General features: G+C 72.6%; 59 protein-coding genes (1 of these 59 only partly in view). 23 read left to right on the forward strand and 36 right to left on the reverse strand.

Annotated elements, in window-relative coordinates; translation table 11 throughout:
- From fliN to BMZ50_RS13965, 23 genes are all read right to left on the reverse strand, one after another.
- Window positions 1-682: the 5' portion of a flagellar motor switch protein FliN gene (fliN, locus tag BMZ50_RS13855; RefSeq protein ID WP_091325564.1), read on the reverse strand. Its footprint begins 65 nt before the window's first position; the window shows 682 of its 747 coding nt (coding positions 1-682); its start codon is at window positions 680-682; its stop codon lies off the left edge, out of view.
- Entirely contained in the window at window positions 679-1,644 is a 966-nt protein-coding gene (locus tag BMZ50_RS13860) for a flagellar motor switch protein FliM (protein WP_091325569.1), read from the reverse strand. Before BMZ50_RS13860 ends, fliN begins: the two co-directional genes overlap by 4 nt.
- Before the next feature lie 95 nt (window positions 1,645-1,739).
- Complete coding sequence (locus BMZ50_RS13865) at window positions 1,740-2,207, reverse strand: flagellar basal body-associated FliL family protein (protein WP_091325571.1); 468 nt, start codon at window positions 2,205-2,207, stop codon at window positions 1,740-1,742.
- Window positions 2,204-3,109 carry a flagellar motor protein MotB gene (locus tag BMZ50_RS13870; protein ID WP_091325573.1) on the reverse strand — a complete coding sequence of 302 codons (906 nt, stop codon included), beginning with the start codon at window positions 3,107-3,109 and terminating at the stop codon, window positions 2,204-2,206. Before BMZ50_RS13870 ends, BMZ50_RS13865 begins: the two co-directional genes overlap by 4 nt.
- Window positions 3,110-3,113: 4 nt before the next feature.
- Window positions 3,114-3,884, reverse strand: a complete 771-nt coding sequence (locus tag BMZ50_RS13875; RefSeq protein ID WP_091325575.1) for a motility protein A — start codon at window positions 3,882-3,884, stop codon at window positions 3,114-3,116.
- Window positions 3,885-3,887: 3 nt separating this feature from the next.
- On the reverse strand, window positions 3,888-4,172 hold the full coding sequence (locus tag BMZ50_RS13880; protein ID WP_091325577.1) for a flagellar FlbD family protein: 285 nt from the start codon (window positions 4,170-4,172) through the stop codon (window positions 3,888-3,890).
- Window positions 4,173-4,449: 277 nt separating this feature from the next.
- On the reverse strand, window positions 4,450-5,742 hold the full coding sequence (locus BMZ50_RS13885; protein WP_091325579.1) for a flagellar hook protein FlgE: 1,293 nt from the start codon (window positions 5,740-5,742) through the stop codon (window positions 4,450-4,452).
- A gap of 47 nt (window positions 5,743-5,789) precedes the next feature.
- The gene (locus BMZ50_RS13890; protein ID WP_091325581.1) at window positions 5,790-6,224 is read right to left on the reverse strand and encodes a flagellar hook assembly protein FlgD; all 435 of its coding nucleotides are present in this window, start codon (window positions 6,222-6,224) and stop codon (window positions 5,790-5,792) included.
- A 13-nt stretch (window positions 6,225-6,237) separates the two neighbouring features.
- Complete coding sequence (locus BMZ50_RS25065; protein WP_091325583.1) at window positions 6,238-7,620, reverse strand: flagellar hook-length control protein FliK; 1,383 nt, start codon at window positions 7,618-7,620, stop codon at window positions 6,238-6,240.
- A complete protein-coding gene (locus BMZ50_RS13900; protein ID WP_091325585.1) occupies window positions 7,617-8,573 on the reverse strand; it encodes an NlpC/P60 family protein in 957 nt (318 codons plus the stop codon). The genes BMZ50_RS25065 and BMZ50_RS13900 overlap by 4 nt, the downstream gene beginning before the upstream one ends.
- On the reverse strand, window positions 8,561-9,013 hold the full coding sequence (locus BMZ50_RS13905) for a flagellar export protein FliJ (protein ID WP_091325587.1): 453 nt from the start codon (window positions 9,011-9,013) through the stop codon (window positions 8,561-8,563). The genes BMZ50_RS13900 and BMZ50_RS13905 overlap by 13 nt, the downstream gene beginning before the upstream one ends.
- The gene (locus BMZ50_RS13910) at window positions 9,010-10,314 is read right to left on the reverse strand and encodes a FliI/YscN family ATPase (protein WP_091325588.1); all 1,305 of its coding nucleotides are present in this window, start codon (window positions 10,312-10,314) and stop codon (window positions 9,010-9,012) included. The genes BMZ50_RS13905 and BMZ50_RS13910 overlap by 4 nt, the downstream gene beginning before the upstream one ends.
- Window positions 10,311-11,063, reverse strand: coding sequence for a FliH/SctL family protein (locus BMZ50_RS13915; protein WP_091325590.1), 753 nt, complete (start codon window positions 11,061-11,063; stop codon window positions 10,311-10,313). The genes BMZ50_RS13910 and BMZ50_RS13915 overlap by 4 nt, the downstream gene beginning before the upstream one ends.
- The gene (gene fliG, locus BMZ50_RS13920) at window positions 11,047-12,132 is read right to left on the reverse strand and encodes a flagellar motor switch protein FliG (protein WP_177212781.1); all 1,086 of its coding nucleotides are present in this window, start codon (window positions 12,130-12,132) and stop codon (window positions 11,047-11,049) included. The genes BMZ50_RS13915 and fliG overlap by 17 nt, the downstream gene beginning before the upstream one ends.
- The gene (gene fliF / locus BMZ50_RS13925) at window positions 12,129-13,718 is read right to left on the reverse strand and encodes a flagellar basal-body MS-ring/collar protein FliF (protein WP_091325592.1); all 1,590 of its coding nucleotides are present in this window, start codon (window positions 13,716-13,718) and stop codon (window positions 12,129-12,131) included. Before fliF ends, fliG begins: the two co-directional genes overlap by 4 nt.
- The gene (gene fliE, locus BMZ50_RS13930) at window positions 13,718-14,050 is read right to left on the reverse strand and encodes a flagellar hook-basal body complex protein FliE (protein ID WP_091325594.1); all 333 of its coding nucleotides are present in this window, start codon (window positions 14,048-14,050) and stop codon (window positions 13,718-13,720) included. The genes fliF and fliE overlap by 1 nt, the downstream gene beginning before the upstream one ends.
- A complete protein-coding gene (locus tag BMZ50_RS13935) occupies window positions 14,047-14,457 on the reverse strand; it encodes a flagellar basal body rod protein FlgC (protein WP_218146248.1) in 411 nt (136 codons plus the stop codon). The genes fliE and BMZ50_RS13935 overlap by 4 nt, the downstream gene beginning before the upstream one ends.
- Window position 14,458: 1 nt before the next feature.
- Window positions 14,459-14,806 carry a flagellar basal body rod protein FlgB gene (locus tag BMZ50_RS13940; RefSeq protein WP_091325598.1) on the reverse strand — a complete coding sequence of 116 codons (348 nt, stop codon included), beginning with the start codon at window positions 14,804-14,806 and terminating at the stop codon, window positions 14,459-14,461.
- A gap of 309 nt (window positions 14,807-15,115) precedes the next feature.
- A complete protein-coding gene (locus BMZ50_RS13945; protein WP_091325600.1) occupies window positions 15,116-15,475 on the reverse strand; it encodes a hypothetical protein in 360 nt (119 codons plus the stop codon).
- Window positions 15,472-15,858 carry a flagellar export chaperone FliS gene (gene fliS / locus BMZ50_RS13950; protein ID WP_091325602.1) on the reverse strand — a complete coding sequence of 129 codons (387 nt, stop codon included), beginning with the start codon at window positions 15,856-15,858 and terminating at the stop codon, window positions 15,472-15,474. Before fliS ends, BMZ50_RS13945 begins: the two co-directional genes overlap by 4 nt.
- A 49-nt stretch (window positions 15,859-15,907) precedes the next feature.
- Entirely contained in the window at window positions 15,908-17,266 is a 1,359-nt protein-coding gene (fliD, locus tag BMZ50_RS13955) for a flagellar filament capping protein FliD (protein ID WP_091325604.1), read from the reverse strand.
- 141 nt (window positions 17,267-17,407) lie between these two features.
- The gene (locus BMZ50_RS13960; protein WP_091325606.1) at window positions 17,408-18,274 is read right to left on the reverse strand and encodes a flagellin N-terminal helical domain-containing protein; all 867 of its coding nucleotides are present in this window, start codon (window positions 18,272-18,274) and stop codon (window positions 17,408-17,410) included.
- Window positions 18,275-18,403: 129 nt separating this feature from the next.
- Window positions 18,404-19,336, reverse strand: coding sequence for a sigma-70 family RNA polymerase sigma factor (locus BMZ50_RS13965; protein ID WP_245753648.1), 933 nt, complete (start codon window positions 19,334-19,336; stop codon window positions 18,404-18,406).
- Between the two features lie 172 nt (window positions 19,337-19,508).
- Here BMZ50_RS13965 and BMZ50_RS13970 point away from each other — a divergent pair, with 172 nt between their 5' ends.
- The 9 genes from BMZ50_RS13970 (at window position 19,509) to BMZ50_RS14010 (ending at window position 26,091) form a co-directional block, all read left to right on the forward strand.
- Window positions 19,509-19,994, forward strand: a complete 486-nt coding sequence (locus BMZ50_RS13970) for a flagellar protein FlgN (protein WP_091325608.1) — start codon at window positions 19,509-19,511, stop codon at window positions 19,992-19,994.
- On the forward strand, window positions 19,991-21,388 hold the full coding sequence (flgK, locus tag BMZ50_RS13975; RefSeq protein ID WP_091325611.1) for a flagellar hook-associated protein FlgK: 1,398 nt from the start codon (window positions 19,991-19,993) through the stop codon (window positions 21,386-21,388). Before BMZ50_RS13970 ends, flgK begins: the two co-directional genes overlap by 4 nt.
- Before the next feature lie 4 nt (window positions 21,389-21,392).
- On the forward strand, window positions 21,393-22,304 hold the full coding sequence (flgL, locus tag BMZ50_RS13980) for a flagellar hook-associated protein FlgL (protein ID WP_091325614.1): 912 nt from the start codon (window positions 21,393-21,395) through the stop codon (window positions 22,302-22,304).
- The gene (fliW, locus tag BMZ50_RS13985; RefSeq protein ID WP_091325616.1) at window positions 22,301-22,705 is read left to right on the forward strand and encodes a flagellar assembly protein FliW; all 405 of its coding nucleotides are present in this window, start codon (window positions 22,301-22,303) and stop codon (window positions 22,703-22,705) included. The genes flgL and fliW overlap by 4 nt, the downstream gene beginning before the upstream one ends.
- 70 nt (window positions 22,706-22,775) lie before the next feature.
- The gene (csrA, locus tag BMZ50_RS25275) at window positions 22,776-23,051 is read left to right on the forward strand and encodes a carbon storage regulator CsrA (protein WP_091325619.1); all 276 of its coding nucleotides are present in this window, start codon (window positions 22,776-22,778) and stop codon (window positions 23,049-23,051) included.
- Between the two features lie 202 nt (window positions 23,052-23,253).
- Complete coding sequence (locus tag BMZ50_RS13995) at window positions 23,254-23,703, forward strand: hypothetical protein (RefSeq protein ID WP_245753649.1); 450 nt, start codon at window positions 23,254-23,256, stop codon at window positions 23,701-23,703.
- 71 nt (window positions 23,704-23,774) lie between these two features.
- Complete coding sequence (locus tag BMZ50_RS14000; protein ID WP_091325621.1) at window positions 23,775-24,860, forward strand: sigma-70 family RNA polymerase sigma factor; 1,086 nt, start codon at window positions 23,775-23,777, stop codon at window positions 24,858-24,860.
- A 134-nt stretch (window positions 24,861-24,994) separates the two neighbouring features.
- Window positions 24,995-25,339 carry a hypothetical protein gene (locus BMZ50_RS14005; RefSeq protein ID WP_091325623.1) on the forward strand — a complete coding sequence of 115 codons (345 nt, stop codon included), beginning with the start codon at window positions 24,995-24,997 and terminating at the stop codon, window positions 25,337-25,339.
- Entirely contained in the window at window positions 25,336-26,091 is a 756-nt protein-coding gene (locus tag BMZ50_RS14010; RefSeq protein WP_091325625.1) for a hypothetical protein, read from the forward strand. Before BMZ50_RS14005 ends, BMZ50_RS14010 begins: the two co-directional genes overlap by 4 nt.
- Before the next feature lie 39 nt (window positions 26,092-26,130).
- Here BMZ50_RS14010 and BMZ50_RS14015 read toward each other — a convergent pair whose 3' ends face one another.
- From BMZ50_RS14015 to BMZ50_RS14030, 4 genes are all read right to left on the reverse strand, one after another.
- Complete coding sequence (locus tag BMZ50_RS14015) at window positions 26,131-27,774, reverse strand: NlpC/P60 family protein (RefSeq protein ID WP_245753650.1); 1,644 nt, start codon at window positions 27,772-27,774, stop codon at window positions 26,131-26,133.
- A 428-nt stretch (window positions 27,775-28,202) separates the two neighbouring features.
- On the reverse strand, window positions 28,203-28,412 hold the full coding sequence (locus BMZ50_RS14020; RefSeq protein WP_091325630.1) for a hypothetical protein: 210 nt from the start codon (window positions 28,410-28,412) through the stop codon (window positions 28,203-28,205).
- Window positions 28,413-28,579: 167 nt separating this feature from the next.
- Window positions 28,580-29,869 (reverse strand): citrate synthase, encoded by a 1,290-nt coding sequence (locus BMZ50_RS14025; protein ID WP_091325632.1) that lies wholly within the window; start codon window positions 29,867-29,869, stop codon window positions 28,580-28,582.
- Window positions 29,870-29,969: 100 nt separating this feature from the next.
- On the reverse strand, window positions 29,970-31,388 hold the full coding sequence (locus BMZ50_RS14030; protein WP_091325635.1) for a class II fumarate hydratase: 1,419 nt from the start codon (window positions 31,386-31,388) through the stop codon (window positions 29,970-29,972).
- Between the two features lie 152 nt (window positions 31,389-31,540).
- Here BMZ50_RS14030 and BMZ50_RS24215 point away from each other — a divergent pair, with 152 nt between their 5' ends.
- Together BMZ50_RS24215 and BMZ50_RS14040 are read left to right on the forward strand one after the other, a co-directional pair.
- Window positions 31,541-32,626, forward strand: a complete 1,086-nt coding sequence (locus tag BMZ50_RS24215) for a hypothetical protein (RefSeq protein ID WP_177212782.1) — start codon at window positions 31,541-31,543, stop codon at window positions 32,624-32,626.
- 50 nt (window positions 32,627-32,676) lie between these two features.
- The gene (locus tag BMZ50_RS14040) at window positions 32,677-33,339 is read left to right on the forward strand and encodes a DUF1707 SHOCT-like domain-containing protein (RefSeq protein WP_091325636.1); all 663 of its coding nucleotides are present in this window, start codon (window positions 32,677-32,679) and stop codon (window positions 33,337-33,339) included.
- Between the two features lie 70 nt (window positions 33,340-33,409).
- Here the strand turns inward: BMZ50_RS14040 and glpX are convergent, their stop codons facing one another.
- Window positions 33,410-34,468 (reverse strand): class II fructose-bisphosphatase, encoded by a 1,059-nt coding sequence (gene glpX, locus BMZ50_RS14045; RefSeq protein WP_218146249.1) that lies wholly within the window; start codon window positions 34,466-34,468, stop codon window positions 33,410-33,412.
- 140 nt (window positions 34,469-34,608) lie between these two features.
- On the opposite strand from glpX, the gene BMZ50_RS14050 reads away from it, so the two are divergent.
- Window positions 34,609-35,229, forward strand: a complete 621-nt coding sequence (locus BMZ50_RS14050; RefSeq protein ID WP_091325639.1) for a DUF4245 domain-containing protein — start codon at window positions 34,609-34,611, stop codon at window positions 35,227-35,229.
- A gap of 9 nt (window positions 35,230-35,238) precedes the next feature.
- Here the strand turns inward: BMZ50_RS14050 and BMZ50_RS14055 are convergent, their stop codons facing one another.
- The 3 genes from BMZ50_RS14055 to BMZ50_RS14065 are packed head-to-tail and all read right to left on the reverse strand — an operon-like array spanning window position 35,239 to window position 37,588.
- On the reverse strand, window positions 35,239-35,457 hold the full coding sequence (locus tag BMZ50_RS14055) for an exodeoxyribonuclease VII small subunit (RefSeq protein ID WP_091325643.1): 219 nt from the start codon (window positions 35,455-35,457) through the stop codon (window positions 35,239-35,241).
- Window positions 35,454-36,674, reverse strand: a complete 1,221-nt coding sequence (gene xseA, locus BMZ50_RS14060; protein ID WP_091325645.1) for an exodeoxyribonuclease VII large subunit — start codon at window positions 36,672-36,674, stop codon at window positions 35,454-35,456. Before xseA ends, BMZ50_RS14055 begins: the two co-directional genes overlap by 4 nt.
- Window positions 36,675-36,730: 56 nt before the next feature.
- Window positions 36,731-37,588 carry a lipid droplet-associated protein gene (locus tag BMZ50_RS14065; protein WP_091325647.1) on the reverse strand — a complete coding sequence of 286 codons (858 nt, stop codon included), beginning with the start codon at window positions 37,586-37,588 and terminating at the stop codon, window positions 36,731-36,733.
- A 143-nt stretch (window positions 37,589-37,731) separates the two neighbouring features.
- Here BMZ50_RS14065 and BMZ50_RS14070 point away from each other — a divergent pair, with 143 nt between their 5' ends.
- On the forward strand, window positions 37,732-38,703 hold the full coding sequence (locus BMZ50_RS14070) for a 4-hydroxy-3-methylbut-2-enyl diphosphate reductase (RefSeq protein ID WP_091325651.1): 972 nt from the start codon (window positions 37,732-37,734) through the stop codon (window positions 38,701-38,703).
- Window positions 38,704-38,734: 31 nt separating this feature from the next.
- Here BMZ50_RS14070 and BMZ50_RS14075 read toward each other — a convergent pair whose 3' ends face one another.
- From BMZ50_RS14075 to BMZ50_RS14095, 5 genes are all read right to left on the reverse strand, one after another.
- Window positions 38,735-39,421 (reverse strand): DUF6542 domain-containing protein, encoded by a 687-nt coding sequence (locus BMZ50_RS14075; RefSeq protein WP_091325654.1) that lies wholly within the window; start codon window positions 39,419-39,421, stop codon window positions 38,735-38,737.
- A gap of 195 nt (window positions 39,422-39,616) precedes the next feature.
- Complete coding sequence (locus BMZ50_RS14080; RefSeq protein WP_091325657.1) at window positions 39,617-40,696, reverse strand: DNA recombination protein RmuC; 1,080 nt, start codon at window positions 40,694-40,696, stop codon at window positions 39,617-39,619.
- 50 nt (window positions 40,697-40,746) lie between these two features.
- A complete protein-coding gene (locus BMZ50_RS14085) occupies window positions 40,747-41,295 on the reverse strand; it encodes a methylated-DNA--[protein]-cysteine S-methyltransferase (RefSeq protein WP_091325659.1) in 549 nt (182 codons plus the stop codon).
- A complete protein-coding gene (locus tag BMZ50_RS14090) occupies window positions 41,292-42,782 on the reverse strand; it encodes an AlkA N-terminal domain-containing protein (RefSeq protein WP_091325943.1) in 1,491 nt (496 codons plus the stop codon). Before BMZ50_RS14090 ends, BMZ50_RS14085 begins: the two co-directional genes overlap by 4 nt.
- A gap of 66 nt (window positions 42,783-42,848) precedes the next feature.
- On the reverse strand, window positions 42,849-43,628 hold the full coding sequence (locus BMZ50_RS14095) for a TetR/AcrR family transcriptional regulator (protein WP_091325661.1): 780 nt from the start codon (window positions 43,626-43,628) through the stop codon (window positions 42,849-42,851).
- Between the two features lie 254 nt (window positions 43,629-43,882).
- Between BMZ50_RS14095 and ychF the strand changes: the two genes are divergently transcribed.
- From ychF to BMZ50_RS14145, 10 genes are all read left to right on the forward strand, one after another.
- On the forward strand, window positions 43,883-44,956 hold the full coding sequence (gene ychF, locus BMZ50_RS14100) for a redox-regulated ATPase YchF (protein ID WP_091325662.1): 1,074 nt from the start codon (window positions 43,883-43,885) through the stop codon (window positions 44,954-44,956).
- Between the two features lie 717 nt (window positions 44,957-45,673).
- A complete protein-coding gene (locus BMZ50_RS14105) occupies window positions 45,674-46,222 on the forward strand; it encodes a MarR family winged helix-turn-helix transcriptional regulator (RefSeq protein WP_091325664.1) in 549 nt (182 codons plus the stop codon).
- A 96-nt stretch (window positions 46,223-46,318) separates the two neighbouring features.
- Window positions 46,319-47,782 (forward strand): 4-hydroxyphenylacetate 3-hydroxylase family protein, encoded by a 1,464-nt coding sequence (locus BMZ50_RS14110; protein WP_091325666.1) that lies wholly within the window; start codon window positions 46,319-46,321, stop codon window positions 47,780-47,782.
- A 251-nt stretch (window positions 47,783-48,033) separates the two neighbouring features.
- A complete protein-coding gene (gene torT, locus BMZ50_RS14115; protein ID WP_177212783.1) occupies window positions 48,034-49,164 on the forward strand; it encodes a TMAO reductase system periplasmic protein TorT in 1,131 nt (376 codons plus the stop codon).
- 27 nt (window positions 49,165-49,191) lie between these two features.
- Window positions 49,192-50,736 carry a sugar ABC transporter ATP-binding protein gene (locus BMZ50_RS14120; protein WP_091325671.1) on the forward strand — a complete coding sequence of 515 codons (1,545 nt, stop codon included), beginning with the start codon at window positions 49,192-49,194 and terminating at the stop codon, window positions 50,734-50,736.
- Window positions 50,736-51,881, forward strand: a complete 1,146-nt coding sequence (locus BMZ50_RS14125; protein ID WP_091325674.1) for an ABC transporter permease — start codon at window positions 50,736-50,738, stop codon at window positions 51,879-51,881. The genes BMZ50_RS14120 and BMZ50_RS14125 overlap by 1 nt, the downstream gene beginning before the upstream one ends.
- A gap of 162 nt (window positions 51,882-52,043) precedes the next feature.
- Window positions 52,044-52,538, forward strand: a complete 495-nt coding sequence (locus tag BMZ50_RS14130) for a flavin reductase family protein (RefSeq protein WP_177212784.1) — start codon at window positions 52,044-52,046, stop codon at window positions 52,536-52,538.
- A gap of 42 nt (window positions 52,539-52,580) precedes the next feature.
- Window positions 52,581-52,979 (forward strand): TIGR03618 family F420-dependent PPOX class oxidoreductase, encoded by a 399-nt coding sequence (locus BMZ50_RS14135; protein ID WP_091325677.1) that lies wholly within the window; start codon window positions 52,581-52,583, stop codon window positions 52,977-52,979.
- A 158-nt stretch (window positions 52,980-53,137) separates the two neighbouring features.
- Window positions 53,138-53,434 (forward strand): Dabb family protein, encoded by a 297-nt coding sequence (locus tag BMZ50_RS14140; RefSeq protein ID WP_091325679.1) that lies wholly within the window; start codon window positions 53,138-53,140, stop codon window positions 53,432-53,434.
- Window positions 53,434-54,357 carry a cyclase family protein gene (locus BMZ50_RS14145; protein WP_091325680.1) on the forward strand — a complete coding sequence of 308 codons (924 nt, stop codon included), beginning with the start codon at window positions 53,434-53,436 and terminating at the stop codon, window positions 54,355-54,357. The genes BMZ50_RS14140 and BMZ50_RS14145 overlap by 1 nt, the downstream gene beginning before the upstream one ends.
- Window positions 54,358-54,394: the final 37 nt, after the last annotated feature.

A 54,394-nucleotide genomic window follows, 5' to 3' on the forward strand; every position in this document is an offset into this window, starting at 1 on the left:
AGTCCTCGTCGACGACGACGACCTCGCCGCGGGCGATGAGGGTGCCGTTGACCAGCAGGTCGGCCGGGGCGCTGGCCGCGCGGTCGAGCTCGATGACCTCGCCCGGGTGCAGCGAGAGCAGCTCGCCGACGGTCATGCGGGTGCGGCCGATCTCGACGGTGACCTCCATGGCGACGTGCCGCAGCAGGTCGAGGCTGCCGCGCTGGGTGCGCGCCTGGGGGAGGGTGACCTGCAGCGCGAACGTCGCCTCGACCTCGCCGCCGGGGGACAGCAGCGGGACGGCGACGAACATGCCCTTGTCCCGCAGGCCGTCCAGCGCGGTCACCGGGTCCTCGGTGCGCTCGGAGTCCACGCGCACCCGGCCGAGGGTGCCCGCGGCCGCCTCGAGCGCGGGCCGCAGCGCGGTGGCGACGTCCATCCGGCCGACGGGGGAGTTGCTCAGCGCGTCGACGATCTCGGAGGAGACCACGAGGACGACGTCCCCGGTGACCTCGCCGGAGAGCCGGGCGATCACGGCGCCGGCCGCCGCGGGCGGGACCGGGACGGCGTCGGGGTCGCTGACCGGGGCGCCGGGCACCAGCTCGACCGCGGCCGGGACCAGCGAGGCCGCGGCCCGCGCGGCGGACGCCACGACGGTGATCACGGTCTCGGAGGCCTGCGTGTGCTCCAGGGAGGCGGTCATGCGGTGTCCTTCTGGGCGGCGTACGGGGTGGGCACGATGGCGGCGGCGAGCCGGCGTCGGTGGTTGCTGGCGATCGCGTAGGCGAACGTGACGTCGTTGGTGGTGACCTCGAGCGGCGCGTCCGAGGGGTGGCGCAGCAGCAGGACGTCACCGACGGCCAGGGAGAGCAGGTCCTCGGAGGAGACCTCGAGCGGGGTGAACCGCACGCCGACCTCGACCGGGACGAGGTTGAGCCGCTCGGCCAGCGCCTCGGCGGCGTGCCGGCGCTTGGCCTGGGCCGACTCCGACAGCTGGGGGGAGGCCGCGTTGTTCAGCGCGGCGGCGAACGAGGAGAACGGGAGCACCAGCGTGGCCTCGCCGCTGCGGCTGCCCACCGCCATGGTGAACGTGGCCACCATGACGGTGTCCGAGCCCGCGGCGGCCTGGGCCAGCTGGGGGTTGTACTCCAGGCCGTCGAGCTCGGGCTGCAGCTGCACGATGTGCGCGAACGAGGCGGTGAACTCCTGCAGCAGGCGGCCCAGCAGGTGGTTGGTGATGGTCGTCTCCATCACCGTCAGCGGCCGCTCGGGCTGCTCGGCGGCGCCGGAGCCGCCGAGCATGTGGTCGACGGTGGCCATGGCGATGTCGAGCGGGTAGGCCAGCAATCCCTTGCCGGCCAGCGGCTCGATGGTGAACGTGACCATGAAGAACGTGTCCGGCAGCGTGGCGAGGTAGTCGTCGTACGAGTGCTGCTCGATGCCGACGAGCTCCAGTCGCGCCCCGGCGCGGAGCATGGAGGTGAGGACGGTCGTCGCCTGGCGGGCGAAGGCCTCCTGGGCGATCTGCAGGACCCGGACGTGCTCGCGGGAGAGCTTGGTGGGCCGCCGGAAGTCGTAGGTGCGGGGCTCGCCGCGTCGTCTGCGCGTGCCCGGGGCTGAGGACTGCGGGCCCGCAGGCGCGGGTCCGTGCTCGGGGCGGGTCACCCTGTCCTCATCGGCTGGGAACGACGCCGCCCTGACCGGCGGCGAGGGGCGCTGCCGATCAGGGCGGACGGGTGTGACGAGTGGTGCCTGCGGGGCTACTGGGTGACGTACTCCGTGAAGTAGATCTCCATGACCATCGTCTCGCCGTGATCCGTGTACGCCTCGATGATCTTCTGCTCCAGGGCGGCCTTGAGCGCGTCCCGGGCACCGGTCACGTCGGCCGGCTGCGCCTGCGAGAACGTGGAGATGACCAGGTCGAGGGCCTTGGAGCCGTCGACCCCGCCACCGCCGTGGCCCCCGCCGGCGGCCGCCTCGGTGAGCTGCAGGGCGATGCCCACCTTGAGGTAGCCACCACCGGCCAGGTTCACCGCAACCGGCTCGAGCGGGACCACCTCGCCGGCCACCGGCTCCTCGGCCGCGGCCTCGGCGGAGTCACCGGAGAACAGGAAGAAGTAGGCCGCACCGGCCACGGCGACCAGCGCCACGGCGACGATGATCAGCAGCTTCTTGCTGCCGCCCTTCGCCTCATCGCCGTCCTCGGGGGTGTCGGTCTTCTTGCTCATGGGGTGCCTTCCTGGGGAGTGCCGGCGTCCAGGCCGGGCAGCAATGCGTTGGCCTCCGCGGAGGCGGTGGACAGGACGACGACGTCGACGCGGCGGTTGACGGAGAGCGAGCCGGGGTCCGACGGCGGGACCAGCGGCCGGGTGTCGGAGTAGCCGTTGGCCACCATCCGGCCGCTGGGGATCCCGGTGCCGGCGAAGTAGCGGACGACGGTGGTCGCCCGGTAGGCCGACAGCTCCCAGTTCGACGGCCACGGACCGCCGGCCGTGACCGGCAGGTGGTTGGCGTGGCCCTCGACGCCGAGGGCGTGGGGCAGGTCGCGCAGCGTCGGCGCGACGGCGTCGAGGATCTGCCGGCCCTCCGGGCGCAGCACGGCCTCCTCGGCGTCGAAGAGCACCTGGTCGGCGACGATGTGCACCACCAGGCCGCGCTCGTCGATCTCGAACCGGGCCGCGCCGGCGTACCCGGCCTCCTCGAGCGCCGCCGCGATCCGGTCGCGGGCGGCGGCGAGCTCGTCGTAGGCGGCCTGCGCCTCGGCGGCGACCCGCTCGGCGCGCTCGGCGGCGGCCTGCGCGGCCGCCTGATCGACCTGCGCCTGGGAGACGGTGGGGTCCGGTGGGATGGCGGAGGCGATGTCGATGGTGCCCGGCAGGCCGTCGAGCACCGCGCCGTCGGGGGTGGGCGAGGGCTGCACCGCGATGGGCCCGCCGAAGGCGTCTGCCATGCCCTTGGCCAGGGCGGCGAACTTCTGCTCGTCCACCTTGCTCATCGCGAAGAGCACCACGAACAGCACGAACAGCAGCGTCATCATGTCGAAGCCGGACACCAGCCACCGTTCGTGGTTCTCGTGCTCCTCGTGCTCCTCGTGCTTCTTGCCGCGGCGGCGGCCGTGACCGGTGCTCACCCGGTCACGCCGCTTCCTTCTTCTGCGACCCCGGCGGGACCAGCGAGGTCAGCTTCAGCCGGACGGCGCGCGGGCTGGTGCCCGCCTGGATCTCGGTGATCCCCTCGACGAGCAACTCCATCTGGGCGGCTTGCAGCTCGCTGACCCGGAGGATCTTGGCGCCCATCGGCAGGAACCAGAAGTTGGCCGCCATGACGCCCCACAGCGTGGCGATGAATGCCGCGGAGACCATCGGGCCGAGCAGCTCCGGCTCGTTGAGGTTGCCCATGACGTTCATCAGGCCGACGATGCAGCCCAGGATGCCGATGGTCGGCGCGTAGCCGCCCATCGCGTTGAAGAACTTGGCGGCGACCTTGTCCTCGGCCTTCTTGGCCGCGATCTCGCTCTCGAGGACGGCGCGCAGCTCCTCCGGGTCGGTGCCGTCGATGCCCATCTGCAGTCCGCGGCGGAGGAACGGGTCGTCGATGTTCTTGACCTGCGCCTCGAGCGCGAGCAGGCCCTCCTTGCGGGCCTTCTCCGCGAGGCTCACCAGGGTCTGGATCTGCTCGGTGGGCGGCGGCACCTTGGCCGGCAGCACGGCCATCTTGAACCAGCTGCCGACCTTCTTCAGGTCGTCCAACGTCTGGCTGGCCGCCGCCGCACCGAAGGTGGCGATGACGACCAGGACGATCGCCGGAAGGAAGATCAGCGCTGACGGGGAGACGCCCTCGAGGGTCATGAAGACGAACAGGGCGACGACGGAGATCGCGAAGCCGATCAGGGTGGCCGGATCCATGGGTCAGCGCTCCTCGCGGGCCGGGAAGGGGACCACCGAGGCGCGGGCGTCGTCGCCCGGCGGGGTGACGGTGGAGCGGTAGGTGCCGCGGTCCATCTCGTAGGCGGTGGCGAGGATCGACGCGCGGTACTCACGGATCTCGACGAGCACCTCGTCCACGCTCTCGGTCACCACGTACTTGGTGCCGTCGACCAGGAAGACGACGGTGTCGGGGTGGCCCTCGACCCGTTCGATCAGGTCGGGGTTGAGCGCGAACCGCTCTCCGTTCAGGCGCGTCACACGGATCACGGGGAGGTCCTCTTGATCGGTCGGGGTGGGGAAGGCGGGCCGCTCGCGGCGACGTCACCGGCTGTAGTTCTCATCGGCGTGGCGCGGGCGCGGCTTGAGCCGAACGGGTGGCCTCCCCCCTCGGGGTGACCTGCACGAACGGGCGTGGGAAAGCGCGGCGGCCCGGCCCCTCGGAGGAGGAGCCGGGCCGCGTGGCCTCTCTCAGGCCCCTGAGGGAGGCCCTCCTGCAGGGTCCCGCCGCGAGCCTGCGAGCGGTGCGGGGCAGGAGGGTCCTTGCTCAGCGCTTGAGGTTGACCAGGTCCTGCAGGATCTCGTCGGAGCTGGTGATCACGCGGCTGTTCGCCTGGAAGCCGCGCTGGGCGACGATCAGCCCGGTGAACTCCTCGGCCAGGTCGACGTTGGACATCTCCAGCGCACCGGCGGAGAGGACACCGCGGCCGGCGACGCCGGGCTGGCCGACCATCGCCAGGCCGGAGTTGTTGCCCACCCGGTAGGTGCTGCTGCCGGCCTTCTCCAGCCCGCTGGGGTTGTCGAAGGAGGCCAGGGCCAGCTGGCCGAGGGTCTTGCGCTCGCCGTTGGAGAAGATGCCGGTGACCGTGCCGTCGTTACCGAGGCTGAAGGACTGCAGCGTGCCCGCGCCGTAGCCGTTCTGCTCGGTGGCAGTCGCGGACGAAGCGCTGCCGTACTGCGTCATCCCGCTCAGGTCGACGGTCACCGGACCGGTCCAACCCGACCCTGCGGGCGGGGTGAAGGGCACGGTGCTCGCACCCGCGGTTCCCCCCACGGCGCTCAGCTTGCCGGCGCCGTCGAAGGTCACGGTGGTCGCCGGCAGGAGGGGGACGGTGGTGGGGGGCGTGCCGGGACCGGGCCGGGTGATCTGGAGGCTCCACTCGTTCGCGTTCGCCGTCTTCTCGAAGGTGTAGGTCACCGGGATCTCGTTACCAAGGTCGTCGTACATCGTGATCGACGTCTCGACCTTCGTCCCTGGGGTGCTTCCGTTGGGCGCCGTAGCTCCGGCGAAGAGGTTGCCCTCGACCTTGCCGCCGATGATGGGAGCGGCGCCACCGGTGCCCTTCGGCTCGGTGACCTGGCCGTAGGGGATGGTCAGGTTGCCGACCGGGCCGTTGGGGTTGACCACGCCGGTGGCGGGGTCGACGCTCCAGCCCTGCAGGAGCGCGCCGCTGTTGGTGGCCAGGTTGCCCGCGGCGTCGAAGCTGAACGAGCCGGAGCGGGTGTAGAGCTGCTGGCCGCCGGACTCGACGACGAAGAAGCCGTCGCCCTCGATCATGAAGTCGGTGGAGCGGCCGGTGTTCTGCGTGGCGCCCTGGGTCCAGTTGGTGGTGATGCCGGCGAGCTTGACGCCGAGACCCACCTGAGCGGGGTTGGTGCCACCGCGCTCCGCGGCGGGGGCCCCGCCGGTGCGCAGGACCTGCGACAGGGTGTCCTCGAAGACGGTCTGCTGCGACTTGTATCCGACGGTGTTGACGTTGGCGATGTTGTTGCCGGTGACGTCCATCTTCGTCTGGTGGGCACGAAGCCCAGAGATGGCCGAGAACATGGAACGAAGCATGGGAAGGAACTCCTCGCTGGGGGTGCCGGGCGGCGGGGGAGGTCGGGTCAGGCCGACTTGGGCTGGGAGATCTCGGTGATGCGGCCCATCTCGACGGCCTTCGTGCCGATCATGGCCACGGCCTCGGAGGTGCCGGTGCCGAGACGGACGGACGTGACGACGCCGGAGGCGCTCGCGCCGGTCGCGTCGGTGTAGGTGACGGTGCGGCCGACCAGGGCGCCGGCGCTGGTCGAGCGCTGCAGGGCCAGCAGCGCGGCGTTCTGCTTGGCCAGCTCCTCGAGCTTCTCCACCTGGGTGAAGGTCGCCGTCTGCGACATCATCTGGCTGCTGTCGACGGGGTTGGACGGGTCCTGGTAGCGCATCTGCGCCACCAGGAGCTTCATGAACACGTCCTTGCCCATCTGGTCAGGGCGGTCCACCGTCGCGGCGGCCGGGGTGTAGGCCGCCCCGGCACTGCTCACGCCGCTCACTGCGTCCGGCATCTGTCGCTCCGTCTCACACGCGGACGTCCACGCCGGTGGACGTGGACGGGAGGGAGGTGGGGGCCGGGCGGCCCTCACCGAGGTCTGCCGACCGCAGCCACGGCCGCGGCCGGGCGTCGCCCCGGTCCTGTTGACCGCTGCGGTCACCGAACTGCTGCTGCGCCGACGTCCACGAGCCGCCGGTGTCCCGGTCGACCGAGGCGCGCGAGCAGGTCAGCCCGGCGCTCTCCAGGTCACGGCGCAGGTCGGGGAGCGCGTCGAGCAGGGCAGCCCGGCCCGCCTCGGTCGAGCCGCGGAGGCTGAGCTCCACCGAGCCCTGGGCCAGCGTCACCTGCACCTCGACCGGCCCGAGGGCCTCCGGGGTGAGGACGACGGTCATCGTGTGCGCGCCGTCGGGACCGTTGCGCAGGACCGCGACGTGCTGGGCGACCTGCGTGGCGACCGGCTGCGTCGCGGTGGCCGGGGAGGCCGGCGGTGCCGGGGAGGTGGTCGGCGTCGCGGGGACCGCTGCCGTGGCGCCGGTCGTCGTGCCCGCGGCGGGGGCCGGGGCGGCGTCCCCGTCCGGCGTGCTCCCGGTGTCGGGCGACGGCGAGCCGGCGGCCTGGTCCCCGCCGACGGCCGGGCCCTGGGCGGAGCCGACCGTCGGGACGACCTCCGCGGCCGGAGCCGGAGCCGGCGCCGGGGTGGCCGACGCGGAACCGGCCGACGCGGAACCGGCCGACGCGGAACCGGCCGGGGCGGAACCGGTCGGGGCGGTGGGCAGCGCCGGAGCGGTGGGCGCGGCGGGGCCGGCGGTGACCACGGTCAGGCCGGGAATCGTCGGAGCGCCCGCCCCGGAAGAGGCGGCGCTTCCGGCAGCCGGGCCGGGGACGGTTCCGGCGACCTCGGGCAGGACGAGCGCACCGACGGCGACGCCGACGGCTGCCGACGGACCGGGGACCGCGGCCGGTGCAGTGTCCGCGCCGGCGACGCCGATGGCTGCGGCCGTCGAAGGCACGCCACCGGCCGCCGAGGGGAGGGCACCCGGGGCGAGGGGCGCGCCCTCGGCCGTCGCGGCGGCCATGGCCGCTCCCGCGACCGCGGAGCCCTCCGCCGCGTGGGCGATCGCCGGTGTGGCGGCAGGGCCGGCGCCCGCGCGGACCAGCGCCCACAGTCCGGGCGGCAGCGCAGGCACCGTGCCGTCGGCCGTCTGCTCCTCACCCGGTACGGCGGGCTCGGTCTCAGAGCTCTCCTGCGCGGTGTCGGTGCGGCCCCGTCCGCCGGCACGGGCATGCCCATCGGCGACCGCCTCGTCGAGTGCGGAGGCGAACCGCTCCGCGCCGGCGGCGTCCCCGGCGGACGCGGGCGCGGCCGGGGTGCTGGGCGATGGTGCGGTGGCAACCACGGGAGCGGTCATCGGTAGGCCTCCGCCTTGCTCGTCACGGCGCGCACGTAGTTCTGGGTCTCGGCGTAGGGCGGGATGCCGCCGTGGCGGCTCACCGTGCCCGGCCCGGCGTTGTAGGCGGCGAGGCCGAGCTCGGTCGAGCCGAACTGCCGGGTGAGCTGGGCGAGGTAGCGGGCGGCGCCGTCGACGGCCGAGGACGGGTCGAACGGGTCGACCCCGAGGCCGCGGGCGGTGGCGGGCATGAACTGCATGAGGCCCTGGGCGCCGGCGGGAGAGACCGCGGACGCGTCGAAGCCGGACTCCTGCGCGGCGACCGCCGCCAGCAGCGCGGGGTCGACCCCGTGCCGGTTGCCCGCGCGGACGAACAGGTCGGAGTAGGGCACGCCGGCCAGCGGCGCGGCGCCGGCGGCCGGGGTGGCGGCCGCCGGTTCGGCGGGCAGCACCCGGCGGATGACGGCGGGGGAGCCGACGTCATGGATCTTCACCGTCTCGCCCTCCTGCGGGGCCGCGATCATCTTCCCGTCGCCGAGGTAGATGCCCACGTGGTCGATGCCGGGGCGGGACGAGTGGTCGAAGAAGACGAGGTCGCCGGGGCGGGCCTGGGCCAGCGAGGCCACGGCCGTTCCGGTGGTGGCCTGCTGCGCGGAGGTCCGCGGCAGGTCGATGCCGAGATTGCCGAAGACCAGCTGGGTGAAGCCCGAGCAGTCCAGGCCCTTGGCCGGGTCGGTGCCGCCCCACAGGTAGGGGACGCCGAGGTACTTCTTCGCCTCGGTGATGACCGCACCCTCGGACGCGGCACCGGCCCGCGCGGCCGCCGTCGACACCGACGAGGCCGCACCGCTGCCGGTCAGGCCCGCGGCGGAGGCCGCCGTCGTCCAGTCGCCGGTGGTCGTGGTGCGCAGGGGGGTGAGGAAGCGGGCCTGGATCTCACCGATCCGCGCCTGCACGGCGGTCAGTCCGTCCACGGCACCTCCTCGGCCGCGGTCCGGCGGCCGGAGCGGCCGGTGACGAGATCGTCCACGCTCCTTTCCTCGGCAGCCTGCTCGGCGAGTCGGATCGTCCGGACGTGACGTTCCCGCAGCCGTTCCAGCCCCTTGGTCCGCTGGGCGGCGGCTGTCCAGTCGGCGCGGACGAGCTCGGCCTGCTCGGCGGAGGCGGTGGCCAGGGCCCGGGCAGCCGCGGCGTCCTCGGCGGCGACCCGGGCCAGCGCCATGGCGGCGCGGAACCGGCCCGCGGTGAACGAGCCCGCCGGCACGGCGACGGCCACAGCGGCCTCGGCCTCGGTGGCCCGGCGGTCGGCATCGGCGGCCGCCCGTGCTGCCTCGGCGGCAGCCAGCGCCGCCGCCCGCTCCTCCGTGCGCCGCACCTCGAGGACCGGCTGCAGCCGGAACGCGGCGCGCTTCATGCGGCGCGCACGATGCGGTTGAGCCACGCCCACGCCTCGGCCGCCGGCGTCAGCTCACCGGTGGGCTGCTGCAGGAAGGCCTCGATCTGCGGGCCCAGCTGCCGGGCGCGGTCGACCAGCGGGTCGCTGCCGGCCTGGTAGGCGCCGATCTCGATGAGCTCCTTGACGTCCCGCAGCGCACCCATGAGCCGGCGCACCTCCCGCGCGTCGGCCATCTGCGGCGGCGGGACGACGGCGGTGGCCACCCGGGAGATCGACTCCAGCACGTCGATCGCGGGGAAGTGCCCCGCGGTGGCGAGCTTGCGGGTGAGCACGACGTGCCCGTCGAGGATGGAGCGGGCGGTGTCGGCGATCGGCTCGTTGTGGTCGTCGCCGTCCACGAGCACCGTGTAGAGCCCGGTGATCGAACCGACCGCGGCGGTCCCGGCCTTCTCCAGCAGCCGGGGCAGCATCGCGAAGACGCTCGGCGGGTAGCCGCGGGTCGCCGGAGGCTCCCCGGCCGAGAGCCCGACCTCGCGCTGGGCCATCGCCGTCCGGGTGATCGAGTCCATCATCAGCAGCACGTCGCGGCCCTGGTCGCGGAAGCCCTCGGCGATCCGGGTGGCGACGAACGCGGCCTTCAGCCGCACCAGCGGCGGTTCGTCGGAGGTGGCGACGACGACGACCGTGCGGGCCATCCCCTCCTCGCCGAGGTTCTCCTCCAGGAACTCGCGCACCTCGCGGCCACGCTCGCCGATCAGGCCGATGACCCGTACGTCGGCGTTCGTGCCGCGGGTGATCTGGGCCAGCAGGGTGGACTTGCCCACCCCCGACCCGGCGAAGATGCCCAGCCGCTGGCCCTTGCCGCAGGGCACGAGGGTGTCCAGCGCCCGCACGCCGAAGGTCAGCGGCTCCGAGACCCGGCTCCGGGTCAGCACGTGCGGGGTCTCGCTGGCCAGGTCGACGAACTCGAGGCCGGCGGCCAGCGGTGGGCCGCCGTCCACCGGCCGGCCCAGGCCGTCGAGGACCCGGCCGAGCAGGGCCTCGCCGACCGGGACCTGCAGCGGCATGCCGGTGGCGCGCACCCGCGCGCCGGAGTGGATTCCGGAGAGCTCGCCGAGGGGCATGCAGGTGAGCCGGTCGCGGGTCACCGCGACCACCTCGGCGAGCAGGCCGCGGGGGCCGGGGTTGACCTCCACGAGGTCGCCGACGGCGCCCACGATCCCCTCGACGGTCAGGGTGAGGCCCATCGCGCCGACGACCTGCCCGGTGATCTCCGGGCGGGCGGCGGCGCGGGCGCGGTCGAGCAGCCCGATGCTCATGGCGAGAGGACCGCGCGGACCCGCTCCAGCGCCGAGCCCAGCTGCGCGTCGATCCGGGAGGGACCGGTCTCGGCGATCGCGCCGGCCCGCTCGACCGCGGGATCGGCGACCACCCGCACCGTGTCGGGCAGGGCGGCGAGGTCCTCGGCGGCGATCTCGGCGAGGTCGTCGGGGTGCAGCCGGACGACGGCCGGGGCGTCGGCCGGGACGAGGGTCAGCGCGCGGCGGACCGCATCGAGGGCGGGGGAGTCGGCGATCGCCAGTTCCCGGCAGAGCACGTCCTCGACGAGGGTGAGCACCACGGCCAGCACCGAGTCCCGGACGTCGTCGGCGACCGGCGCGGTCGCCTCGTCCAGGCGGGCGACCGCCGCACCGAGGGCCGCGGTGGCCGAGGCCAGCCGCCGCTCCCAGCGCGCCTGCACCTCGGCCAGCCGCTCCCCGGCGGCGCGCTCGGCCTCGGCGACGACGGTCTCGGCGGCCCGGCTGCCCTCGGCGTACCCGGCGGCGTACCCCTCGCGGTGGGCGTGCTCGCGCAGCCGGGCCAGCTCCTCGGCGTACACGTCTCCGAGCCGGAACGAGGGCCGGTTGGCGGGCACGGGCATGTCGGCGGCGCGGCGAATCGTCGTCCGCCGCTCGACGACGGGCTCCGGGCGCTGCTCCGGAATCGCCTGGCGGTAGGCGACCGCCGCTTCCGCGGAGGCGCCACGCAGCAGCGCCGACCCCCGTGACACCTCAGGCGACGAAGTCATCCTCGCCTCCCCGCGAGATGGTCAGGACGCCCTGTTCCTCGAGGGTGCGGATGACGCCGACGACCTTGGCCTGCGCCTCCTCGACCGTGCGGGTGCGGACCGGGCCGAGCAGCTCGATCTCCTCGGCGAGGTTCTCGGCGGCCCGCTCGGAGAGGTTGCGGACGACCTTGTCCCGGACGTCGGGGCGCACGCCCTTGAGCGCCGTTGCCAGGTCGTTGGCCTCCACCTCCCGCAGCACCAGCTGCAGCGACCGGTCGTCGATGGTGACGATGTCCTCGAAGACGAACATCTGCGAGCGGACCTGGTCGGCGAGCTCCGGGTCGGTGTTGTCCAGCCACTCGAGGATGGAGCGCTCGGTCGGCCGGGGGGAGCGGTTGATGATCTCGACGAGGGTCTCCACGCCGCCGACGCTGCTCATGTCCTGGTGGGCCAGGAGCGACCCCATCCGGCGGCCGAGCTCCTCCTCGACCAGGCGCACCATCTCGGGGGAGGTGCGGTCCATGGTCGCGATCCGGTGGGCGACGGCGGCTTGCTGCTCCGGTGAGAACCCGGAGAGCACCTCGGCCGACTGCGCCGCGGTCAGGTGGGCGAGCACCAGCGCGATCGTCTGCGGGTGCTCGTCCTTGAGGAAGGTGACCAGCTGGCGGACGTCGGCGTTGCGCAGCGAGGCGAACGGGACCTCCGTGTAGACGACGTTCAGCCGGGCCAGGACGCTCTCGGCCTTGTCCTCGCCCAGGCCCGCGGCCAGGATCTCGCGGGCGAAGTCGACGCCGCCGCGCCCGACGAACCGCTGGGCGCTCATCAGGTGGTGGAACTCCTGGAGGACGCCGTCGACGTCGTCGGGCTCCACCGTGCCGAGCCTCATCAGCTCGCGGGTGACCGCCTCCACCTCGCGCGGGCGCAGCTGGGCCAGCAGCGTGCCGGCCTCCTCCTTGGAGAGCTGGGCGATGAACACCGCGGCCTTGCGGATGCCGGGCATCTCCGGCCGCTTGGGCGCCGGGGGCGCGCCGGTGGGAACGGGCAGGTTGGGCGTCAGCCCCACGAGCTGCTCGACGCTGGCCATCGTCATGACTTGGTCTCCGTCAGCCAGCCGCGCAGCATGGCGGCGACCTCGTCGGGCTTCTCGCTGACCATCGAGGCGATCTCGCCACGGACCCGCGCCCGCTCGGCGGCCTCGAGCTCCAGCTGCGCGTTGTCCACGGCCGGCATCTCGCGGGTGCTCTCGATGCGGATCCGGTCCAGCTCTGCCAGCACGTCGTCCGGCAGCCCGAGGGGCTCGTACTCCTCCTCCTCGCCGTCGTTCCGGCGGCGCGAGCGCAGCCAGACGATGAGCACGAGCAGGGCGATGCCGAGCGCGATGCCGCCGGTCTTGATCATCGACCAGAGCTGCTCCTGCTGCTCGGCCTCGCGGGCGGCCTCCAGTTCGGCCGCGGCCTGCTCGGCGGCGGCGTTGTCGAAGGCCATCGCGGCGACGGTGATGGCGTCACCGCGGGCCTCGTCCAGCCCCACGGAGTTGCCGATGAGCTCCTCGACCTGGTTCTGGTTGAGGGCGCCGGCCACCTCCTGGTTCATGACCACCGAGACGGTCAGCCGGTTGATCGCGCCGGGAGCGCCCTGGACGGTCTCGACGGTCTCGCCGACGGCGTTGTTGGAGGTCGTCGACTCCTTGTTGTACGTCGACTCGCCTCCGCCGGCGCCGGCGTCGGGCTGGTTCTCCGGCCCGAGCACGCCGCCGACCGCGACGCCGTTCCCCGCGTACTCCTCGGTGGTCGTGCTCTCCGAGACCGGCGGGGTGCCGTCCTCGTAGGTGTAGGTCTTCGAGGTGGTGTCCCGCTGGTCGAGGTCGAGGTCCGCACGCACGGAGACGACGGCGTTGCCGGGGCCGAGCACCCGGTCGAGGATGGCCTGGGCGTTGGAGGAGAGGCGCCCCTCGTAGTCCTGCTCCATCTGCGCCCGGGCATCGCCGGCGGCGGCGGTCACGCCCTGACCGGGGGCCGACAGCACCTGGCCGGTGGAGTCGGCGACGGTGACCTGGTCGGCGTCCATGTCCTGGATGCTCGAGGAGACCAGGTTGGTGACCGCCTGGATCTGCTCCCCGGAGAGCTGGGTGCCCGGCGCCAGGTCGAGCAGGACCGAGGCGGTCGGCTCGGCCTGGTCGGTCACGAAGACCTCCTCCTCGGGCAGCGCCACGTGCACCACCGCGGAGCGGACGCCCTCCAGCGACTCGAGGGTCTTGGCCAGCTCGCCCTCCAGCGCGCGCTGGTAGGAGACCTGCTGCTGGAACTCGCTGGTGGTGATGCCCTGCTCCTCGAGCAGCGCATAGCCGGTGTCGGAGCCGGCGGGCAGTCCCTTGCCGCTCATCGACAGCCGCAGGTCGTACACCGCGTCGTTGGCGACCATGATCGTGCCCCCGCCGTCGGCCAGCTCGTAGGCGACGCCGGAGGCGTTGAGCTCGTCGACGATCGCCGACGCGTCGGTGGACGCGAGGTTGGAGAACAGCGGCGCCATCGTCGGTGCGGTGATCCACCGGAGGAAGAAGAAGCCGCCGAGGAGCAGCCCGGCGGCCAGCAGGCCGATGACGACCTTCTGCCCGAGGCTGATCGTGGACAGCGCGGAGCGGATGCGCCCGAGCGGTCCGGCGAGGGCGGCAGGCATCAGACCGGCATCCTCATGATCTCGTTGAAGGCGTCAACGGCCTTGTTCTTGATGGTCACGACCATCTCGGTCGCGAGCTTCGCCTCGTTGGCCGCGATCATGTAGTCGTGCACGTCGCGCAGGTCGCCGGTGGCGGCCTGGGTGGCGAGGGTGTCGGAGGCCGACTGGGTCGCCTGCAGCCGGTCGAACGTGGCGGCGAGGACGTCGGCGAAGCCGCCGCCCGGCACGGCCTGGGCGCCGCCGGCGGGCTCGACGCCGGGGACGTCGGTGATCCCGCCGATGGCGGGCATGGGCATCACGGGGAAGCCGATGCCGTCGATGGGTGACGTCATGCGTTCCTCCCGAGGTTGAGGGCGGCCTGGTAGGCGTTGGTGGCGCGCTCGACGACGGCGAGGTTGGCCTGGTAGCCGCGCTGCGCGATGAGCAGCTGGACCATCTGGTCGCCCATGTCGATGTCGGGGTAGCGGACGTAACCCTCGGCGTTGGCCAGCGGGTGGTCGGGCTCGTAGACGACGCGCCCCTCCGGGTCCCCGCCGAACTCGGCGCGCGCCGCACGCACGCCGCCCTCGCCGGAGCCGTAGTCGATGGACTGGGCGATGATCAGCCGCTCGCGGAAGGGCTCCTCGTCGAAGCCCTTGACCGTGTTGACGTTGGCCATGTTGTCCGAGACGGCGTCCAGCCACTTGCGGTGGAGCAGCAGCCCGGACCCGGAGATGCCCAGGGTGTCGAAGACGGCCACGTCACTGCGTCCTGAGGGCGGTGCGCATGACGCTGTACTTGCCGTCGAGCGCGTTGAGGGCCAGCTGGTAGCGCAGCCCGGTCTCGGTGGCGATGACGGTCTCCGCATCCAGGTTGACGTTGTTGCCGTGGGTGTTGGTCGGCTCCAGCGAGCGGGCGACCGTGCCGGTGGACACCGTGGGTGCCTGGCCGTTCCGCAGGGCGCCGCGCAGGTTGGACTCGAAGTCGACGCGGCCGGCCAGGAAGCCCGGCGTCTGGATGTTGGCGATGTTGTCCGCGGTGACACGCTGCCGCTGGGCCAGGCCGGCGAGGGCGGCGTGCAGCGCCGACGAGGTGACGTCGCCGATCATCGGGCGGTGCTCGTCGGGCGGGCAGGGCTGCGGAACACGATCGGGCCTCCGGGTACGCAGGAGACACTCGCGAGCGAGTGAGGGGTCCGCCTATCCGTGGCGATGGTTGTGCTGTCCGTGCTCCTGTCTCATCGGCATCCGGGGCACCCGGGCTGACCCGCCGTCGCCCACGGGAGTGGCTGCTGTGGGCGGATGGGGTGAACGAGTCGCGTGTGACTGCTGAGAGTCACCTGGGGGCGCCGGGACGAGAAGAGCCCCCCGCGGCGCCGGGGACCGGCGGGCCGCGAGGGGCTTCTGGTGATGCGGGGCTCAGAGGACCTGGTCGATGTAGGAGGCGACCGGGCGGGTGGGGGCGTAGGACATCCGGGCGGCGACGTCGCGCTGGCGCTGGGACTGGATGATCCGCTCGACCAGCGCCTCGGCGACGGCCAGCTGGTGCTGGAGCAGCCGGGCGGCGCGCTCGCGGAGGTCTTCGGGGAGCGGCCCGAGGCCGGAGGGCGGCGTCCAGGCCTGCGCGCGGAGCGCCCAGGCGGCGATCTCGTCCGCCCGGTTCTCCGCGTCCTCGTGCATGGTCGCCTCGGCGGCGACGACCTCGCCCTCGAGCTCGCCGAGGACGGTCGCCCAGTCGGCGGGCTCCGGCCCGTCCCCGCCGGGGCGGGGGCCGGTCATGCCGGCGTCGCGGCCAGCGAGGCAGCGGCCTGCCGCCACGCGTCCCGGAGCGGCTCGACGACCTGAAGGCACGAGGCCACCCGGTTCCGGTCGGCCTTGATGTTGGCCTGGATCAGCTCACCGATCAGCCAGGTGTAGAGCGCGGCCAGTCGAGGGCCACCGTCCCAGGCATCGACCTGCAAGCTCTCGCGGAGCTCGAAGACGATCTCTTGGGCGTGTTGCAGCTGGGCTGCGGCTTCCTGCCGATTGCCCTCGCCGAGGGCCACCTGCGCACGCTCGAGGTCTAGGGCCAGCCGGTCGTAGAGCATGACCAGCAGCTGCTGGGGGGAGGCGGTGGCGACGGAGTCGCCGAGGTAGCGGGCGCGCAGCGAGGCGGCACTCATCGGGAGTTCTCCTGGTGCGTGGGGAGGAGCCGGTGGGGGACGGCCGAGGTCAGGACGAGGGGAGCGACTTCAGCTGGCCGGCCAGCCAGGTGGACTGGTTCTGCAGCGAGCTCAGCGCGGTCTCCATGGCGGTGAACTGCCGGGTCAGGGCAGCCTTGCGCTTGGCCAGCCGCACGTCCCAGGCGGCGATGCGGTCCTGGATGTCACGGGCCATGGAGTCCTGCCCCTTGGCCAGCGAGTTGAGTGTTCCCGTCGTGGCGTCCGAGGTGGCCTTCGCCACGCCGCGGAGCCGCTCGGCGATCCCCGGGACGGCAGCCAAAATATTGCCGTCGGCGTCCTTTCCCTCGGGGGTGCCGACCATCAGCTTCTGGGCGAGCGCGGGGTTGTCCTTGAGCGCGGCGGTGAACGTGTCCTTGGTGAAGGCGAGCTTGCCATCGCGGGTGAGCTCGAAGCCGATTCGGGCGGGGGAGTCCTCCCCGACGGCCTTGGAGAGGGCCTCCAGCAGCTGACCGCTGATCTGCGTGACGGCGTACTCGCCGCGCAGGGCCGCGGTGCTGCCCGGCGTGTTGTTCGTCTGCTTCTTGATCGTGTCCAGCGCTGAGTTCACCGCGTCGACGAGCGCGGACACCTTGGCGGTGATCGCATCGGGGTCGGAGACCACGCTGACGGTCACGGGCGTGGTCTCCTCCCGGGTCACCGTGATCGTCGTGCCGGCCAGGACCCCCTGGAACACGTTCGTGGACGAGGTCACGGAGTAGGCGGCGGCGGTGGTGCCCACCTTCAGCTCGGCGTTCTGGCCGACGGTGGTGGCCTTGAAGGTCTCGGTCCCCGCCAGGGAGAAGGTCCCGGCCTTGCCGGACACGGCGGCGCTGATCTGGAGGGCGAACTCGTCGGTCCCGGTCTGGACCACTGCAGCCTTGAGGCCGAGGTTGCTGCTGCCGTTGATCTTGGCGGCAACCTGGTCGAGCGACTCGGTGCCGTTGAGGGCGATGGTTCCCTTGCTCGTCGTTCCGTCGAGGCTCTTGACCTCGATGCTCGAGAGGTTCGCCGCCGTCGTCGTCGACCCCCAGCGGGTGGTGCTCACCGTGGAATGCGTGGCCGCCACCGAGGCGACGGTGAAGGTCAGCGAACCGGGGGTGGCACCCGGCGCGGTCGCCGCCGTGACGCTGCCCGCGGAACTGGTGCCCTTGGCGCTGGCCCACGTCTCCGGCTTGAGGGCCGTCTCGGCCGCGGTCATCAGGGCCTGCAGGGCGGTGTTCACCGTGCGGAAGGCGCCGGCAGCGGTCTGGGTCGCCGTGAGCTTCGCCTTGAGAGCCGCCTGCGGGGCGGCCTCGACCTGCATGAGCTGGGAGACCAGCGCGCCGGTGTCCATCCCGGAGACCAGGCCGGTGCTGATGCTCATCGTCATGTCACTGACTCCTGGCTCGACGGGGAAGGGGGCTCGAGGGATCGACGGCGGGAAGAGAGTGAGGGGGGAGACCCGAGGGCCTCCCCCCTCACCCGGGGTGTTGCTAAGGAACCGTGCCTCAGCTACTCAGCTGATCGCCGATCAGCGGAGCAGCGAGAGGACGCCCTGCGAGGCCTGGTTGGCCTGCGCGAGCATCGCGGTGCCGGCCTGCGACAGGATCTGGGAGCGGGTGAACCCGACCATCTCCTGCGCCATGTCGGCGTCACGGACCCGGCTCTCGGACGCGGAGAGGTTTTCCACCGCGACGTTGAGCGAGTTGATGGTGCTCTCCAGGCGGTTCTGCGAGGCACCGAGGGTGGCGCGGGCGCCCGACACCGTGCTGATCTGGGCGTCGATGCTGTCCAGGTCGGTCTTGGAGGTGGCGTAGGGGGTTGCGACCGTCGAGGCCTTCACGTTGGTCGCCACCGTCTTGATGGCGTCCGCGACCTTGAGGACGTTGGCCAGCGTCACGCTCTGCGTCTCGTTGCCGTTGGCACCGGTCTGGAAGGTGATGACCTTGTCGGCCCCCGCCAGGGTGCCGTCGACACCCTGCAGCAGCTTGGTGCCGTTGAAGTCGGTGCGCGTGGCGATGTCCTCGAGCGCCTTGCCGAGCTCGTCGATCTCCTTGCCGATGTAGCCGGCGGCGGTCGGGGTGACCACGCCGGTGTTCGACGCCTGCACGGTCAGGTCGCGGACGCGCTGCAGGATGCTGTGCACCTCGGTGAGGGCACCTTCCGCCGTCTGGACGACCGAGACGCCGTCCTGGGCGTTGCGGACGGCGACCTTGAGGCCACCGACCTGCGAGCGCAGGCCCTCGGAGATCGCCAGGCCAGCGGCGTCGTCGGCGGCCCGGTTGATGCGGAAGCCGGAGGAGAGCTTCTCCAGCGACTTGCTCATCTGGTTGTCGGTGATCGACAGGTTCCGGTGAGCGTTGAGCGCCGCAATGTTCTGGTTGATACGCAGACCCATGATGATCCTCCTTGGATGGGGTGGTTCCTGGTTCCCGCTGCATCCGTGCTGCGGGTGGTACATGTGTGGTTACGGCCGGAGGGGGCCGGGGCTTGAGGCGAGATCCCTACTTTTTCGGCCGGATCTCACTCAGGCGGGTCGGGCCGCTCCCTGCGCAACGGCCGCCCACGGGTTGCGGTGGGCCGCCGTCGCGCAGGGAGCGTTCCGCGGGTGGGGGAGCGGCGGGGCGTTGCGGCCGGCCACCCGGTCGACGTACGAGCGCTGCTGGTTGCGTGCCCGGACACCGCCCTCGGCTTGCACAGCCTTGCCCTCCCACACCTCACTCATCGCCGCGTGCAGCAGGGTGAGTGCCCGCGCCCGCATCTGCGAGACGCGGGAGAGGGTGACGCCGAGGTCGGCGGCGATGTCGGTCAGCGACTCCCCGCCGAAGAAGTTGCGCTCCACGACCTCGTCGAGCCGGTCGGGCAGCGCCCGGATTGCCTCGTGCAGGTAGCGCGACCGCTCCCCGCGCAGCAACGCCCGCTCCGGCGACTCCCCGGTGTCGGGCAGGTCGAGCGAGGTCCCGTCCGGTCCGGTCTCGGCGTCGATGCTCACCATGACCGCGCGGTGGACGTCGACCTGCAGCGAATCCAGCTCGCTCCTCGCCACGCCCAGGCGCGCGGCGAGCTCCTCCCGCGTCGGCGGCCGGCCCAGCTGCATGGCCAGGGCGTCGGCGGCGGCGTCGGTCCGCCGAGCGGCGGCGCGCACCGACCGGCTCGCCCAGTCCCCGGACCGCAGCTCGTCGAGCACGGCGCCCTGCAGGCGGGTCAGTGCGTACGTGGCGAACGACGCCCCCGCGGACGGGTCGAACCGCCGGGCCACCTCCACCAGCGCCACCTTCGCGCAGGACAGCAGGTCCTCGCGGCTGACGTGACTCGGTAGGGAGATCCGCGAGGCCACCGCGTTGACGGCGAAGGCGGCGAGCGGCAGGTGTTCGGTGACCAGGGCGTCGACGTCCGTGGTGGACGATGCGGGCCGCGGGGTGGGGGTCCGCTCGATCGCCGGGGTGCGGGAGGGCGTCACGCCCTTCTTCTCGGCGGACCCGGGCGGAGTCGGGACCCCCTATCGGCCGAATTCCGCCGAACTTGAGCACCTCGGCTTGAGACGTCCCCTGATGGTGCCGAAGCCAGTTCCGAGAACCCGCTGGCAGCACCGGATGACTGCCCCGGGGAGACGACGGAAGGACGGTGGGGGCGTGGACTACCAGCACCTGTCGACGTTGCTCTGGCGGGAGCAGGAGTTGCTGGACCTGCTGTTGTTCAAGGCGGAGGAGAAGCAGTACCTGATCGTCACCGGCAAGACCCGCTGGCTGGCGCGCATCGCGCACGAGATCGAGGTGGTCCTCGACCAGCTGCGCATGCTGGAGGTCGAGCGGGCCGCCGCGACCGAGGCCATCGCCGAGCGCCTCGGGGTGGGCGCCAATCCGTCACTGCGAAAGCTGGCCGAGGCCGCGCCGGCGCCGTGGAACGACCTGTACGCCAAGCACCACGAGGCGCTGCTCGTGCTCGTCACGGACCTGCGCAGCCTCTCCGATACCAACCGCGAGCTGATCGAGGGCGGGCTGGCCGCGCTCGGCGACGCGCTGCTGTCGGTGAAGGCGCCATCGGCGGGCACCTACGGCGCCACCGGCCGGACCGATGAGCGGGCCAACCGCGCGGTCACCCTGGACGGTGCCCTGTGAGCACTTTCTCCGGGCTGAACACGGTAACGACGGCGCTGTGGGCGCAGCGCCGCGGGCTCGACGTCACCGGGCAGAACATCGCCAACGTCAACACCGACGGCTACTCCCGGCAGCGGGTCGATCTGCAGTCGATGGGTGGCACCGCCGTGCCGGCCTTCTTCTCGACGAGCCGCGCCACCGCCGGTGGGGTGAGCGCGGACGACGTGATCCGCATCCGGGACACCTTTCTCGAGAGCCGAGCCCACACCGAGTACGCGAAAACCGCCCGGCTCACCATCGAAAGCAAGGCCTACGAGATGGTCGAGCAGGCCCTCCGGGAACCCGGGGACACCGGCATCCAGAGCCAGCTGTCGGACATGTGGGCGGCCTGGGGTGACGTCGCCAACCACCCGACGGACCCCGCGGCCCGAAGCCAGCTGCTGCAGCGAACCGAGACGCTGGTCAGCGGCTTTCAGGCCGCCCGGTCGTCGCTCGACGCCCAGTGGACCCAGGCGCAGGAGAACCTCGTCGCCCTCGTCGACGAGGTGAATGCCGTTGCCGGCGACATCGCCAAGCTCAACGAGGCGATCCGCCGGGCCACCCAGGACGGCAAGTCCGCCAACGAGCTGGCCGACAAGCGCGACGTCCTCGTTCTCAAGCTGGCCGACCAGGTCGGGGCCACCGTGCGGCCGGCCGAGGACGGCGTCCTCAACGTCCTCGTCGGTGGGGTGACGCTGGTGACCGGCGCCGCCGCGACGAAGCTGGCGGTTCAGGGAGCTGTCCAGCCGGACGACGCCCTCACCGACATGCCGCGCATCGTCACGGTGCCCGGCGGCACTAACGTCACGCCCGGCGGCACCGCGCAAGGGCAGATCACCGTCCTGACCGACATCGTCCCGACCTCGCGCGCGGCGCTCGACGAGGTGGCCCAGAAGCTCGTCGCGCAGGTGAACGCCGTGCACAAAACGGGCGTCGACCTCGCCGGTGCCCTTGGCCTGGACCTGCTGGGACCATTGCCGGCCGGTACGGTGACCGCGGCGACGATCCGGCTCAACCCCGCGATCGGGCCGGAGCAGATCGCCGCATCGAGTCTTCCGAACAGCACCGACGCGGAGATCGCCGACCGGATCGCCAACCTAGGGACGCTTCCGGGCAGCCCGGACTCCGTGTACCGCGACTTCATCGTCGCCCTCGGCGTCGAGGCCGCGGTCAGCTTCCGGAACCTCGGCATCCAGAGCGAGATCACCACGAACGTCGACGCCGCCCGCGAGTCGGTGGCCGGGGTCAACCTCGACGAGGAGATGTCCAACATGCTCCAGTTCCAGCACGCCTACTCGGCCGCGGCCCGGATGGTGACCGCGATCGACGAGACGCTCGACGTGCTGATCAACCGCACCGGCCTCGTGGGGCGGTGACCTGATGCGCATCACCCAGCGCGCGGTCGCGCTCACCAGCCTGCAGGGCCTCGGTCGCAACCTCGACGCGGTGGCTCGCCTTCAGGAGCAGCTCACGTCGGGCCGGATGATCAACAAGCCGTCCGACTCGCCGACCGGGACCAACCAGGCTCTTCAGACCCGCAGCGACATCGCGGCCACCGCCCAGTACGCCCGCAACATCACCGACGGGAAGACCCAGCTCGAGGCCACCGACTCGGCGCTCACCACCATGCTCGACCAGGTGCGTCGGGTTCGGGATCTCACCGTTCAGGCGAGCAACACCGGCGCGCTCGGACTGAGTTCACAGAAGGCCATCGCCGCCGAGATCGATCAACTGCAGCGGAGCCTGCTGGATCTGGCCAACCAGAAGTTGCAGGGGCACCCGCTGTTCGGCGGTATCACCCAGGGGACGCAGGCCTTCGACACTGCTGGGGACTACGTCGGTTCGCCCAAGACCGGCCCTCAGGTCATGCGTCGGGTCTCGGACACCGAGCGGGTCCGGGTGAACATCACCGGCGAAGAGGCATTCGTGATCAGGGACGCGGTGGGGCTTGACAAGAGCCTATTCGCGGTCGTGGCGGACATCTCGGCCGCCATCAAGGCAACTTCTGTCGACTCCGCCGCCCTGGCCAACGGCCTGGGCGACCTCGACGCCGTCCGCGACACCATGCTCTCCGCGCTCGCCGACGTCGGTGCCCGGTCGAAGCGGGTCGAGATCGCCCAGCAGATCACCGCGGACCGGTCGCTGACCCTGGGCAGCCGGCTGGCCGAGACCGAGAACATCGACCTGCCCAAGACCATCATGGAACTGGAGATGCAGAAGGTCGGGTACGAGGCGGCGCTCTCGGCCACGGCCAAGGCGCTCCAGCCGACCCTCGTGGACTTCCTGCGATGACCCTGGCGCCGGTCGCCACCCTGCCGCTGCTCGGGATGACCGAGGCGCTGCCGGGCTTCCCCGGGCACCGGGACTACGTGCTGGTGACGGCCGACGGCGACGGGCGGCTGTTCTGGCTGCAGTCGATGGACCCCGAGGGGCCGCGGTTCCTCGCCATCGACCCGGGCATGTACTTCCCCGACTACGCGCCCGTGCTGCCCCGCGCGGTGTGCGCCGACCTCGGTCTGGCCGACCCCGCGGAGGCGCGGCTGTACTGCCTGCTGACCGTTCCCCCGGAGGGGCCGGCCGCCGCGACGGCCAACCTGCGCGCGCCGATCGTGGTCAACCCGGCCAACTGGCGGGCCACGCAGGTGGTGCTCCACGACAGCTCACATCCGATCCGGCGTCCCCTGCGCCGATAACTCCTGGGGCGGCATCGCCGCCCTCATCCACCGCCATGGACGGCCACCACACACCCACGGAGGGGTTCACATGCTCACTCTCACCCGCGGCGTCGGCGAGACGATCCGCATCGGCGACGACATCGAGGTGCACGTCGTCGAGGTGCGCGGCGGCACGGTCCGCCTCGGCTTCAAGGCGCCGCGCGAGGTGACCATCCACCGCGAGGAGGTCTACCGGCAGATCGCCGAGGCGAACCTGCTCGCAGCCCAGGTCACCGCCGACACCCTCGGCGCCCTCGCGGCCTTCGCCCCGGTGCCGGCCGACCCCCTTGGCCCGGCGCAGGCTCCGGAGAAGCCCACGAGCTGACAGAACTGCACGGAGTCACCCCCTTCTGCTTTGGTGAGAACTGCCCAGAACTGCAACTCGGAGGCTGAAGCAGCCTCCGACACGGGCAAGACCTGCCGAAGAGATGCCCGGACAACTGCGTCAGGCACAGCGAGTCTTGTACCGGTTACGGGCAGTGCATGCGCGAGAGTTGCCCCTAAGCACGTAACAGGGGGCGATCACCATGCAACACAACGCAGTCGCGGTAGCCGGCATCGATGCCGGGGTCAGTGTCCCGGCCGGGTTCGCGGCCGAGTCCGACACGGTGGTCGTCCACGTGCAGCTGCGGCCTCGGCGGGGTTCGGCCCGTCGCTGCCTGGCGATGCTGGCCGAGCTCGCCGACGGGCACCCCGAGGTCTCCTTCAGCCTCACCGGGCTGAGCAAGGACGACCGCGTCGTCCGGGTGACCGTGGGCGTCGAGCTGGGCCCGCGGACGGCGGTCGCCCGGTTCTCGCCGCAGGCGCAGGCGGCCTACGCGTTCGTCAGCGCGCTGTTCACCTCGCTGTACGACCACATGCCGGTCTACACGCCCGCGCCGAGCGCTACCGACCGCGCGGCCGCCGTCGACCTGATGACCCGCCTGGCCGTGGCCGGCGCGGCGGACCTCGTCCCGGCCGAGCAGATCCCCGCCTGACCGTCCTCCCGAGCGTCACTGCGCACGCTCGTCGCGGCCTTGTCTTCCCCGCACAGTCGCCAGGAGATCCGGTGAACCACAGCACCCTTCCGACCGAACCGTCCATCCGACGCGCCCCGCTCGTCTTCGGCGGCATCCCCGAGGCCGAGGGCTGGGCCCTGGCTCCGATCACCCCGCGCGACCGGGTGCACTTCCGCGTCGACCACGAGCTGCCGCTCGAGGAGTTCCGCAGCGAGCTCCCCGATCGTGTCACCGTGAGCTACGACCAGGGCGAGGGGCTCTACCGGGTCGACGGCGCCTGCGGGTCGGCGCAGATGCTGGCCGACTGGGTGCGCGCCTGGTGCGCGGGCCGCGGCTGCACCACGGTGGGCCTGCGGGCGGAGACCGACGTCCGCCGCCGGACGCCGCGGGACCTGCCGCCGGCCTTCCTGGACGACCTGTGCCGGCACTACCTCCCGCTGAGCCTCAAGCGACTGCAGCGGAACATGAGCACGATCCGGCTGCACCTGCCCGACCCCGACGACCTCACCCAGCAGGTCAGCGAGTGGATCCTCAAGGCGGTCAGCCAGTACGACGAGGGCAAGGGCGTGCCGTTCGGGGCCTTCCTCGCCACCCAGCTGTCCAAGTGGGTGCACGACCTGGGCCGCAACGCCCACGGCCGCACCGCGGCGGACACCGAGAACAAGCAGCAGAAGGCGATCGCCGCCTTCGTCGCCGAGCACCAGCGGCGCCCCAGCGAGAAGGAGCTCGCCGCCTTCATGGGGCAGAGCGTGGCGACGCTGCGCCGCAACTCGCAGACGGTGGCGACCCTCAACGGGCTGCGCAACCTGCAGTCCCTGGACGGCGGTCCCGAGGCCACCGAGATCCTGCTGCCGGACACGCACGAGGCGCCCGACGAGATCATGGGCGAGGCCGAGCAGACGCTGCTGTCGCACGCGCTGACGGCGGCCTGCGCGCCGGACCCGACGGCGCGCCGCGACCAGCGGGCCGGTCAGCCCAACGTGCTGGGCTGGGCGACCTGGTACCTCACCATGTGGGGCGGGCGGACGAAGACGCAGCTGTCGGCCGAGCTGAACACCTCCGTGCGGAACATGAACGTGCACGCCGACCGGGTGGAGCGGTCGCTCAAGCTCCGGCTGGTCGAACTCGCAGACTGATCAGTTCCATTTGAACGAAAGTGGCTGGAACGGGTCGAACAGCGATCGGGCCTGCCGATATCTCTCATCGTGAGAAACGGCACGGAGATCCGCCTCGGCGGACCCGTGCGCCGACCGGTGACGGGGGGAGCGTGATGAGCACCCTCGCCGCAGAAGGCCCCGCGCCGGAGATCCTGGTGCCGCACTGGCTGGCCGCTGCCGACCGCGAGCAGCTGGCCGGCGTCGTGCGGTCCGCGCTGGAGGACCCGGCGGTGCATCCCGTCGCCGCCGTCCGGCTCTCCGATGTGCTGACCGAGCTCTCCGTGGCCGCCGCGCGCGACGCGGTGTGGCCCGCGCCGGCGGCCCGCGTCCGGCGGGCGACCGGCTGGGGGGTCGACGTGCTGCCGGTGCGGCTGTCGGCCGTGGAGCTGGCCAGCGTGCTCGCGCTGCCGACGCTCTCGGCCGCCCTGCGGACCGCCCTCAGCGGACCTCGGCCGTGAGCCCGCACTCCCTCGGCGGCGGCCTGCTCCAACTGCTGCGCCCGGAGCCGGTGACCGTGCCCGCGCTGCGCCGCGCCATCGACGATCTGCTGCCGGACCTCGCCGTCCAGGGGCTGCGCCTGGCTGTGCGCGATGACCGGGCCGACGGCCCCGTGGTGGAACTGGAAGAGGGCGAGCGGCGCGTGCGCGTGCCGCTCCACGACCTCGCCGAGGACATGACCGACGCGCGCGTGCCGTCCACCCCTGAGGGGATCGCCGCGGCGCTGTCGACCTGGGTGGATTCCCGGCCGGTGCCGGACGCGACGGCGGCGGATTGCGGCGTCGCCGTCCTGGACTGGACCGACCGGACCGAGACCGCCGTCGGCTGGCAGGTCGTCGTCCGCCGGGGGGCGCTCGCCCTGCCGTGGACGCCGTCGCCCGGGGCCGACCCCGGGGCCGTGGACCGGATCCGGACGGCGGCCACCGAGCGGGCCGGCGCGGTCGGCGGCGTGCTGCGGGTCGAGGGGCTCGTGGCGCTGTGGTCGCACCCGGAGGTGCCGCTGCTGGCCTCGGCGGCCCTGGCCGCGCCCGAGCAGCTGCTGGCCCGGATCGCGACGGCGGGCCTCGACGTGCCGGACCTGCACGTCGTGGTCACCCCGCGCTCCCCGGTGGCATGCGCCAGCTCCGGCGTCGCGGCCCGGCTGGCCGGCGAGTCCGGGGAACCCTGCCTGCGGCTGCCGTGGCGGCAGCTGACCAGGCTCCGCTGGATCTGAGCCGGACCGCGACGCGGTCCACAGCCGAACGGCCGGGCCTCAGGCCAGGTGCCCGAATTCCCAGTGCCACGGTTCGGGCTTCTCGCCGCCCGGCCGGGCCCAGTCGGGCTGGACGAATCCGAATCGCCCGGCGTTCGCGGCCATCCACGCCGACTCCGGCGTCCCGGCGACGTTGATCCCGCCGCACAGGTCCACCGCCAGTGCCCACCCGTGGTTCGACGTGCCCGGGACGGCCGCCAGGGCCGGCTTGCGCCGGAACGCCGTGACCTGGGCGGCCATCGGGCGGTAGGAGTCGGTGATGCACAGCGGCCGGTCGAACACCGTCGCGAAGGCGTCGGCGAGCGCGCCGTAGCCGGCCGCGGCGTCGCAGCGCAGCGCGTGGCCCCGGCCGATCGCGCACAGCGCCGTCGACGGGATGCGCCCGTTGGACCAGCCGCCCCAGGCCGGCGACACCGGGCCGACCGGAGCGGGAGGTGCGCCGCACGCCCCCCGGCCGGCGGTTCCGGCCGGCAGCGGGGTGTTGGGCTCCGCCGGAGCCGGCAGGGTCACCCGCACGGCGCCGGACCGGTCGGGCATCGAGCCGACGCCGACCTGGTACGTGGCGGCCGAGGCGCCGACGACCTCCCCCTCGCCCAGGTAGATGCCCACGTCCGAGCCCCCGTCGGTGAAGACGAGGTCGCCGATCTGCAGCTGGTCGGCCGGGACGGTGGCGCCGGCGGTCCACTGGCCGGCCGCGGTCGCCGGCAGCCCGTACCCGCCGAGCAGCCAGGCGCCGGCGGTGAAGCCGCCGCAGTCGTAGGCGTGCGGGCCGGTGGCGCCCGGCGCGAAGGGCGTGCCCACCAGCGCCAGCGCGCTGCTCACGGCGGCGACCGTCTCCGCCGGGAGCACCGTCACCGGTCGGTTGCCGGCGATCGCCCAGGCGACGCCGGGGATCGGGCGGCCCGCACCGTCCAGCGCGGGGGCGAGGCCTGCCGGGAGCGAGGCCGGGTCGGTGAGGGCGGTCGCCGGCGGTGACTCGATGCCCGCGGCGGTGAGCACGCCGAGGTACTCCTGCCAGCGGCGCAGCGCCTGCTGGTTGCGCTCCTGCTGCGCCGCGGCCGCGGGCCCGGTCGACAACGCGGCGAGCTGCGCGGCGACGTCGGTGCCGAGTCCGGCCACCTGCTCCCGCACCGCCGCGAGGACCCCGGCGGCCTGCCGGGCGACGGCGTCGATGGCGGCCCGGGCGGCGGCGACCTGCCGGGCGGCGACCTCCGCGGCCGTCGCGACGCGCGCGGCCCGGACGGCGAAACCCTCCCGGTCCAGCGTGGCCCGCTCGGCCAGCGCCTGGCGGTAGAGGACGTCGGGTGTGGCCGCCGGGTCGTGGATGCTCAGATCGAGCAGCGGGACGCGCTCCTCCGCGAGAGACCGGTACAGCTGCGCGGCGGTCCGGCCGACCGCATCCTGCTCGACGGCCATCCGGTCCCGGGCGGACCGCTCGGCCTGCTGCGCCTGCTCCAGCTCCGCCTGCCGCGCGGCGAGTTCCTCCTGCAGCTGCCGGTAGCGGCCGGTGCTGTCCCGGAGGGTGGTCTGCGCGGCCAGCGCGAGGCCGGCCACGTCGGTCGGTTCGGCGGCCGTGCCGGGCGCCTGCGAGCCGGGCACGAGCAGGCCGGCGAGCACGGGCAGCACGAGACCGACGGCGGCCACGGCCAGCCGGACCCGCAGGCGCCGTCCGCCGGCAGCCGGACGGCGTCGACGCGGCCGGCGGGCGCGGGGCGGGGGACGGCGGCGGGCGGGCGTGGGCCGGCCGGTGGGACGACCGGGGGCGCGTGCTCCCGGGCGCGCAGAGGCGCCCCCGCCGGCGGCAGCGCGGGCGGCCAGGAGGGCGCGCAGCGCCTCGGCCTCGCGGGGCGTGAGCGGGGGCCGCCCGGCGCCCGGACGGGACGCCGGTGTGCGTGGTGCAGGCACTGCGGTGTCCCCCGGCGGTCTCGGTCGTACGTGGCCGGCCCCGCGTGGTGCAGCGGAGCGCTCGCCGTCGTATCGACGGACCGGGGGAGTCCCCGGAGGGGTTCAGGGGGCGGTCTCACCCGCCCGGGTGAGGAGGATTCGCGGGTGGCACCCGATCGGCGTACCGGTCAGCCGGCCGGGCCGCTCCGGTCGGCAGGAGCCCACCAGCCGCCGTGGTGGTGCTCGAGCGGGATGCGGAGCTCGCCGCCGTCCTCGGTGGACACCACGAGCTCGACGCGGGCCACGCGCCGGGAGGTGCCGTCGAGGTCGACCCTCCGGCCGGTCGCGAGGGGGACGGGCGGGAGGACCAGGTCGTCCTCGGCGCAGGACTCGGCCATCGGGCTCCTTCCCGTGCAGTCCGCGTGGTGCACCCAGGAGAACATGCTGGCAGAGGGGCCGTGCAGACGCCGAGGTCCCGCCGTCCGGGCGGACGACGGGACCTCTGGCCCCGCTGCCGGGGCCCTCCGCGAGCCTGCGAGCGGTGGGGGGGCAGCGGGGTCCTTCTTCAGCGGTCGGCGATGTCGATGTAGGGCCGCTCGGTCTTCCCGGTGTAGACCTGCCGGGGGCGACCGATCTTGGTGGCCGGGTCGGCGATCATCTCCCGCCACTGGGCGATCCAGCCGGGCAGCCGACCCAGCGCGAACAGGACGGTGAACATCCTGGTCGGGAAGCCCATCGCCCGGTAGATCAGCCCGGTGTAGAAGTCGACGTTCGGGTAGAGCTTGCGCTCGACGAAGTAGTCGTCGGAGAGGGCGACCTCCTCGAGCTGGCGGGCGAGGTCCAGCAGCTCGTTGTTTCCGCCGAGCTTGTCCAGCACCCGGTCGGCGGTCTGCTTCACGATCGCCGCGCGCGGGTCGTAGTTCTTGTAGACCCGGTGCCCGAAGCCCATCAGCTTGACGCCGGGCTCCTTCTTCTTGACCCGCTCGACGAAGCGGTCGATGTCGCCGCCCTCGCGCTGGATGCTCTCGAGCATCTCCAGCACCGACTGGTTGGCGCCGCCGTGCAGCGGGCCGAACAGTGCGTTGATCCCGGCCGAGACCGAGGCGAAGAGGTTCGCGTGCGAGGAGCCCACCAGCCGCACGGTCGAGGTGGAACAGTTCTGCTCGTGGTCGGCGTGCAGCACCAGGAGCATGTCCAGGGCCGCGGCGAGCTCCGGGTCGACCTCGTAGGGCTCGGCAGGGAACCCGAAGGTCATCCGGAGGAAGTTCTCCACCAGGCCGAGGGAGTTGTCGGGGTAGAGGAACGGCTGCCCGACCGACTTCTTGTACGCGTAGGCGGCGATCGTGGGCAGCTTGGCCAGTAGCCGCAGCGTCGAGATCTCGACCTGCTCGGGGTCGAACGGGTCCAGCGAGTCCTGGTAGAAGGTCGACAGGGCGCTGACCGCGGAGGAGAGCACCGGCATCGGGTGCGCGTCGCGGGGGAAGCCCTTGAAGAACTGCTTGAGGTCCTCGTGCAGCAGGGTGTGCCGCCGGATCCGGGAGTCGAAGTCGGCCAGCTGCGCGGCGGTCGGCAGCTCGCCGTAGATCAGCAGGTAGCTGACCTCGATGAAACTGGCCCGGCCGGCGAGCTGGTCGATCGGGTAGCCGCGGTAGCGCAGCACGCCGGCGTCGCCGTCGATGTAGGTGATGGCCGACGTGCAGGAGGCCGTGTTGACGAAGCCGATGTCGAGGGCCACGTGGCCCGTGGTCGACAACAGCTTGCTCGAGTTGATGCCGTCCGCGCCCTCCGTCGCGGGGATCACGGGAAGGGGCAGTTCTCCACCGGGGTAGCGCAGGGCTACATCTGTCTCGCTCATCAGACAGGAACGCTACTCAGGTCGCGCAAGTTCTGTCCCGTTCCCTCGCCCTGGCGGGGTGGATCCGCAGCCGCACGAGCGGCGGACCCACCCCGCGGGGTCACGGGTGGGTCATCGAGAGGACATCGAGGGCCTCGTCGAGCTGCGCCTCGGTCAGCTTGCCCTGCTCCACGTAACCGCGTTCGACGACGACCTGGCGGATCGTCTTCTGCTCGGCCAGCGACTGCTTGGCGACCTTGGCCGCCTCCTCGTAGCCGATGTACTTGTTCAGCGGCGTGACGATGGAGGGGGAGGACTCGGCCAGCTCGCGGCAGCGGTCCACGTTGGCGGTGATGCCGTCGACGCAGCGGTCGGCCAGCAGCCGGCTGACGTTGGCCAGCAGCCGGATCGACTCGAGCACGTTGCGGGCCATCAGCGGGAGGGTCACGTTGAGCTCGAAGTTCCCCGTGGTGCCGGCGAACGCCACGGCGGCGTCGTTGCCGATCACCTGGGCGGCCACCTGGATGGTGGCCTCGGGGATCACCGGGTTCACCTTCCCCGGCATGATCGAGCTGCCCGGCTGCAGGTCGGGCAGGAAGATCTCACCGAGGCCGGTCCGCGGGCCCGACCCCATCCACCGCAGGTCGTTGGCGATCTTGGTCAGGCCGACGGCGATGGTGCGCAGCTGGCCGGAGGCCTCGACCAGCCCGTCGCGGGAGCTCTGCGCCTCGAAGTGGTTGCGCGCCTCGGTGAGCGGCAGGTCCAGCTCCCCGGCCAGCCGCTCGATGATCGCCGCCGCGAAACCGGGCGGGGTGTTGATGCCGGTGCCGACGGCGGTGCCGCCCAGGGGCAGCTCGCCGACGCGCGGCAGCGAGGCCCGGAGCCGCTCGATGCCGTACTGCACGGCCGCCGCGTAGCCGCCGAACTCCTGGCCGAGGGTCACCGGGGTGGCGTCCATGAGGTGGGTGCGGCCGCTCTTCACGACCTCGGCGAACTCGTCGGCCTTGCGGGACAGTGACACCTCGAGGTGCTGCAGCGCCGGGATGAGGTCGCGGACGATCGCCCCGGTCGCGGCCACGTGGATGGCCGACGGGAAGACGTCGTTGGACGACTGCGAGGCGTTGACGTGGTCGTTCGGGTGGACCGGCCGGCCGAGCGACTCGCTGGCCAGCGTGGCGATCACCTCGTTGGTGTTCATGTTGCTCGACGTCCCCGAGCCGGTCTGGAAGACGTCGATGGGGAAGTGCTGGTCCCACTCGCCGCGGGCCACGCTCGCGGCTGCCTCGCGGATCGCGGTGGCGACGTCGGCGTCGAGGCCCCCGAGGTCGGCGTTCACCTGCGCGGCCGCCCCCTTGATGGCGGCCAGGGCACCGATCAGCTCGCGCTCGATGGGCGTGCCCGAGATGGGGAAGTTCTCGACGGCGCGCTGCGTCTGCGCCCGCCACTTGGCCCATGCCGGAACCCGGACCTCCCCCATGGAGTCGTGCTCGATGCGGTAGTCGGTGTCGACCTGCTCGGCGCCGTCCTGCTGAAGGGCCACGCTGCGCTCCCGGTGTCGTGTGTGGTGACAGTGCTCAGGGAGCGACCCTAGAGCCCTCGCGTGCGCGGGTTCCCCGGTGCTGCCGCACCGCCGGGCAGCCGAGCCCTAGCATCCCCAGCGCACACCGACGCGCAGCCGAGGAGCCCACCAGCATGTCCCAACCGCCCAACCCGCCGCAGGGCGGCGACGAATCCTCGGGCGCCGGGCCGGGCCCGCACGGCTGGGAGCACGCGCAGCAGCCGGGCGGGCACGACGAGCCGACGCAGCAGCTGGACCGGCCCGCCGTCCCCGCGCCGCAGCCCCTCCACGGGCAGCTGCCGCCGGTGCCGCCGCCGGCCGGGAGGCAGGAGACGCAGCAGTTCGACCAGACCCCCTTCGGTCAGCAGCCCTACGGCCAGCAAGGCCAGCCCTCGTACGGGCAGCAGCCGCAGTACGGGCAGCCCTCGTACGGGCAGCCCTCGTACGGGCAGCCGCCCTACGGGCAGCCGCAGTACGGGCAGCCGCCCTACGGCCAGCCCCCGTACGGGCAGCCGCCCTACGGCCAGCCCGGGTACGGCGGGCCGGTGCCCCCCGGCGGGCCGGGGGGCACCGGCGGTGGCCGCAAGGGCACGGTCATCGCCCTCGTCGTCGCCGGTGTGGTCGTCCTCGCCGGCATCGCGGTGGCGCTGTTCCTCCTGCTCCGCGACGACGAGCCCACCTGGACCACCGGCGCGACCGGGTCGTCCGCCTCGAGCCCGTCCAGTTCGCCCACCTCCTCGAGTTCCTCGAGTGCGCCGTCCGGCGGGGCGGAGGATGTGCCGGCGGGCCAGCCGCCGGGCACCCTCGGCGACGACGCGTCGCTCGACGCGCTGGCCGAGGCCTGCTTCGAGGCGGACTGGGCCGCCTGCGACGAGCTGTTCTTCTCCAGCGACGTCGGCTCGGAGTACGAGAGCTACGGGAACGCCTGCGGCGGCCGCAACGAGCCGGCGTTCGGCACCTGCGAGCTGGGCTACACGGGGCAGCTCACGGGCGGCGAGATGGGCGTCCCCGCCGACGTGCCGGCGGGCCAGCCGCCGGGGACCCTCGGCGACGACGCGTCGCTCGACGCGCTGGCCGAGGCCTGCTTCGAGGAGGACTGGGCCGCCTGCGACGAGCTGTTCTTCTCCAGCGACGTCGGCTCGGAGTACGAGAGCTACGGGAACACCTGCGGCGGCCGCAACGAGCCGGCCGGCTTCTGCGCGTCCCTCTACGGCGGCTGACCGCCGTCGTCGGATCTCCGGACGTTCCTGCTCGGCTACGGTCGGCCGCTGTGACCTCCGACGCGAGCTCCGACCGGCCGCCCGTCGTCCGGGCCTCGGACGCCGACCGCGAAGCCACCGTGACCCGGCTGCAGACGGCGGTCGGCGAGGGCCGCATCGACCTGCACGAGTTCGGCGAGCGGGCGGGGGCGGCCTACGCCGCCGTCAGCACCGCCGAGCTCGACGCGTTGGTGGCCGACCTGCCCGCCGACGCCCCGCCCCCGGTCGAGATCGTCGGCACCCGGATGCCGGAGACGATGACCTCCGTCTTCGGCGACATCCGGGTGGAGGGCACCGCCTACGTGCCCCGGCAGGCCTCCACCGTCTTCGGCGACGTCCGGCTGGACCTGCGCAACCTGCGCACCGACGCCGACCGCATCGAGCTGGTGCTGGGCACCGTCTTCGGCGACGTGGACGTGATCGTCGCCGAGGGAGTGGACGCCGAGCTGTCCGGCTGGACGGTGTTCGGTGACAAGAAGACCCAGCTGGCGCCGGTGCCGCGGCTGGCGGGGACGCCGCGGGTGGTGGTCCGCGCCCGGACGCTGTTCGGCGACCTGCGGCTGCGCAGCCTGGCGCCGGGGGAGTCGGCCAGCCGCTGGCGCGCGGTCATGGAGCGGCTGGCCCAGCGGCACCTGCCGCCGCCGACGCCACCACCCCCGCCTTCCCTGCCCTGACAGGTCTCGGTCGGCCCCGTCCAGAGGCTCGCCGCGAGCCTGCGAGCGGTGAGGGGGACGGGGTCCTTCTTCAGGCCTGCTCGTCGCTGCGGTCGAAGGGGACCGCGGAGTAGGCCCGCAGCTTCTCCAGCGAGTGCAGGCTCTCGATCGAGCGGATCGTGCCCGAGCGCGAGCGCATCACCAGCGACTGCGTGGTGCAGCCCCCCGCGCGGTACTGCACCCCGCGCAACAGCTCGCCGTCGGTGATGCCGGTGGCGACGAAGAAGACGTCGCCGCGCACCAGGTCGTCGAGGTGCAGGACACGGTCGAGGTCGTGCCCGGCGTCGATCGCCTTCTGCCGCTCGCCGTCGTCCTTGGGCCACAGCCGGCCCTGCAGCTCGCCGCCCATGCACTTGAGCGCGCAGGCGGCGATGATGCCCTCCGGCGTGCCGCCGATGCCCATGAGCATGTCGACGCCGGTGCCCTCGCGCGCGGCCGCGATGGCCCCGGCGACGTCGCCGTCGGTGATGAACTTGATGCGGGCGCCGGCCTCGCGCACCTCCTTCACCAGCTGCTCGTGCCGCGGCCGGTCCAGGATGCAGACGGTGACGTCGCCGGGGGAGCTCTTCTTGGCCCTGGCGACCCGCCGGATGTTCTCGGCGACGGGTGCGGTGATGTCGACCACGTCGGCGGCGGCCGGCCCGACGGCCAGCTTCTCCATGTAGAAGACCGCCGACGGGTCGTACATCGCCCCGCGGTCGGCGACCGCCATGACGGCGATGGCGTTGGGCATGCCCTTGGCCATCAGCGTGGTGCCGTCGATCGGGTCGACGGCGACGTCGCACTCGGGGCCCTGACCGTCGCCGACCTCCTCGCCGTTGAACAGCATGGGCGCCTGGTCCTTCTCGCCCTCGCCGATGACCACGACGCCCTTCATGCTCACCGTGCCGATCAGCGCGCGCATCGCGTCGACCGCGGCGCCGTCGCCGCCGTTCTTGTCGCCCCGGCCGACCCACCGGCCCGCGGCCATCGCGGCCGCCTCGGTGACGCGCACCAGCTCCAGCGCGAGGTTCCGGTCGGGCGCCGGGCGGTCGGCGCGGAAGCTGCTCCTGGTGGGGGTGAGCGGGCCGTCGGGGAGGGGCAGAGTCACGGGACCTCCTGGTTGGACCACCGCGGAGCGGTGGTTGGCCGCCCGGCGGACGTGCCGGCCCGGTGCCGGCGCAGGGCGGGCGGCGGGGCCGCACGGACGCTCGGCGGCGGGGTGGGGGAGCGTGCTGCGATCCTAGGGGAATGACCGGAGTCGGCCCGACGAGCGAGCGTCCCCAGGAGGCGCCCGCCTCGCCCACGCATCCGCCCGCCCCGTCGCCCGCCGTCGAGCGGGCCACCCGGATGAGCGCGGCCAACATGGTCCGGTCGCTGGTTCCGCTGGTGCTGATCTGCCTGGTGCTCGTGGCCTGGCAGGCGTTCCGCAACAGCGGCGAGGAGACGGTGCGCGAGGTCGACCCCGCCGGCAGCGTGCAACTCGCGGCCGCCCGCGCCTCGTACCCGATGGTCGCCCCCACGGGCCTTCCGGAGGGGTACCGGCCGACCAGCGCCCGCACCGACGCCGGCGGTGCCGAGGCCGGTGCGCCGGTCACGCTCGAGGTGGGCTACCTGACGCCGGAGGAGGAGTACGCGGGCTTCGTCGTGAGCGACGACGAGGGCGGCGAGGTCCTCACCGGCATCCTCGCCGGCGCGGAGGAGCAGGGCACCGTCGAGGTCGGCGGGCAGACCTGGACCCGGTCGACCACGGAGCGCGGTGAGACGGCGCTGTCCCGGGAGGCCGACGGGGTGACGGTCGTGGTGACCGGTTCGGCCGACGACGAGGAGCTGGAGACGGTGGCCGGCGCGGTCACCCCCGTCGTCGGCTGACGACGCGGGTCAGGCCCGGCCCTGCTCGGGGTCCGGCGCGGCGGCGGACAGCCGCTCGCGGGCGCGGTCGAGCCAGTGCTGGCACAGCCCGGCCAGCTGCTCACCGCGCTCCCACAGGGTCAGCGACTCCTCGAGGGTGAGGCCGCCGGCCTCCAGCCGGCGCACGACCTCGGCGAGCTCCTCGCGGGCCTGCTCGTAGGTCGTCGTCGGCTCGGTCGGCTCGCTCATGAGGCCCCATCCTGCCGGTCGACGCGCACGGGCAGCCGCCCGCCCGCGACCCGCACCGTCAGCCGCTCGTCGTCGCCCACCGCGGCCGGGTCGCGGACCAGGGCGCCGTCGGCCCGCTGGACCACCGCGTAGCCGCGCTCCAGCGTGGCGGCGGGGGAGAGGGCGGCGACCCGGGCGCGGGCGTGTTCGAGGTCGCGCTCGGCGCTCTCCAGCCGGTGGGTGAGGGTGCGGCGGGCGCGGGTGCGCAGCGCCAGCACGTCGTCCGCGCGCCCCTCCAGCAGCCGCTGGGGGGCCGCGAGCGCGGGCCGGGTGCGCACGCTGTCCAGCCACCGCTCCTGCTGCTCGAGCCGGGCGGCCAGCAGGTGCCGGGCACGGGCGCGCAGCCCGTCGACCAGCCGCCGCTGCTCGCCGATCTCGGGGACCACGCGGTGCGCGGCGTCGGTGGGGGTGGCCGCGCGGACGTCGGCGACGTGGTCGACCAGCGTCGTGTCGGTCTCGTGGCCGACGGCGGTGACCACCGGCGTGCGGCAGGCGGCGATGGCCCGGACCAGGCCCTCGTCGGAGAAGGGCAGCAGGTCTTCCACCGAGCCGCCGCCGCGGGCGATGATGATCACCTCGACCTCGGGGTCGGCGTCGAGCCGGCGCAGCCCGTCGATGACCGAGGCGGCGGCCGAGGGGCCCTGCACCAGGCTGTGGTGGACGGCGAACCGGATCGCGGGCCATCGGCGGCGGGCGGTGACCAGCACGTCCCGCTCGGCGGCGCTGTCCTTGCCGGTGACGACGCCGACGAGGGCGGGGGCGAACGGCAGCGGCCGCTTGCGGGCGGCGTCGAAGAGGCCCTCGGCGGCGAGCAGCCGGCGGATCCGCTCGATCCGGGCCAGCAGCTCGCCCAGCCCGACGGCCCGGATCTCGGTGGCCCGCAGCGAGAAGGAGCCGCGGGCGATGTAGTAGTCCGGCCGGGCCCGGACGATGACGCGGGCCCCCTCGGTCAGTTCCAGGCCGGGCCGGTCGGCGACGTCCCGCGAGCAGGTGACCGGTACGGACAGGTCGGCGGCCGGGTCGCGCAGGGTGAGGAAGACGGTGGCGGCGCCGCGGCGGGAGAGCTGGGCGATCTGCCCCTCCACCCACACCTCACCGAGCCGGCCGATCCACTCGGCGACCTTGCGGGCCACCGTGCGGACCGGCCAGGGCGCTTCCGGGGAGGAGGGGGCGGTCATGCCCTCCAGCCTGCCGGACGGGACCGACAGGCCGGCGGCCCGGAGGGGGTCCTCGGTCAGATGCCGCGCGGCTTCAGGGGGTTGTCCGGGCTCTCGACCGCCTGCTGCTCCAGCTTCTCCAGCCGGTTGCGCAGCATCCGGACGTAGGGCTCGCGGGCCCTCGTCGCCTGCTCGTAGGCCAGCAGGTCCTGCACCGTGGCGAGCTGGTAGCCGCGCAGCCGGCCGCGGAGCTGAGCGATCGTGAGGTCGTCGTAGCCCTCGACGGGTGCGCCGCCGGCGGCGGGCTCCGCCGCCTCGGGCGCCTCCGCCGCCTCGGGTGCCTCGGGGGCGGCCAGGCCCTCGTCGGTGACCGTGCCCTCCACGGTGGCGACCTCGCCGTCGCGGGTGAGGACGTCGACCTCGCCGGCGCCGTCCTCCGCGCGGGTGCTAGCGGGCGCGCCGTCGGCCTCCAGCAGGGCGCTGGCGAGCGCGTCCTCGGCGGTGAGCCCCGGTTCGGGGACGCGCACCTCCTCGACGACCCCCTCGGGCGCCGGCTCGGGGGCCCGGCCGGGGAGCTCTTCCTCGAGGACGCCGGAGGTCGCGGGCTCCTCCTCGCCGTAGTGGCCGAGGTCGACCTCGGGGGTGCGGTCGAAGGCCGATGTGCGGGCGGCGTTGGCCGGAGGCTCGTCGGGGAGCTCCTCGTCGAACGTGGCCAGGCCCGGTTCGTGCTCGCCGCGGACGCCGGTGAACAGCTCGTCGCCGCGGGCCACCAGGCCGGCGTACTGCTGCTGCAGCTTCATCGTGATCTGCATGGCCAGCCCCACCACGCGGACCGGGAGGGCGGGCAGCACCTCGGGGAGCCGGCGGGTCTCGTCGACGACGGTGGCGGCCAGGCCGGCGACGGCACGGACGGCCTGCGGGATCTCACGCGACATGTGCCCAGCCTGCCGCAGCCCGGGACAGAAGGCAGCCTCACCCCGGCCGGCGCCCCCGGTCGGGCGCAGCGGCGGGGGCGTGTCTCCCGGCTGCCCCCTGCGCGGCCCCGGGGCGGGCGTGGCCGCGCACCTACGATGGGGTCATGGCCGATCAGCGCGGACGCGTCCTGCTCGCCGATCCCCGGGGCTACTGCGCCGGCGTGGACCGGGCGGTGGTGGCGGTCGAGCGGGCGCTGGAGATCCACGGCGCCCCGGTCTACGTCCGCAAGCAGATCGTCCACAACAAGCACGTGGTGGCGACGCTCGAGCGCCGCGGGGCGATCTTCGTCGACGAGACCGACGAGGTGCCCGAGGGCTCGGTCGTCGTCTTCAGCGCCCACGGCGTCTCACCGGCCGTGCACGAGGAGGCCACGGCCCGCCGGCTGCGGACGATCGACGCGACCTGCCCGCTGGTGAGCAAGGTGCACCAGGAGGCCAAGCGGTTCGCCAAGGAGGACTACGACATCCTCCTGATCGGCCACCGCGGCCACGAGGAGGTCGAGGGAACCTCGGGTGAGGCACCGGCGCACATCCAGCTCGTGGACGGCGCCGAGGACGTGGCCACCGTGCAGGTGCGCGACCCGGAGAAGGTCGTGTGGCTGTCCCAGACCACGCTGTCGGTCGACGAGACCCTCGCGACCGTCGACCGGCTGCGGGAGCGGTTCCCCGCGCTGCAGTCCCCGCCGAGCGACGACATCTGCTACGCCACGCAGAACCGGCAGCAGGCGGTCAAGCAGATGGCGGGGGAGTGCGACCTGGTGATCGTCGTCGGGTCCACCAACTCGTCGAACTCCGTGCGGCTGGTGGAGGTGGCGCTGGAGGCCGGCGCCCGCAGCGCGCACCTGGTCGACTTCGCCTCCGAGATCGACCCGGCCTGGCTCGAGGGCGTCGGCACGGTGGGCGTCACCAGCGGGGCGTCGGTGCCGGAGGTGCTGGTGAGCGAGGTGCTCGATTGGCTGGCCGGGCGCGGTTACCCGGACGTCGAGACGGTGAAGGCGGCCGAGGAGCGGTTGGTGTTCGCGCTGCCGCACGAGCTGCGCCCGCGGCGCGGCGAGCAGCCGGCCGACCCGGCCTGACCCGGCCGGCGCCTCCCCGGGGGCCGGGGGCTCAGCGCCGGGCGGCCCAGCGGATCAGGGAGAGCACCAGCCCGACGCCGGTGGCCACGGCCATCGTCGGGAAGCCCTGGATGAGCAGGGTCGCGACGGTCGGCAGGCTGAACGAGGCCGACGGCGCCAGCGCGATGTTCACCATCGCCACGGCGATGAAGATCAGCGGCGGGGCGACGACCATCGTCATCAGGTCGCTGCGGCGGACCCTCAGCGTGCCGATCGCCGTGGCCGCGGTGAGCGTGACCAGGGTGATCAGCCCGAGGCCGATACCGAGGAACGAGTCGGCGGCGGCGCCGGCGAGCGTGACCAGGAAGACGGCGAGGACGGCGACGATGCCGCGCAGCCGCCCGCCACGCTCGCCGGTCGGCGGCGTGCTCCGGGACGTCGCGCCGCGGGAGGACACCGGACGGCTGCGCCCCGCGGACCGGCCGGGTGTGCCGGCCCGGTCCTGTGCGGCGGGGCGCCGGGGGGCGGCGTCGTCGCGCCCTCCGCGGGCCAGGGGCTCGGGCAGCGGCGGCAGGTCGGGGCGGGCCGGACGCCCCCGCGGGGGCACCGCCGGGCGGGACAGGCGCGCGATGGGTTCGGAGTCGCCGGCGACGGCGGGATGCGCCCCGCGGGACGCGGTGCGCCGCTCGGCGCGACTCCCGGACTCACGCCACGTGTCGGCCGTTCTCGCCGTGGCCATGGCACACCCCCGTCCCGTCCTGGTGAGCCCCGACCGGGCTCGCTGGGAGGCCCACGGTAGCGATGGAGTCTGGGAGCAGCACGGAGGGCGAGGGCGACGCGCGACACGTCAGCGTGTCGAATTGGCCACTGTGCGTGACGGCCGTGGTGGCCGGGACGGGACGGTACGCGCGCGACGCGCGGGACGCCGGGCCGGTCAGCCGGTGGTGCCGTCGCGGGTCTCCTCGCGGCCGTCGTCGGTGACCGGCGTCTCCGCGGGGCGCAGCGTCCGGATCGTGGCCTCCAGCGGCTGGGGACTCGGCACGGGCGCCTCGGCCACGCCGAGGTCGTCGAAGCGGCGCGAGGCGACCAGCACCGACCCCTCGTAGGAGCCCACCGTCTCGTTGTAGCGGGTCATCGCCGCGCCGAGCGCCGAACCCAGCCGGGTCAGGTGGCCCGACAGCGTGGTGAGCCGGGCGTGCAGCCGGCGGCCCACCTCGAGCACCTGGTCGGCGTCGCGGGCCAGGCGCTCCTGCCGCCAGGAGTAGGCCACCGTGCGCAGCAGGGCGAGCAGCGTGCTGGGCGTGGCCAGCACCACATCGCGGGCGAAGCCGTACTCGAGCAGCCCCGGCTCGGCCTCCAGCGCGGTGGTGAGAAAGCCGTCGGAGGGCACGAAGAGCACGGTGAACGGCGCCGCCGGGCGGAACGCCGTCGGGTACCGGCGGGCGGAGAGCGTGTCGACGTGCGCGCGCAACTGGCGGGCGTGCGCGGCCACCCGCTCGGCGCGCACCGCGACCTCCTCGGCCTGCACGGCCTCGATGTAGCCGGTGAAGGGCACCTTGGCGTCGACCACCACCTGGCGGCCGTCGGCCAGGGTGACGACCAGGTCGGGGCGGACGCCGGCGCCGGCGTCGTTGGTGGCGCTGGGCTGCTCGACGAAGTCGCAGTGCTCCAGCAGGCCGGCCACCTCCACCACCCGGCGCAGCTGCACCTCGCCCCAGCGGCCGCGGACGTGCGGCGTGCGCAGCGCGGTCACCAGCGCCGCAGTCTCCTGGCGCAGCAGCGTCGAGGTCTGGCCGACGGTGCCCATCTGCTCCCGCAGCTCGCCGTGCGCCGTGGCGCGGGCCCGCTCCATGCCGGCCAGCAGCCGGTGCAGGTGGTCCAGCGACTCGTGCACCGGCTCCAGCCCCTCGTTCGCGGGACGCCGCCGGGAGAGCAGCGCGACGACGCCGAGAGTGGCCGCGGTGGCCAGCAGCGCGCCGAGGAGCAGACCGGTGAGCAGGGAAGCGGCGTCCATGGTCTGCGAGGTTGCCGGACGGGTCCGACAGTTCGGTGGAGGCGCGGGGATCAGACGACCAGGGTGAGCTGCGGGCGGCGGACCGCGGCCGCCTCGTGGTCGAGCAGCCAGCGCTTGACCGGCGTCCCCCAGCGGAAACCGCCCAGGCCGCCGTCGGACCCCAGGACCCGGTGACAGGGCACGAACAGCGCGGCCGCGTTGCGGGCGCAGGCGTTGGCCGCCGCGCGCACCGCGCTGGGCCGCCCGCACCGGGCCGCGAACCCGGCGTAGGTGTCCGGCTCGCCCGGGGGCACGGTGCGCAGCACCTCCCAGGCGTCCTCGAGGAACGGGCCGGAGCGCTGCCGCACCGGCACGTCGTCGATCGCGGTGAGCTCGCCGGCGACGAAGGCGTCCACGGTGTCGAGCACGGGCAGCCGCTCGGCCCGCTCGACCCAGGTCGGCCGCAGCGCGCGGTGCACCACGGGGAGGAGCGCGGCGACGTCGTCGGTCCAGCCGGCGGCGAGGACGACGTCCCGGCCGTCGGCGCCGGGGGTCACGACCACGGTGAACGGCCCGGGTGGGGTGGCGACGGTGGCGAACCGGGCGGGGGGAGGAGTCATGAGGCGCTCCGTTCGGGGAGGGGCGGGAGGCGACGGGTGAACAGGGTGGGCACGGCGAGCGCCCACAGGTGCATGACGGCGTAGGACCGCCACGGCCGCCAGCGGGTGCTCGCGTCGGCGTCGGAACTCCCCAGCGCGGCCAGGGAGCGCCGCAGCGCGAGGTCGCCGGGCAGCCATACATCAGGGTCGGCCAAACCGCGCAGCGCCACCAGGGCCTTCGTCCACGGTCCGATGCCGGGGACGGCGAGCAGTTCCCGGGCGGCCTGCTCGCGGTCGGCGCCGGCGTCCAGGCAGACAGACCCGTCGGCGAGGGCGGCGGCCAGCGCGTGCACCGTGCGGCGGCGGCCGCCGGTCAGCCCGACCGCCGTCAGGTCGGCCTCGGCGAGCGCGGCTGGGCGGGGGAAGGCGTGGGTGAGCGTGCCGACCGGTTCGGCCAGCGGGGTGCCGGCGGTCAGCAGCCGGGCGGTCAGCGTGCGGGCGCCGGCGACCGACACCTGCTGGCCGAGGACCGCCCGCACCGCCAGCTCGGCGGCGTCGGGGGAGGCGGGGACGCGGCGCCCGGGCGCGCCGGCCACCAGCGCGGCCAGGGTGGGGTCGGCGCCGAGGGTGTCGTCGACGGCCGCCGGGTCGGCGTCCAGGTCGAGCATCCGGCGGCACCGGCTCACCGCCACACCCAGGTCGCGCAGCTCGGCCGGCCGCAGCCGGGCGGTGACCGCCGCGGCGCCGTCCGGAGCGGGCGACAGCTGCACCACCGCCGGGCCGTGCGGTAGGTCCAGGACGCGGGAGAACGTCGTCCCGTCCCACTCCTCCAGGCCGGGGACGGCGTGCGCGCCGAGGAAGAGCAGCACCTCGGCGGCGTCGTACGGCGCCCGCGCGGCCAGCCGCAGGGTGAGCCAGCCGGGGGTGCCCCCGGTGGCGACGACCCGGGCGCGGCGCAGCTGCGTCGGGGTGGCGGCGAAGACCTCGCGCACCGTGTCGTTGAACTGGCGGATGCTGGCGAAGCCGGCGGCGAAGGCGACGTCGGCCATCGGCAGGTCGGTGGTCTCGATCAGCAGCCGCGCGGTCTGCGCGCGCTGAGCGCGGGCGAGCGCCAGGGGGCCGACGCCGAGCTCGCCCACGAGCAGCCGGTGCAGCTGGCGCTCGGAGTAGCCGAGCCGGGCGGCGAGCCCGGGGACGCCGCAGCGCTCCACCTCGCCGTCGGCGATCAGCCGCATCGCCCGGGCCACGACGTCGGCCCGGACGTCCCACTCCGGTGAGCCGGGGACCGCGTCGGGGCGGCAGCGGCGGCAGGCGCGGTAGCCGGCGCCCTGGGCGGCGGCCGCGGTGGAGAAGAAGGTGACGTTGCGGGCCAGCGGGGTGCGGGCCGGGCAGGACGGGCGGCAGTAGATGCCGGTCGTGGCGACGGCGGTGAAGAACCAGCCGTCGAACCGGGCGTCGCGGCTGGCGACCGCGCGGTAGCAGCGCTCGGGGTCCAGCGGCGGTGTCATGGGGACGAGCATGGCACCGCAGGGGCGAGGGGACTGGCGGGATTCGGACGCCGCCGTGAACACCTCTCAGCTGCGGGCGGGGTCGGCGACCAGCGCCGCGACGCCGTCCAGCAACCGCTCCAGGCCGAACGCGAACGAGCGCTCGGGGGCGAAGGCCGCCTGCAGTTCCTCCCCGGCCACCGGGCCGACCCGGGCGGCGGTGGGGAAACGCTCGGCGTCGAAGACCTGCGCGAGGTAGGGCTCGGTGGCCGCCCACCACTGGTCCTCGCCGAGGCCGGTGACCCGCTCGGCATCGGCCCGCTCCTGCACTCCGCCGACGGTGCCGCGCACGAACCCGGTGACCAGGGTGACCAGCAGGTCCATCTGCACCTCGGACAGGCCCAGGCCGTCGACCGCGCGCAGCTCGAGCTCGTACTTGCGCATCAGGTGGGGGCCCAGGGGCGGGCGGCCGGTGGCGAGGTGCAGCGCCCACGGGTGGCGGAGGAAGAGGTCCCAGTTGGCGCGGGCGACCGTGGTGAGCCGGTCGCGCCAGCTGCCGGAGGTCACCGCCTCCTCGGCGGGGTAGAGCTCGCCGAGGACCGAGTCGAGCATGAGGTCGACCAGCTCGCCCTTGCCGGGGACGTGGGTGTAGAGAGTCATCGCCCCGACGCCGAGCTCGGCGGCCACCCGGCGCATGGACAACGCCGACAGCCCCTCGGCGTCGGCCAGGCGCACCGCCGCGGCCACGATCCGGTCGACGTCCAGCCCGGCCCGGGGGCCCGGGCGGGACACCGGCTCGCCGGGGGTGCGCCACAGCAGCGCCATGCTGCGGGCCGGGTCGCCGGTGCCCGTGAACTCCGTCGCCATGCCCTCAGCCTCTCGCACACGATCTCCGTACCGTGTACCGGAATGCTCTCGGGCGGGGAGCGGCAGCGGCTCGAGCCCCGCGGTCGAGATGACCGGCGACAACTCGGTGCACGTGTTCCACGAACCGAGGACCGGCCTGACGTGGCCCCGCGCTTCCGGAGCGTTCCTCGTGCTGACGCAGCCCTGCAGAACTCCGAGAGGGCGAACAATGCTCGGAGGGGGGCGGGACTCCGGGGGCCGTACTCTGGACTTCCGTGAGTCTCACCATCGGCATCGTCGGGCTTCCGAACGTCGGCAAGTCGACGCTGTTCAACGCGTTGACGAAGAACGACGTCCTGGCCGCGAACTACCCGTTCGCCACCATCGAGCCCAACGTCGGCGTGGTCGGCGTCCCGGACTCCCGCCTGCAGCGGCTGGCGGAGATCTTCGGCAGCCAGAAGATCATCCCCGCGACGGTGTCGTTCGTGGACATCGCCGGCATCGTGCGCGGCGCCTCGGAAGGCGCCGGACTCGGCAACAAGTTCCTGGCCAACATCCGCGAGAGCGACGCGATCTGCCAGGTCATCCGGGTGTTCACCGACCCTGACGTGGTGCATGTCGAGGGCAAGATCAGCCCGGCCGACGACATCGAGACGATCAACACCGAGCTGGTCCTGGCCGACATGCAGACGCTGGAGAAGGCGATCCCGCGGCTGGAGAAGGAGGCCCGGAAGGACAAGGAGCGGGCCGCGCTGCTGTCCGCGGCGCAGGACGCGCAGCAGGTGCTGAACGAGGGGCGGACCCTGTTCGCCGCCGGGGTCGACCCCGAGCCGCTGCGCGAGCTGAGCCTGCTGACCACCAAGCCGTTCCTCTACGTCTTCAACGTCGACGAGGAGGAGCTGGCCAACGAGTCGCTCATCGCGGAGCTGCGCGCGCTCGTCGCGCCGGCCGAGGCGATCCTGATGGACGCCAAGATCGAGGCCGAGCTCGCCGAGCTGCCCGAGGAGGAGGCCGCCGAGCTGCTCGCCGGCATCGGCCAGGAGGAGCCCGGCCTGGACCAGCTGGCCCGCGTGGGCTTCGCCACCCTCGGCCTGCAGACCTACCTGACCGCCGGGCCGAAGGAGGCCCGCGCCTGGACGATCCCGGTCGGCGCCACCGCCCCGCAGGCCGCCGGGGTCATCCACACCGACTTCCAGCGCGGCTTCATCAAGGCCGAGATCGTCTCCTTCGACCAGCTGGTCGAGGCCGGGTCGATGAGCGAGGCCAAGGCGAAGGGCTGGGTCCGCATGGAGGGCAAGGACTACGTCATGCAGGACGGCGACGTCGTGGAGTTCCGCTTCAACGTGTGACTCGGCGCATCCGCGCTGGTCAGCGCAGTGCTCGGCCTTCCGACCCTGCGCGGTCGGAAACGTTCCTCCGGTAGTTGCTGCGCTGCCCTCCTCATCCGGTCCTCGGCGGTGGGCCAGAGGTGGCTGTCAGTGGTCTGCTGTGCGAGCCGGCCTCGAGAGGGGAGGTCGCGCAGGTCATCGTCGCCGAGTGGGACGGCAGGAGAGCGTTGCCTGCGTTCCAGTTGCCGAGCCGGGCGGCGCCTCGTGGGCACGTGCGGCTCGAGAGGCCGCGGGGCGGTGCGCGTGACGGAGCCGGCCTCCGAGTGCGGGCTCGGAGCTATCGGCGGCGCGAGGTGTGGATCGAGCGGGCGTGGTTCCTGTCCGGCGCGCCCTGGTCGCCCTGCAGCCGGAGGCGATCGTCGGCGATCGGGTGGCCCTGGCGGAGCGGAGTGCCCCAGCTCTGCAGGGCGAGGGGGCGTGGTAGTCGTCAACTGGGGCTCGACCCCTCGCCGCCGGGCGGTCCGGTGGCGGACCTGATCGCGGGTGTCCGGAGAAGCCGCGCCGATGAGCGTTCGACGCGGACGTCCTTTCGTGATGTCGCGCTGAGTGGAGGCGATACGGGGCGGGGGCCGGCGGGGCGCCGTGCAGCCCAACAGCGCCCGCGACCCGGCTGATGAGACCCTTGACACACTCAAACCTACACAGCTAACTTACCTAGCAATCCGCGGAAGGTAACTCTTGAAGACAGTCACCACCACCCGGCCAGAGCTGCTCGACAACGGCGTCGATGACCAGCGGTTCCGGGCTCTGATCTACGACCTGCTGGCGTTCAGCAGCCGACTGGAGGAGGTTCGAAATGGGCTAGGCGCGCTCCTCGGCGTCACGGGGCCGCAGTATTCGACCCTCATCGCCATCAGACTGCTGTCGGGAGAACGCGCCATCGGCATCACTGACGTTGCCGACTTCCTGCATGTCAGCGGCGCTTTCGTTACATCGGAAGTCAACAAGCTGGTCAAGCTCGCCCTGGTCGAGAAGGTCCGGGACCAGCAGGACCGCAGGCGGGTCTCGCTGTCCGTCACCGCAGAGGCAGAAGCCCGACTGGACGAGCTGAGCACCTTTCAGCGCCCGGTGAACGACCGCTTGTTCGCAAACATCACCAGGGAGGAATTCCTGGTCTTGTCCAAAGTGCTGAAGCAGCTGGTCAGCCAGGGCGACGAGGCCGAGCTCTACATGGAATACCTCCTCAAGAAACACCAACCAAGGCTGGCCGATGATGAGGCCGGCTGAGATCTGCGGCCGACGACGACGACGGCGCCATCCCATTCCTCCGGGCCGGGTGGTCCGTCGTCTCTGACGGCGGCCCTCAGCGATTGGACTGAAGGAATGACCAAGACCGGAGCTGACCACCTGAACTCCCTCCGCGACGGCCGGGAGGTCTACGTCGATGGAAAGGTGGTCGAGGACGTCACAGAGCATCCGGCATTCCGGCAATCGGTCGGGGTGGCCGCGTCGCTCTACGACCTGCACACCGATCCGGTTCTCGGTCCCCAGCTCACGTTCGAGAGCCCGAAGACGGGCGAGCGGGTCAACCGCTCGTGGGAGCTGCCGACGAGCTACGAGCAGCTCGTCGGTCGCCGGCAGGCCCTCATGAAGTGGCAGGAGCCGCACCTCGGCTTCTTCGGTCGCTCCCCGGACCACGTGGCGTCCTGCATCGCCGCCATGTACATGTCCGCCCACGTGTACGACGAGTACGACCCCGCGCGCGGCGCCGCCGTGCGCAACTACTACGAGCACTGCCGCGACAACGACCTCTACCTGACGTACACGATCATCAACCCGCAGGCGGACAAGTCGAAGTCCGTCAGCGAGCAGGCCGACCCCTACCTGACGCTCGGCGTCGTGGACGAGGACAGCGAAGGCATCACCGTGCGCGGCGCGAAGATGCTCGCCACCTCGGGTGTCATGGCCAACGAGGTGTTCGTCAGCGGGGTGCAGCCGCTGCAGCCGGGGGACGAGCGGTACGCCGTCTCCTTCGCGGTGCCCATGAACGCGAAGGGCCTGCGGATCCTGTCGCGCAAGTCCTACGAGGCCGCCGCGCTCTCCACCTTCGACAACCCGCTGTCCAGCCGGCTCGACGAGACCGACTCGGTCCTCTACTTCGACGACGTCAAGGTGCCCTGGGAGCGGGTCTTCGTCAACCAGGACATCGGCATGCTGCAGCGGCAGTTCCACGGCACGCCGGTGCACGTCTACCAGAACTACCAGTGCAACGTCCGGCTGCTGGTCAAGTTCCAGTTCCTCGCCGCCATCGCCCACCGGATCGCCGAGATCAACAGCACGCTCGGCTTCCCGCAGGTGCGCGAGCAGCTCGGGCAGCTCGCCGCGGAGGTGGGCTCGGTCGACGCGCTGCTGCACGCCATGGAGGTCAAGGGCTACAAGTACGGGGAGTACTTCATCCCGGACCCGGCGCTGCTCTACTCCTCGCAGGTGCTGACCCAGCAGCTGTATCCCAAGGTCATCCAGACGCTGCGCGAGCTCGCCGGCGGCGGCGTCATCATGCTGCCTTCCAGCGCCGACGACTACAGCAACCCGATGCTGGCCGACCTCATCTTCAAGACCCAGAAGTCCTCCGTCGCCACGCCCGAGGAGCGGGTCAAGCTCTTCAAGCTCGCCTGGGACGCCATCGGCAGCGAGTTCGCGTCGCGGCACCTTCAGTACGAGATCTTCTACAACGGTGCGACATTCGTCGTCCGCGGCAACGCCTACCGCACCTTCGACTGGGGGCGCGGGGCCGAGCTGCTCGACTCGTACATGAAGTCGTACGACCTTCCCGCGGCCGCTCGCTGAGCCGACCGGGGCCGAAACTCCAGGGACGGCCCCGGGTGATTCACGGAGTTCCGGCGCAATTCTGATCGGGCTTCCTGGTGACGCCGGCTTGTTCCGGGCGCCCGCCGCCCAGGCGTCACCCCCGATCTCGCCGCTCTTCTCGAGCGGCTTTCTCCACAGCATTATTTCGTCGGCCCCTCACGCCTGGATGTTCAGAAAGTCCGCACCGCTTTCCTGCATCGACAATCGAAGGGAGTCCCATCGCCATGCGCATGAAGAACTCGGTGAGAGCATTTCTCGCCGGTGCCGTCGTCGCCGTTCTGGCCGCTTGCGGAGCAGCGGGAGGAGCCGGCGAGGAGGCTGCGGCCGCCCCGGACGCCTCCGAGAACTGGACCATCGCTGCCGACTACACCCAGCCCGACGGCACGACCGAGGAGGCTGACTACGAGCCGATGTCGCCGGACGGCGTCGAGGGTGACTGGAAGGTCTGTGCCCTGCTGCCGCACGTGAAGGACGCGCTCTGGGTGTCGGCCAATTACGGCAACCTCATGGAGGCCCAGCGACTCGGCGTGCAGTACAACATGTTCGAGGCCGGCGGCTACGGGAACCTGTCGACCCAGATCTCCCAGATGGACGACTGCATCGTCCAGGGCTACGACGCCATCATCCTGGGTGCGATCAGCGCGGACGGGAACTGTTCGACGATCGAGCGGGCGATCGAGGCCGGCATCGTCGTGATCGACTTCATCAACGGCACCAACTGCTCCGACGCCGTGAAGTCGAGCGAACTGTTCGCCCAGGCCGTCGTCAGCTACTACGACACCGCGGCGCTCGCCGCTGAACACCTCGTCGAGACGTCCAACGGCGAACCGCGCAAGGTGGGCGTGTTCCCTGGTCCGGACGGTGCCACGTTCGCCAACGACGCCGCGCAGGGCTTCGCCGACGTCACGGAGGGCACCAGTGTCGAGACGACCGTCGTCCGGCGGGGCGACACCGGCCTCGACGTCCAGCTCTCGCTGATCCAGGACGCGCTGCAGGCCTACCCGGACATGACCGACGTCTTCGGCGTGGACATCGCCGCGGAGGCCGGCGTGGTCGCGCTGCGCAATGCCGGCAAGACCGGTGAGCTGGGCGTCTACGGCTACACGATCATCCCCGGCCTGTACGAGGCGATCCAGAACGGCGACGCCGCGGGTGCGGTGGCCGACCACACGCCGTTCCAGGGGCGCATCGCGATGGACATGGCGGTGCGGCTGCTCGAGGGCGAGGAGCTGCGGGCCACGCGAGTCGGCCCGGTCCCGGTGATGGTGAGTGACGAGAACGTCGACGAGGTCGATTACGTCGAGCTGTTCGGTCCGCGGGACTTCAAGCCGGTCTACGAGTGGGCCCCTTCGGGCAGCTGACCGACTGATCTCGCCGAGGAGAATCCGATGACTGCGACAGTGCCCACGGTGTCTCTCCAGGAGATTTCCAAGCGGTTCGGTCCCACCCTCGCTCTCGATGCTGTGTCCCTGGACCTCCTACCCGGGGAAGTGCATGTTCTGCTCGGCGAGAACGGAGCCGGCAAGTCCACTCTGGTGAAGACGCTGCTCGGGACGTATCACCCGGACAGCGGGCAGATCCTCATCAGAGGGCGGGAGGTGGCGCACCACAACCCGGGCGTGGCCCGGGACGAGGGGATCAACGTGGTGCTCCAGGATTTCAGCCTGGCTCCCACCCTGAGCGTGCTCGACAACCTGTTCCTCGGTCGCCAGCCGCTGCGGCGGCGGCTGATCGACACCGCAGCGATGCGGGAGGCCGCGGAGCGTACTCGCGAGCTCGTCGGGGGAACCTTCTCGCTCAACGCCGAGGTGGGTGCGCTGCCGCGGTCGGAGCAGCAGCTCGTCGAGATCATGAAGGCCGTCATGGGCAAGCCCGGGGCCCTCATCCTCGACGAACCGACCGCGGCGCTGAGTGAGAAGGAGGCCGAACGGCTGTTCGGCATCGTGGACCGCCTCGTCCACCAGGGGTGGGCGATCCTGTACATCACCCATCGCATGGCCGAGATCCGGCGGCTCGGAACGCGGGTCACGGTGATGCGGGACGGCCGACGGACCGGAACCCACCTGGTCAGCGCGGTGACCGACGACGAGCTCGTGCGCGAGATGATCGGTCGGGACATCACGGCGGTCTACCCGCACAAGGCCGACCCCCGGCACCTGGGCCCGACGGTGCTCCGCTTGACCGATGTCAGCAGCGCCAACGGCAAGGTCCGTGACGTCTCGCTGCACGTCCGGAGCGGGGAGATCGTCGGGATCGCCGGCCTGGTCGGGGCCGGGAAGGGGGACGTGGCCCGGGTGCTGTCCGGGCTGGAGCACACGACCTCGGGAGAGGTCGAGGTGCTCGAGTACCGGACCTCCCGGCCCCAGATCAGGAAGATGTTGGCCGCGGGCGTCGGCTTCATGCCCGAGGACCGCAAGCGGGAGTCCCTGGCTCTCCAGCTGACCACGGCGGACAACATCAATCTCGAGGCCTCGTCATCCAAGGCCCATGGTCGGTTCGGGTTCCTGCACCGGGGGCAGCTGCGTGAGGCGGCGATCAGCATGATCCGACGCCTCGACGTCCGGCCCGCGGATCCCCAGCAGGAGGTCGGCCTGCTCTCGGGCGGCAATCAGCAGAAGGTCGTGCTCGGGCGGGCGCTCACCCGGCCACGGAAAGTGTTCGTCGTCGCTGAGCCGACCGCGGGTGTCGACGTGGGATCGCGCCAGCAGATCTACGAGGAGCTCAGGAGGCTCTGCGACGACGGCGTTGGTGTCCTCGTCGTGTCCAGCGACCTGGAGGAGATCGTCGGGCTCTCCGACCGGGTCTACGTCATGCATTCCGGTGCCGTCTGCGCCGAACTCGTAGGTGACGAGATCAGCGACGAGGCAGTGATCGCGGCCGCCTTCGGCCACGGCGCGGACGAGCCGACAGCGCGAGTTCAGGAGGCCGTGTGATGACCCAGCTACAAGAGCCGGTGCAGCAGGACGCCGTTCCGGCACCCGAGACGACGGCCGGCCGAGGCCGCCGCTACTGGTTCCTCAAGGCATTCGCCACCGCGGGCCCGCTGCCGTTCCTGCTCCTGCTGCTCGTCGTCGGCGTCACGCTGGTCAACCCGGTATTCCTGAGCAGCAGCAACCTCAGCTCGGTGGCCACCCAGTCGGTCTACCTGCTGCTCGTCTCCCTGGCTCAGATGCTGATCCTGGTCACGGGCGGCTTCGACCTCTCCGTCGGCGCGAACGTCGCCTTGACCAGCGTCACCTCCGCGCTGGTCATGCAGTCGGTGTACGGGGGAGTGGACGAGTACTCCGGCATCGCCCTGATCTGGGGTCTGGTCGTGGCGCTGCTGGTCGGCCTCGTCGTCGGACTGGTCAACGGGATCGGCGTCGCCGTCCTCAAGGTGAACGCCTTCATCGTCACGCTCGCCAGCATGGGCATCTTCACCGGCGTGACGATGTTGGTGAGCGGCGGTTCGGAGGTCAGTGGCCTGCCGCGGGTGTTCACCCACGAGGTCGGTTCCGGGCGGGTGTTCGGCGTCGTCCCCGTCCCGCTGCTCATGATCCTGCCGGTCATCTTCCTGCTCTACGTGCTGCTCCGTCGCATGAAGTACGGGAAGTCGCTGTTCGCCATCGGTAGCAACGAGCTCGCCGCCCGGGTGGCGGGGACGCGTGTCGGGACGAACCTGGTCATGGCCTACGTCCTCGGCGGGGTCGTGACCGCGTATGCCGGCTGGCTGCTGACCGCTCGCGTCTCCTCGGGGCAGCCGCAGCTCGGGGCCGAGCTGGCGATGCAGTCGATCACCGCCGCCATCATCGGGGGCGCCTCCCTGCTCGGCGGTCGCGGCAGCGTCGGCGGCACGGTGCTGGGCGTGCTCTTCATCGTCGGTCTCACGAACGGCATGAACCTGATGCGCATGGATTCCAATCAGCAGAACATCGCCCTCGGGCTCGCGCTGGTCCTCTCCGTGCTGGTCAGCCGCGCCCGTGACCGTGCCCGCCGCGAGGTGGCAGTCATGGAGCTCGACCAGGGTGCGACACCGCCGGCGGCGGGGCCGGTTGGCAGCCTGCCCGAGCAGCGGAATCCCCTGGCGCCCCCGAGCTGACCGTCGACGGGAGCCGCCGCAGCACGTGGCGGTTCCCGCCCGGGGCGCACTTCCCGGCAGCCACAGAAGACCAACCGTTGCCCATGCCTCGATAAAAAGCTAAGTTACTTAGCAAAGTTTCTGAGACACTAACGTGCTCGTGACCCTTGGGAGGGGATCTTCGTGGCCAGGACACTGACCGCAGCCGAACTGCGCGGCGCGTTCTCACGATTCGCCACCGGCGTCACCGTGGTGACGTACGAGGTCGAGGGGGAGCCGCGCGGATTCACCGTGAACTCCTTCACGTCCGTTTCGCTCGATCCGCCGCTCGCGCTGGTCTCCGTGGCCCGTACCGCCGCGGCTGCCTCCCGTCTCGCGGGTGCGCGGTTCGCGATCAACGTGCTGAGCGAGGACCAGGAGGCCCTCGCGCTGCAGTTCTGCGGGCGGCAGCAGGACGACCTGGAGATCGGCTGGCGGATGACGCCCGGGCAGGCTCCGGAGCTCGACGACGTCGTGGCGGCCTACCAGTGCAGCGGCTGGCAGGTCGTGTCCGCCGGCGACCACGACCTGCACGTGGCGGAGGTGCTCTCGGTCCGCGTGGAGCCCGAGAAGAGCCCACTGCTGTTCATCAACGGCAAGTTCGTCACGGCTGCGACCGGCTTCCTGCTGGCCGGCTGACACGGCTGTCGAACCGAGGCGGACGTCAGAGAGGCGGAGAACATGGCGGACCTGAACGAGGCCGTGGTGCAGCGGCTGCTCGAGGGGCGGAACCACGCGGTCATCTCCACGCACACCCAGGACGGCGCCATCCACAGCGCTGTCGTGTGGGTGAACGTCGAGGACGGGATGCCTGCGGTCAACAGCGCCATCGGCCGGCGCTGGCCGGCCAACGCGGAGCGGGACTCCCGGGTGACGCTGCTCGTCTACGACCCGGCCAATCCCTACGAGTACGTCGAGATCCGGGGGCGCGCGACGGGGCGTACCGCCGGCGCGGACGACCACATCGACCGGTTGGCCCAGAAGTACTTGGGCGTGGACCGGTACCCCTTCCGGGCCGAGGGCGAGCGACGGATCACCTACCTCGTGGAGCCCGAACTGGTCCGCCACCAGCAGCAATGACGGCCGCTGGACCGGGCCCGGCGGCCGGCGGCACCACCCGCGACCGCGGGGCGTCCGCCGCCTTCCCTGCCGGCACGGGGGGCGCCCATACGGCCTGACCGGCAAGCCCGACGAAATCGACGACGTTCTGCGTGAATTTCACCGACAGGAGAGCGGACATGCTTCGACACATCTTCATGTGGCAGGTCGCGGAGGGGTGCGACAATCAAGAGATCATCGACCTCCTCGACTCCCTCAAGGGCCTCGAGCCCCTGCGCAGCTGGGAGCTGGCGGCGCACCAGGGCGAGCCCAACGAGAACGGCCGTCCGTGGGACGGTGTGCTCATCTCCGACTTCGACGACTGGGTGGGCCTGGAGGAGTACTCGAACCACCCGCTGCACAGCCAGGTCGTGGAGAAGCTCCTGCCGATGGTGTCCGAGCGCGCTGTCGTCGACTTCGTGCGCGAGGAGGCGTGATGGCGCGCGCGGACATCAAGGTCGGCATCAGCCCCTACGGGGCGGACGACGAGCGGGGCGCGCTCAACAAGATGACCGGGGTGTCACAGGCGAAGATCCTCGCCCGCGCCGACGGCTCGCACGTGTACGACCTGAGCATCGACTACTTCGTCGGCATGCCCAGCTTCCAGGCGGCCGGTGACCCCGCCTACCAGATCTTCATGAGCCACACGCCAGCCGGCACGGCGGTCGACAACCTCAACGGCGTCGGCGACGACGTCAACGGGCGGGTGTGCTACTCGGGCGACGTGATCTTCATGTACACGCACACCGGGACGCACATCGACGCGCTCAACCACTTCGGCGTGAACGGGAAGATCTACAACGGGTTCACCGCCGAGGACAGCCTGGGCAGCCGGCACTGGATGCGCGGCGGGGCGGAGCAGATCCCCCCGATCGTCGCCCGGGGCATCCTGCTCGACATCGCCGGGCTCAAGGGCCAGGAATGCCTGCCCCCGTCCTATGCGATCACGGTGGAGGACTGCCAGCAGGCGCTGGAGCAGAAGGGCCTGACCCTGGAAGAGGGTGACGTCGCTCTGGTCCGCACCGGCCGGATGGCCTTCTGGCCCGACGGGTCCAAGGTGCTGGGTAACCCGCCCGGCCTCAGCCTGGAGGCCGCCCGGTGGATCACCGACCAGGGAATCATCGCCATCGGTGCCGACCAGGAGTGCGTCGAGGTAGGCCCCTCGCAGCACGAGGACAACTGGCTGCCCGGCCACTGCCACTTCCTCACCGAGGCCGGTGTGCCGATGATCGAGCTGATGAACCTCGAGGAGCTGGCACGCGACGACGTCGCGGAGTTCTGCCTCATCGCCGCGCCGATCCGGCTCAAGGGAGCCACCGGTTCGCCGCTGCGTCCCATGGCGATGCCGCTCATCAGCTGACCGGGAATGAGCCGGGCGTCCGAGGCCCGGTCCCGAA

Source organism: Geodermatophilus ruber, from assembly GCF_900114385.1.
Taxonomy (GTDB): domain Bacteria; phylum Actinomycetota; class Actinomycetes; order Mycobacteriales; family Geodermatophilaceae; genus Geodermatophilus; species Geodermatophilus ruber.

What these genes read in the sequence shown, in the direction of transcription:
- xseA (WP_091325645.1), bottom strand. Translation starts at nt 36,674, where the DNA reads ATGACCGCCCCCTCCTCCCCGGAAGCGCCCTGGCCGGTCCGCACGGTG.
- BMZ50_RS14050 (WP_091325639.1), top strand. Translation starts at nt 34,609, where the DNA reads ATGACCGGAGTCGGCCCGACGAGCGAGCGTCCCCAGGAGGCGCCCGCC.
- fliG (WP_177212781.1), bottom strand. Translation starts at nt 12,132, where the DNA reads ATGACGATGGCCAGCGTCGAGCAGCTCGTGGGGCTGACGCCCAACCTG.
- flgL (WP_091325614.1), top strand. Translation starts at nt 21,393, where the DNA reads ATGCGCATCACCCAGCGCGCGGTCGCGCTCACCAGCCTGCAGGGCCTC.
- fliS (WP_091325602.1), bottom strand. Translation starts at nt 15,858, where the DNA reads ATGAGTGCCGCCTCGCTGCGCGCCCGCTACCTCGGCGACTCCGTCGCC.
- fliW (WP_091325616.1), top strand. Translation starts at nt 22,301, where the DNA reads ATGACCCTGGCGCCGGTCGCCACCCTGCCGCTGCTCGGGATGACCGAG.
- BMZ50_RS13910 (WP_091325588.1), bottom strand. Translation starts at nt 10,314, where the DNA reads ATGAGCATCGGGCTGCTCGACCGCGCCCGCGCCGCCGCCCGCCCGGAG.
- BMZ50_RS14070 (WP_091325651.1), top strand. Translation starts at nt 37,732, where the DNA reads ATGGCCGATCAGCGCGGACGCGTCCTGCTCGCCGATCCCCGGGGCTAC.
- fliD (WP_091325604.1), bottom strand. Translation starts at nt 17,266, where the DNA reads ATGACGATGAGCATCAGCACCGGCCTGGTCTCCGGGATGGACACCGGC.
- BMZ50_RS14120 (WP_091325671.1), top strand. Translation starts at nt 49,192, where the DNA reads ATGACTGCGACAGTGCCCACGGTGTCTCTCCAGGAGATTTCCAAGCGG.
- BMZ50_RS13960 (WP_091325606.1), bottom strand. Translation starts at nt 18,274, where the DNA reads ATGGGTCTGCGTATCAACCAGAACATTGCGGCGCTCAACGCTCACCGG.
- fliE (WP_091325594.1), bottom strand. Translation starts at nt 14,050, where the DNA reads ATGACGTCACCCATCGACGGCATCGGCTTCCCCGTGATGCCCATGCCC.
- BMZ50_RS14090 (WP_091325943.1), bottom strand. Translation starts at nt 42,782, where the DNA reads ATGACACCGCCGCTGGACCCCGAGCGCTGCTACCGCGCGGTCGCCAGC.
- BMZ50_RS14135 (WP_091325677.1), top strand. Translation starts at nt 52,581, where the DNA reads ATGGCGGACCTGAACGAGGCCGTGGTGCAGCGGCTGCTCGAGGGGCGG.
- BMZ50_RS14020 (WP_091325630.1), bottom strand. Translation starts at nt 28,412, where the DNA reads ATGGCCGAGTCCTGCGCCGAGGACGACCTGGTCCTCCCGCCCGTCCCC.
- BMZ50_RS25065 (WP_091325583.1), bottom strand. Translation starts at nt 7,620, where the DNA reads ATGACCGCTCCCGTGGTTGCCACCGCACCATCGCCCAGCACCCCGGCC.
- BMZ50_RS14145 (WP_091325680.1), top strand. Translation starts at nt 53,434, where the DNA reads ATGGCGCGCGCGGACATCAAGGTCGGCATCAGCCCCTACGGGGCGGAC.
- BMZ50_RS13940 (WP_091325598.1), bottom strand. Translation starts at nt 14,806, where the DNA reads ATGATCGGCGACGTCACCTCGTCGGCGCTGCACGCCGCCCTCGCCGGC.
- BMZ50_RS14005 (WP_091325623.1), top strand. Translation starts at nt 24,995, where the DNA reads ATGAGCACCCTCGCCGCAGAAGGCCCCGCGCCGGAGATCCTGGTGCCG.
- BMZ50_RS14055 (WP_091325643.1), bottom strand. Translation starts at nt 35,457, where the DNA reads ATGAGCGAGCCGACCGAGCCGACGACGACCTACGAGCAGGCCCGCGAG.
- torT (WP_177212783.1), top strand. Translation starts at nt 48,034, where the DNA reads ATGAAGAACTCGGTGAGAGCATTTCTCGCCGGTGCCGTCGTCGCCGTT.
- BMZ50_RS14065 (WP_091325647.1), bottom strand. Translation starts at nt 37,588, where the DNA reads ATGTCGCGTGAGATCCCGCAGGCCGTCCGTGCCGTCGCCGGCCTGGCC.
- BMZ50_RS14140 (WP_091325679.1), top strand. Translation starts at nt 53,138, where the DNA reads ATGCTTCGACACATCTTCATGTGGCAGGTCGCGGAGGGGTGCGACAAT.
- BMZ50_RS13885 (WP_091325579.1), bottom strand. Translation starts at nt 5,742, where the DNA reads ATGCTTCGTTCCATGTTCTCGGCCATCTCTGGGCTTCGTGCCCACCAG.
- csrA (WP_091325619.1), top strand. Translation starts at nt 22,776, where the DNA reads ATGCTCACTCTCACCCGCGGCGTCGGCGAGACGATCCGCATCGGCGAC.
- BMZ50_RS13865 (WP_091325571.1), bottom strand. Translation starts at nt 2,207, where the DNA reads ATGAGCAAGAAGACCGACACCCCCGAGGACGGCGATGAGGCGAAGGGC.
- BMZ50_RS13875 (WP_091325575.1), bottom strand. Translation starts at nt 3,884, where the DNA reads ATGGATCCGGCCACCCTGATCGGCTTCGCGATCTCCGTCGTCGCCCTG.
- fliF (WP_091325592.1), bottom strand. Translation starts at nt 13,718, where the DNA reads ATGCCTGCCGCCCTCGCCGGACCGCTCGGGCGCATCCGCTCCGCGCTG.
- BMZ50_RS24215 (WP_177212782.1), top strand. Translation starts at nt 31,541, where the DNA reads ATGTCCCAACCGCCCAACCCGCCGCAGGGCGGCGACGAATCCTCGGGC.
- BMZ50_RS13945 (WP_091325600.1), bottom strand. Translation starts at nt 15,475, where the DNA reads ATGACCGGCCCCCGCCCCGGCGGGGACGGGCCGGAGCCCGCCGACTGG.
- BMZ50_RS13995 (WP_245753649.1), top strand. Translation starts at nt 23,254, where the DNA reads ATGCAACACAACGCAGTCGCGGTAGCCGGCATCGATGCCGGGGTCAGT.
- BMZ50_RS14080 (WP_091325657.1), bottom strand. Translation starts at nt 40,696, where the DNA reads ATGGACGCCGCTTCCCTGCTCACCGGTCTGCTCCTCGGCGCGCTGCTG.
- BMZ50_RS14125 (WP_091325674.1), top strand. Translation starts at nt 50,736, where the DNA reads ATGACCCAGCTACAAGAGCCGGTGCAGCAGGACGCCGTTCCGGCACCC.
- BMZ50_RS14110 (WP_091325666.1), top strand. Translation starts at nt 46,319, where the DNA reads ATGACCAAGACCGGAGCTGACCACCTGAACTCCCTCCGCGACGGCCGG.
- BMZ50_RS14095 (WP_091325661.1), bottom strand. Translation starts at nt 43,628, where the DNA reads ATGGCGACGGAGTTCACGGGCACCGGCGACCCGGCCCGCAGCATGGCG.
- BMZ50_RS14085 (WP_091325659.1), bottom strand. Translation starts at nt 41,295, where the DNA reads ATGACTCCTCCCCCCGCCCGGTTCGCCACCGTCGCCACCCCACCCGGG.
- BMZ50_RS14025 (WP_091325632.1), bottom strand. Translation starts at nt 29,869, where the DNA reads ATGAGCGAGACAGATGTAGCCCTGCGCTACCCCGGTGGAGAACTGCCC.
- BMZ50_RS13915 (WP_091325590.1), bottom strand. Translation starts at nt 11,063, where the DNA reads ATGACTTCGTCGCCTGAGGTGTCACGGGGGTCGGCGCTGCTGCGTGGC.
- BMZ50_RS13905 (WP_091325587.1), bottom strand. Translation starts at nt 9,013, where the DNA reads ATGAAGCGCGCCGCGTTCCGGCTGCAGCCGGTCCTCGAGGTGCGGCGC.
- BMZ50_RS14075 (WP_091325654.1), bottom strand. Translation starts at nt 39,421, where the DNA reads ATGGCCACGGCGAGAACGGCCGACACGTGGCGTGAGTCCGGGAGTCGC.
- BMZ50_RS13890 (WP_091325581.1), bottom strand. Translation starts at nt 6,224, where the DNA reads ATGCCGGACGCAGTGAGCGGCGTGAGCAGTGCCGGGGCGGCCTACACC.